Below are 55,925 nucleotides of genomic sequence, written 5' to 3' on the forward strand. Positions count from 1 at the left end.
TTTACGGCTTATGCCGTGATCTCCCCGGAGACGAGTTCTTGGTTGACTCCGTCGCTGACGTTCAGCTCCCGCCTACCCGACAGCTTGACACCTGCAACGGGTGCCAGGACCACACGGTTTTGCCGTACGCTTATCCACGCCGTCGTCTCAGCGTAAACCAGCGTCCACCGCAACCCGCCCAACGTCCGTGACGACGGCCGACGCCCTCTGAGTGGGACGGGATGGCGATAGATGCGCACTGATTTGGGTCGGCCGACAACAGAAATATTTTTGATTTACAGAAACTTTCTGCTTGACGCAATTTCCGTAAATCAGAACTGATTTGCCCGTCGGGTCAGTTTGCCGCACATTACCTGCCGTCAGCGCGATATGGCACATTGATCGTGCGATGAAGACCTATGGAATGATGGTCAATCTCACTTCGGAGCAGGACGGCTGGCCAGGGACGACGTCGCCAAATTTCTCGAAGGCAAGCGCTTCGATGAACGCACGCTGGCCGTCGAGGGCCTCAAATATCTGAAGGGCCGTCCCTCAGGGCGGCGCGAGCCGATCTAGTTCAGGACGGCGTCGAGCAACTCGTCTGGCAGAAAGGGTTTCATCAGGAAGCGCGTATCCTGCGGAATGTAAGGTGGGCCGCGTCCGGACACCATCACCACGTTCAAAAGGGGGAACTTGCGTTTGGCGTACTGCGCCAGCGCGACGCCGGACATATCGCCCGCAAGATTTACGTCCGTTACCAGGGCCCGCAGTTCAGTGCCGGTCGCAACCAGCACGAGTTCGGCCGCCTCCGCGCTCGCGCACTCGACCACTTCGAGGCCTTGCTCTTTGAGCAGGTCAGCCAAGAACGCCCGCTGCAACGGGTCGTCTTCCACAACAAGCGCAATAAAATTCATCATGGCGGCCTCTTGAGTATTCAATCCCGGAAAGCGGTTATTGTTCAACCGGCCCTCGCCTGGCCACCCGATCGGCCGCGATCGTGCTGGCTTAAGGGTTCCCCGATGTATCGCGGTTTTGTTCGACCGCCCTTATCGCCACGTTGGTAAGCCGCATGCGACTGCGCACACCTGCACGCCAGGCGTCCGCGATGGCGTTTGCGGCCACGGTCTGTGTCTCCCGGAATTCGACGGCCTGCTCGGTGCGAATGAGATAGTCCATCGCGATGTTGAGCGCGTCGTCCATCACATTATCGAATTCGCCAAACCGCCAAGGGTACATGGGACGAACCTGAACCGGAGATATTCTCATCCTTGAAGGCCACCACGCGTCGTGCCTGACGCCGGGCTGTCGATCTTCTCCAGCCTCTCGGCGTCGGCGTCGTACTGTTTGGACAATTCTTTCAGTTTCACCGAGGCCTCGAGGTCGCTCATCGTCAGCGCGAGGCGGCCTGCTCGTCGGGCTTGCTCTCGGAGATCTTCGCTTTGCTTGCTCATCTGAGCTAACCCTGAGAGTCCGCTAACCGACACAAGGGTCATTCGTTCCGGGGCGACCGCATCTTCTGTTTTTGGGGAGCAGCCAAGGAAACGGCCCCAGTGGGAGGGGGTTAATGGCTGGGGCCGCCATTCCGCATCGGACGCAAATCAGCGGTAATCGCCCGATGGACTAAACCAAGTTCCGTGGGAAATGTTGGTTCCACATCACGGCGGCTTGTTCTGCTTCTGGGAACGCAGCCCGGCCCGCTCCGGTTTTATTCGTGGGGCAGCAAGACACTGGTGGGCTGCCATGTGGACCTCGCTATTGGCGCTTTCCGCCGCCGCCATCGTCCTACCGGCAATCGTGGTCGTTGGCCTGTTCCGGCTTGCGGCCTTGAAGCGGCCCGGCGACCTGAAGGCCCCGTCCCAGGCGGACGAATGGGCCTCCTCGCACGAACTGCAGACACCTAAATAGGTCAGCCGCCCTGCTGGATTCCATTGACCTTCGGGTTCCATCTGGCGCGCGGTTTCCCGCGCGCTGTTGCGCCGATGCGACAATTGATTAATCGATCTCGTGCTACCTCTCGGACGGCTCGGGCCGCACGCGACGTGCGATTCTTGGTTTGTGACTCATGGGGAGCACCATGGAATGAACCGTTGCTTGCGCTCACTGTCCTGTCTTCTCGCCGCAACCGCGCTCGCCCTGTTCGCGCCCGAGGCGACGGCGCGGACCAATCCCAAACAGCAACCCGCCAAAAAAACGCACGATGCGAAGAAAACGCTCGATGCGAAAAAGGATGCTGGTCCGCCACGCACCGCTGCGGCCGAAAAGCGCCGCCATGCGAAACTTGCGAAGAACGCGAAACATGCCGACGCGAAGAAGAAGTCAAAGCGTGCAAAGGACGCCCCCGCTCCCAAGGAGACTGCCAAGGAGACAGCCAAAGAGACCGTTCCGGCACTGACCGGCGATCTCGCGCTGGTGAAGGAAGCGATCAATCTCGCGCGCAAGGCGAAGACCGACGAGGCGACCGCGACGCGCAACAGGATCGCTGATCCGGCCGCCCAGAAGCTGGTCGAATGGTTCATCCTGCGCCACTCCGAGACCACGGCGAATTTCAGCCGCTATGCCGCCTTCATCGCCGCCCATCCGGAATGGCCGAGCGCGGCGCAGCTGCGCCGGCGGGCCGAAGCGCGGCTGTGGCAGGAGCGCGCCGATGGCGCCAAGGTGCGGGGCTTCACCGGTGAGGCGCCGATCAGCGCCAGGGGCAAACTGGCGCTCGCGCGCGTCAAGCTCAGTGAAGGCGATCGCGACGGCGCGGGCCGGCTGGTGCGCGACGCGTGGCGTTCGGACGAATTGTCGGAGCGCGTCGAACCCGACGTGCTGGAGCAGTTCCGCGACCTTCTCACCCGCGACGATCACCGCGCGCGGATGGACAAGCGCATCGGCGCCAAGGATCTCGCAGGCGCGAAGCGCGCCGCCAAACTCCTCGGCGACGACGACCTGGCGATCGTAAAGGCCTGTGCCGCGGTCAGGGGCAAATCGAACAAGGCCAAGGAAGCGCTTGACGACGTTCCGGCGGCGGCGCGCGCCGATCTCGGCTACACGCTGTGCCGGATACAGTGGATGCTCGCCGAGAAGCGCATTGACGACGCGGCGCGCCTGATGCTGGCCGCCTCGCCGGAAACGATGGCGCTGCAGGACACCGATCAATGGTGGCGCGAGCGGCGCTCGCTCGCCCGCAAGCTGCTCGATGAAGGTAAGTTCCTGACCGCCTACCAGGTCATCCAGCCCGCGGCGCTGGCGGCGAATGAATACTACCGGTCCGACTACCACTTCATGTGCGGCTGGATCGCCCTGCGCTATCTCGATGAGCCCGTCAGCGCGCGGGCGCATTTCGCCCGCATCGACGAGGGCCAGGCCAATCCCACCGTGCTGTCGCGGGCACATTACTGGCGCGGGCGGGTCGCCGAAGCCCTTGGCGACAAGGACATGATGCGCACGAGCTATGAAGCTGCCGCGCGCTACCCGACCGCCTATTACGGCCAGCTCGCGCACGCCAAACTTGGCCGCGACAAGATCGAATTGCGCCCGCCCTCTCCGGCGCTCGCGTCGGCCGGCGCATCGAGCGTCGACGAACGCGTTCGCGCCGCCGACATGCTCTACGAGATCGGCGAGCGCGACGTCGTGCTCTATTTCGTCACCGATCTCGGCGAGCAAAGCTCCAATGTGGCGCTGCTCGAAGCGCTCGGCGAACTCACCGGCCGCCGCAACGATGCCCGCGCGATGCTGCAGATCGGAAAACCCTCGCTCGGCCGCGGGCTGGCGCTCGACCATTACGCGTTCCCGACCATCGGAATTCCGCCGCACAAGCAGATCGCGCCCGAGATCGAGCACAGCATGATCTACTCGGTGGCGCGCACCGAGAGCGCGTTCGACCAGCGCGACAAGTCTCACGCCAATGCGGTCGGACTGATGCAGATCACCCCGGAGGCCGGACGCGATACCGCCAAGCGCTTTGGCGTCAAATATGATTGGGACCGGATGGTTTCCGATCCCGTCTACAACACCCAAATGGGCGCCGGCGAACTCAGCGCGCTGCTCCGCGAATACAAGGGCTCCCACATCATGACCTTCGCCGGCTACAACGCCGGTCGCGGCCGGGTCCGGGACTGGATCAAGGCGTATGGCGACCCGCGCGATCCCAAGGTCGATCCGGTCGACTGGGTCGAGCGCATTCCGTTCTCCGAGACGCGAAACTATGTCCAGCGCGTGATCGAGAATCTGGCGGTCTACCGCGTCCGCTTCGACAGCGGCACGGCGATGGCGGCGAAGAGCGGCGAGCGCGTCGCGACGCAGGAGACGAATGCGGCACCGGCGGCTCCGGCAAGCGCGGCGCAATAGACTCTCTCACCGTCGTCCCGGCCTTGAGCCGGGACGACGAGGATATTCAATCCACCTTCACATTGGCGGCCTTGATCATCGGCCACCATTTTGCGATTTCCGCCTTCTGCCACTCACCGAGCGCTTCGGGCGTCAGCTTGTCCTTCGGCGTCATTTGCAGGCCGAGGTTTTCGAGCTGCTTGCGCACCGCCGGATCGTTCAACGCCTCGACGGCCGCCGCGTTCAACCTGGTGACGATTTCCTTCGGCGTACCCTTCGGCACCCACAAGCCCGACCACAGCGTCATGTGAAATCCGCGCAAGCCCGCTTCTTCGGCAGTCGGAATGTCGGCGGCGGATTCCGAGCGCTTGGTATCGGTGACGGCATAGCCGCGGATGGTTCCGGCGCGCACCTGGTTGATCGAATTGGAGAGCTGATCGACGATCATATCGATCTGTCCGGCGACGAGGTCGTTCATGGCCGGCCCGGTGCCGCGATACGGCACATACTGCAGCTTGATGCCAGTGACGTTCTCGAAATAGAGCCCGGCGATGTGACTGCCCGATCCGGCACCGGCGGTACCGGTCGCCGCCGGCTCGGGCCTCGCCTTGAGCCACGCCAGCAATTCGCCCAGCGATTTCGCCGGCACCGCGTTCTTGCTGACGACGATCATCGTGTTGCTCGGCAGAAGCACCACCGGCTCGAGATCGGTGACGAGGTCGTAGCCGAGCTTGTTGTAGATCGCGCCGTTGGCCACGTGGGTGCCGAGATGGCCGAAGCTGATGGTGTAGCCGTCCGGCGGTGACCGCACCGCGCGGCCGACGCCGATCGAACCGGCGGCACCGGTGACGTTCTCGATCTGGACGACCTCGCCGAGCGTCGCCTTCATGCGCTCGGCCAGGATTCGCGCCATCACGTCCGACGGGCCACCGGCGGAGAACGGCACGATGATGGTGATGGGACGCGAGGGGAAATTCTGCGCTGACGCGGCGCCGCCGAACGCCAACACCGAAAGCGCAGCCAGTAATAATTTTCGCATCAACCCCTCCCCTCAAAAACGTTTCACCGTCATTGCGAGCGGAGCGAAGCAATCCATTGGGCCGGAAAGTAGGTGTGGATTGCTTCGTCGCTACGCTCCTCGCAATGACGTCCCATAGTTTCGCACGGCTTAAAATTGCGCGTAGTCGATCGGCTGATGACGATCGAGCGTGCGCGTGACCGGCGGCAACGGATACTTGAGTCCTGTCGCGCAATTGAACAGCATCACGCGATCATTCTTCGTGACGCGGCCGTCGGCAAGACTCTGCTTGTAGGCAGCATAGGTCGCCGCGCCCTCCGGACACAACAGAAAGCCTTCCTCGCGCGCCACTTCATTGAGCGCAGCAGAAATCTTCTCGTCATCGACCGCGATGGCGAAACCCTTGCTCTCGCGGACCGCGCGCAGGATAAGAAAATCTCCGACCGCCTGCGGCACGCGGATGCCCGATGCAATAGTGTGGGCGTCTTCCCAGCGCGGCGCGTGCTCGGTGCCGTTCTCGAAGGCACGGACCATCGGCGCGCAGCCCGAGGCCTGCACGGCGACCATCCGCGGTCGCTTGGAACCGATGAAGCCGATGGCCTCGAGTTCAGCGAACGCCTTCCACATCCCGATCAGGCCGGTGCCGCCGCCGGTCGGATAGAAGATCACGTCGGGCACGTCCCAGCCGAGCTGTTCGGCGAGCTCGAGCCCCATCGTCTTCTTGCCTTCGATCCGGTACGGCTCCTTCAGGGTCGAGGTGTCGAACCAGCCGGCCTTTGCCTTGCCTTCGCCGACGATCTTGCCGCAATCGTCGATCAGCCCGTTGACGCGATAGACCGTGGCGCCCTGCAGCTCGATCTCGCTGACGTTCACTTCCGGTGTATCGGCCGGGCAGAAGATCGTGGTCTTGATGCCGCAGGAGGTGGCGTAGGCGGCGAGCGCCGCGCCGGCATTGCCGTTGGTCGGCATCGCCATGTGCTTGATGCCGAGCGCCTTGCCCATCGACACCGCCATCACGAGGCCGCGGGCCTTGAACGATCCGGTCGGCAGCCGGCCTTCATCTTTGACGATGATCTCGCCGCCGCCGAGCTTCTTGCCGAGCTTTGGCAGCCGGATCAGCGGCGTCGTCACCTCGCCGAGGCTGACAATGTCAGTCACCTTGCGCACCGGGAGCATCTCGCGGTAGCGCCACATGTCGGCCGGCCGCTGCGCCAGCGCGTCCTTGGTCAGCGCTTTCTTGACGCCGGCAAGATCGTAGCGCACCAGCAGCGGCTTGTTCGCCTTGGAGAGATTGTGGATCTGGTCGGCGGGATAATGATCGCCTTCCATCGCGCATTCGAGATGGGTGACGAACGTCGGACGCTCGATGGTCAGGTTGTCGTTGTCTTTCACGGGCTTTGTTCTTTCTTCTTGCGTCAACGGCATTCACTGCTGTCATTGCCGGGCTTGACCCGGCAATCCATCGCCTTCGAAAGAGTCTTGCGAAGCGCGATGGATGCGCGGGTCAAGCCCGCGCATGACAAGCTACATGTTCAGCACGCGGCCATAGGCATCGAGCACCGCTTCCTTCATCATTTCAGACAGCGTCGGATGCGGGAAGATGGTGTGCATCAGCTCTTCTTCCGTCGTCTCCAGATTCATCGCCACGACATAGCCCTGGATCAGTTCGGTGACTTCGGCGCCGATCATGTGGGCGCCGAGCAACTGGCCGGTCTTCTTGTCGAAGATCACCTTGACGAGGCCCTGGTCCTCGCCGAGCGCGATCGCCTTGCCGTTGCCGACGAACGGAAAACGTCCGACGCGGATTTCGCGGCCGCCCTCTTTCGCTTTGGCCTCGGTGAGGCCGACCGAGGCGACCTGTGGGTGGCAATAGGTGCAGCCGGGAATGAGGTTCTTGTCCATGGCGTGCGGATGCAGGCCCTTGATCGCCTCTATGCAGACCACGCCCTCATGCTCGGCTTTGTGCGCCAGCATCGGAGGGCCTGCGACGTCGCCGATGGCGTAGATGCCCGGCACATTGGTCTTGCCATAGCCGTCGATCACGACACAGCCACGATCGGTTTTGACGCCGAGCTTTTCCAGACCGAGGTTTTCGATATTGCCGACGACGCCGACCGCAGAAATCACCCGGTCGACTTCGATGCTCTGCGTTTTGCCCTTGCCGTCGTCGATGGTGGCGACCACGCTGTCGCTCTTCTTCTCGAGTTTTGTGACTTTGGTATTGGTGAGGAGCTTGATGCCCTGCTTCTCGAACGCCTTGTGGGCGAACTTCGATATTTCGGCGTCTTCCACCGGCAGGATCTGCGGCAGCACTTCGACAACAGTCACTTCGGAGCCCATGGTGCGGAAGAAGGAAGCGAATTCCATGCCGATCGCGCCGGAGCCGACCACCAGCAGCGACTTCGGCATCTTGTCCGGCACCATCGCCTCGAAATAGGTCCAGACCAGCTTCTTGTCGGGCTCCAGCCCCGGCAGGACGCGCGGTCGCGCGCCGGTGGCAAGGATGATGTGCTTGGCCTGATAGGCGCCCTCACCCAAGGTGCCCTTCGGCGCCTCGACCGCGGATTTCTTCACCGTGACCTTGCCCGGCGCGTCGATCGAGGCGTCGCCCCAGATGATCGAAACCTTGTTCTTCTTCATCAGGAAGCCGACGCCGTCATTGAGGCGTTTTGAAACCCCGCGCGAGCGCTGCACCACCGCCTTCGGGTCGTAGGACACTTTCTCGGCCGACAGGCCGTAATCCTTGGCGTGCTGCATGTAGTGGTAGATTTCCGCCGAGCGTAACAGCGCCTTGGTCGGGATGCAGCCCCAGTTCAGGCAGATGCCGCCGAGATAGGATTTTTCCACGATCGCGGTCTTGAACCCGAGCTGCGCGGCGCGGATCGCCGTGACGTAACCGCCGGGGCCGGAGCCGATGATGATGACGTCAAAGGAAGTGTCGGCCATGCGCTCATTCTCATCATTCAACCGGACTATTAGCCTCCGTCATTGCGAGGAGCACTTGCGACGAAGCAATCCATGTTTCCGGTGGTGAAATGGATTGCTTCGCTGCGCTCGCAATGACGGCTGTCACACCATCATCATGACGGGGTTTTCGATCAGCCGCCTGAAGGCGCCGATCAGCTCGGCGCCGAGCGCGCCGTCAATGGCGCGGTGGTCGCAGGACAGTGTCGCGCTCATCACATGCGCGGCCTCGATCTTGCCATTGCGTACCACCGCCCGCTCTTCGCTGGCGCCGACCGCGAGTATCGTCGACTGCGGCGGATTGATCACGGCCGTGAAATGGCTGATGCCGAACATGCCGAGGTTGGAAACGGACGACGTACCGCCCTGATATTCCTGGGGCTTGAGTTTTCGCGTCCGCGCGCGGGCTGCGAGGTCCTTCATCTCGTTCGAAATGGTCGACAGCGACTTGCTCTCCGCATTGCGGATGATCGGCGTAATAAGGCCGCCGGGCATTGCCACGGCGACACCGACGTCGGAATGCTTGTGCTTGACCATGCCGGCTTCGGTCCAGCTGACATTGCAGTCCGGCACCTGCTGGAGCGCGACGGCGAGCGCCTTGATGACGAAGTCGTTGACCGACAGCTTGTAGAGCGGCTTCTTCTCCTTGTCCTTGGGAGCCGCCGCATTGATCTGCTCGCGCGCCTCGAGCAGCCGTCCGATGTCGCAGTCGATGGTGAGGTAGAAGGTCGGAATGCTCTGCGTGGCCGCAGTCAGGCGCTGAGCGATGGTACGGCGCATGCCGTCATGCGGCACGATCTCGTAGGAGCCTTCCTCGAACAGCGCGAGGATCTGCTTATCCGACATCGCGGGCGCGATGCTCGGCGCGGCGCCAGGCGCAGCGGCCGGCGCCTTGAGGCCCTTGCCGGATTTGGCTCCTTCAACATCGCGGGCGACGATGCGGCCGTGCGGACCCGAACCGTTGATGCGCCCGAGTTCGATGCCGGCTTCTTTTGCCAAACGCCGCGCGAGCGGTGATGAGAACACGCGGGCGTGGCCATTGGCTTGAGGAGTTGCGGCTTGCGGGGCGGAAGCCGCCGCCTGCGGCGCGGCAGCCTGTGTCGGCCCGGTTGCTGCGGGCTTCGGCGCGGGCGCGGCGGCAGGCGCCGGTGCGGCTGCAGCAGGTGCGGCAGCGGGCGCAGGTGCGGCTTTTGCAGCCGGCGCAGGCGCGGCTCCGGCGGCCTTCACATCCTCGCCATCGCCGGCCAGGACCGCGATGATGTCGTTGACGGGAACGTCCTGCGTGCCTTCAGGCACCAGGATTTTGGCGATCGTGCCCTCGTCGACGGCCTCGACTTCCATCGTCGCCTTGTCGGTCTCGATCTCAGCGATCACGTCGCCGGACTTGACCTTGTCGCCCTCTTTCTTGAGCCACTTGGCAAGGTTGCCCTTTTCCATCGTCGGCGACAGCGCGGGCATCAAAATGTTGATCGGCATTGTCAGTGACCCTGTTGCGACCGCAGCGTGGTATTACCCACGTCGGTCGGCCGATTTATTTCGGCTTCGAACATTTCGACGATACGCGCCAGCGCCTCGTCCTCGGTGTGGCCGCTTTCGCGCGCATAGGCCCTTGCGGCATGGCGCGCGATATCGACCAGCAGCAGGCCCCACATATCCGGCTCCTCGAACGCGCGCTGGAACGCGATCGAGAGCCCGCCATCGACCACGAAGGCGCGCAGCACTTCGATTGCGTCGTCACGGCCGATGACGTCGGGCGGTAAGGGTTGCTCCTTGGGACCGGCCATCGGAGCCTACCGGTATGAAACGGCTTTGGCGGCGGCGACCACCTCGGCGACATTGGGCAATGCGAGCTTTTCCAAATTCGCCGCATAGGGCATCGGCACGTCCTTGCCCGACACCCGCGCCACCGGCGCATCCAGATAGTCGAAGGCCTGCTCCATGATGCGGGCGGCGATCTCGGCGCCGACGCCGCTCTGCTGCCAGCCCTCCTCCACCGTGACCGCGCGGCCGGTCTTCTTGACCGAGGCGATGATGGTGTCGGTGTCCATCGGCCGGAGCGTGCGCAGGTCGATCACCTCGGCCTCGATGCCTTCTTTTGCCAACTCATCGGCGGCCTTGAGCGCGTAGCTCATGCCGTTCGACCAGGAGATCAGCGTGACGTGGCCGCCGGAGCGGACGATGCGCGCCTTGCCGATCGGGATCACGTAGTCGTCGAGCTTCGGGACCTCGCCGGTGTGGCCGTACAGCATCTCGTTTTCGAGGAAGATCACCGGGTTGGGATCGCGGATTGCGGCTTTCAGCAAGCCCTTGTAGTCGGCGGCCGAGAACGGCGCGACGACCTTCAATCCCGGAATCTGCGAGTACCAGGCCGAATAATCCTGGCTGTGCTGGGCGGCGACGCGGGAAGCTGCGCCGTTGGGGCCACGGAACACGATCGAGCAGCCCATCTGGCCGCCGGACATGTACAGCGTCTTGGCCGCCGAATTGATGATCTGGTCGATCGCCTGCATCGCGAAATTGAACGTCATGAATTCGACGATCGGCTTCAGGCCGGACATCGCCGCGCCGACGCCGACGCCGGCAAAACCATGCTCGGTGATCGGCGTATCGATCACGCGCCTGGCGCCGAATTCCTGCAGCAGGCCCTGCGTCACCTTGTAGGCGCCCTGATATTCGGCGACCTCTTCGCCCATGATGAATACGTCGGGGTCGCGCCGCATCTCTTCGGCCATCGCGTCGCGCAGCGCTTCACGGATGGTCTGGGAGATCATCTCGGTGCCCTCAGGCACTTCCGGATCGGGCTCGGCCACCGCTGCGGGTGCCGCGGTCGCCTGCGGCGCCGAGATCATCGACTTGCCTTCGCCGACCGGCGAACGGGATTCTTCGACCTCCTTCGCGACACTGGGCGCGGGAGCTGGTGCTGCGGCCTTGCCGAGATCGGCAGCGCTTTCGCCATCGGCCAAAATGGTCGCGATCGGCGTATTGACCGCGACGTCGTTAGTGCCTTCCGGGATCAATATCTTGCCGAGCGTGCCCTCATCGGTCGCCTCGACTTCCATCGTCGCCTTGTCGGTTTCGATCTCGGCGATGACATCGCCCGACCTGATCGTCTCGCCTTCCTTCTTCAGCCATTTGGCAAGGTTGCCCTTCTCCATGGTTGGCGAAAGCGCAGGCATCAATACTTGAATGGGCATATCGGCTCCCGAAATCACTCTTTAGTTTTGTTCTGCGCGTGGCTTGATTATCAGCGGTACACGTCGGTCCAGAGCTCGGACGCATCGGGCTCGGGATCGTGCTGGGCGAAATCCGCCGACTCATTGACGATCTCGCGCACTTCGGCGTCGATGGCCTTCAATTCCTGCTCGGTGACCTTGGCCGCCAGCAGGCGATTGCGCACCTGCTCGATCGGATCCTGGTCGTGGCGGACCTTTTCGACCTCCTCGCGGGTCCGGTACTTCGCCGGATCCGACATCGAATGGCCGCGGTAGCGATAGGTCTGCATTTCCAGAATGAACGGCCCCTTGCCGGCGCGGCAATGGGCCACCGCCTTGTCGCCGGCGGCCTTCACCGCACGCACGTCCATGCCATCGACCTGTTCGCCGGGGATGTTGAAGGAAATGCCGCGCTTGGAGAAATCGGTCTGGGCGGACGAGCGCGTCACCGACGTGCCCATGGCGTAGCGGTTGTTCTCGATGATGTAGATCACCGGCAACTTCCACAGCTCCGCCATGTTGAAGCTCTCATAGACCTGCCCCTGGTTGGAGGCGCCGTCGCCGAAATAGGCCAGGCTGACGAAATCATTGCCGCGGTAGCGGTTGGCGAAGGCGAGCCCCGTCCCGAGCGAAACCTGGGCGCCGACGATGCCGTGGCCGCCGTAGAAATTCTGCTCCTTGCTGAACATGTGCATGGAGCCGCCCTTGCCCTTGGAATAGCCGCCCCGGCGTCCGGTCAATTCGGCCATCACGCCTTTGGCTTCCATCCCGCAAGCCAGCATATGCCCGTGGTCGCGGTATCCCGTTATGACCTGATCGCCCTTCTTCAGAGCCATCTGCATGCCGACCACGATGGCTTCCTGGCCGATATAGAGATGGCAGAAGCCGCCGATCGCGCCCATGCCGTAGAGCTGGCCGGCCTTTTCCTCGAAACGGCGGATCAGCAGCATGTCCCGCAGGGCTGCCAGTTCCTGCGCCTTGGTGAATTCCGGTGGAGAGCTGAAGCTTTTCTCTTGACCCTTCTCTTTCCCATTTTCCTGCCCTGCTTCCTTGGTGACGGTTTTTTTGGGTGCGGCCATGGCAATTCCGGATGAGAGAGAAGGATCAGCCTCTCTAACCCAACTCAAACCGCCGTGAAAGGATTGCGTGCGCTCGGGAAAATATTGCTATGCCGCAGTGCAACGCGGCGCGACATTTTTGTAATCGATATCGCGAGATTTTGAAATTTGCGGAATCCGGCCGGCCGTCATCCCGGCGTAACAGTCGGGGCGCGCGAGCCGCAAGCAGCCTGAAAGTCAGTTCGGCTTGAGGACCTTGATCAGGTCGCGGGGGTTGGCGTAGTCGAGCTGGAAGCGTGCGCGCTCGTCCAGCATGTCGGGGTCGACCCGGTCGGAGCGGAGCAGCGAAACGCGCTGCTCGCCCTGGGCCCGTTCCCGCTTCAGCCGCGCCAATTCGGACGTCAGCGCGATGATCTCCTGATCGAGCTCCTGCCGCGCGTTGAGCCCGTATTTGCCGGTATAGGCGTTGACGCCGAAATAGCCGACCATCAGCGCCGCCATCGTGTAGAGGGCGAGCCCGGTCAGTATCGATTTCAGTCGGGTGCGGGAGACCATGGCGCCAAGATGCGACGGCCAGGTTAATGGAATCCTAAGATGGCCGACGCGGGGCACAATTGGCGCCCCGTCATTGCGAGCCACCGGGTCGCGCGAACGAACGCCCGATGACAGCCTCCGCGAAGCAATCCATGGCGCGGCATAACGGACAGATGGATTTGCTTCGCTTCGCTCGCAATGACGCTGAGAGTGCAGCCTAGCCGTTCTGCTTTTCGATAAAGGCCGCGAATGCATCGATATACTGCTGCAGCGTCTTCTGCAGCGTTTCCTTGGTGAGGGCGCCCTTGTCGTCGAAGGCGTCGCCGACGCCGTTCAGGTAGATCTCGGGCTGACCGAGAATCGGCCCCGAGATGCCCGGCAGGATGTTCTGCAGATGCTTGGCCGCGCTGACGCCGCCGAGCGCTCCCGGCGAGTTGCTGACGATGCCGACCGGCTTGCCGAGGAACGAGCTCTTGCCATAGGGGCGCGAGCCGACGTCGATGGCGTTCTTCAGGACGCCCGGGATCGAGCGGTTATATTCGGGCGTCACGAACAGCACGCCGTTCGACTTCTGCAGTTTTTCGCGGAACGCGAGCCAATCGGCCGGCGGCGCGGCTTCCAGATCCTGGTTGAAGAAGGAAATGCCTTCCAGCGTGGTGACGTCGAGCTTCAGCGAGGCCGGCGCGAGCTTGGCCAGGGCATTGGCGATCTTGAGAGAAAAGCTCTCCTTGCGGAGCGAGCCGACGATGGTGACGATGCTGTGAGCCATTGGAATTCCCTTTTGAAGCTGAAGCGCCGGCGCTCACTTACGCCACATCGACACAAGGATGCAAGTGCATGAAATGAGCAATTCTGGAAACGCAGCGTTCGCATAATTCTTGTGGATCAAGAAAAAGTGCTTGAGCCAACGCTGAAAGAGCATCCGCCCGGGGCACACATCTTGCGGATCGGCGCGGAGGAACCAACTTGGCCGACGAGCCTTATGAATGCAATCTCAGCGCCGATGGCCCCGTCGGCTTCGGAGTGAATTCATGCCCTCGCGTTTTTTCCAGGCGGCTATCGTCGTCCTGATCGTGCTGCTCGCCGCTCTGGTCGGACAGCCTTATCTCGACCGGCTGCTGTTCGCAGCCACCACCCCGCGGCCCGTGACGGCGAGAAGTGATCTTGCGGAAGCCGAGCGCGCGACCGTCAGCCTGTTCGAGCGGGTATCACCCTCGGTGGTTCAGGTCGTCGGCGCCGGCCCCGGTGCCGGTTCGACGGATCTCGAGGGCGAAGCCGGACGCGAGCAGAGCGGCACCGGCTTCGTCTGGGACGGCGCCGGACATATCGTGACGAACAATCACGTAGTTGCCGGAACCAGGGATGTTGCGATCCGCTTCGCCAGCGGCGAAGTCGTTGGCGCCTCGATCGTGGGAACGGCGCCGAACTACGATCTTGCGGTCGTCAGGGTGCGAAGCACCCGTAACCTGCCCAGTCCGATCGTGGTCGGCAGCTCCGCCGACCTGAAGGTCGGCCAGGCGGCCTTCGCCATCGGCAACCCGTTCGGCCTCGACCAGTCGCTCACCACAGGCGTGATCAGCGCCTTGAAGCGGCGGCTGCCGACCAGCGCCGGCCGGGAAATCGGCAACATGATTCAGACCGATGCTGCGGTTAATCCCGGCAATTCCGGTGGCCCGCTGCTCGATTCCGCAGGACGCCTGATCGGCGTCACCACGGCAATCATTTCTCCGTCCGGCTCCAACGCCGGCATCGGATTCGCCATTCCGGTAGATACCGTGAACCGGGTCGTGCCTGAACTTATCCAGAAGGGACGCGTTCCGACTCCGGGCATCGGGATCGTCGCCGCCAACGAGGCCGTCGCAACCCGGCTCGGCATTGAAGGCGTCGTGGTGGTGCGGGCAATGCCGGGTTCGCCCGCCGCAACAGCCGGATTGCGCGGCATCGACCAGGTCGCGGGTGAACTCGGCGACATCATCACCAGCGCCAACGGAAAGCCGACCCGGCGGCTGTCCGATTTGATCGAGCAGCTCGAGGCCGTGGGCGTCGGGCGGGAGATCGAACTTTCGGTCAAGCGCGGCGATCGATCGACGACCGTTCGGGTCAAACTCGAGGACGTCGGCCGGTCCGGCTAGGCCGCCAGCAGGCGGCCTGCCCTGCGCGCTGTGAAAACGTTGAAACTTCCTAGCCCTCCACCATTACCCCTTGCTCGGATTGATCAGGAATTTCTCGCCGGTGGCGCGCTTGTTGTAGACGTCGATATTGGCGAGATCGAGCGTCTCCTGCAGCGACACCACCTTGGTGTAGTGACTGGCAAACGTGGTCTTGAGTTCGGAGGCGACGCGCTGGCGCAATTTGCCGATGTCGGCCGGGCCGATCTTTTGCAGGAACGGCGTGAGCAGCCAGCCGCCGACCGCCCAGGTCAAGCCGAACGCGCGGCTCAACTCAGTCGGACCGGTGTTCAGGCTGCCGTAGATATAGACCTGCTTAAACACATTCGAGCCGTAGCGGCTGTATTCCTTGGCGGTCTTGTTGGCCGCCGTCTCCATGCAAGTGAGGATTTGGCTCGCAAGCTTGCCGCCGCCGATGGCATCGAACGCGATCGTGGCGCCGGTCTCCACCAGCGCATTGGTGAGATCGTCCATGAAGCCGTCGGCGGTGGAATCGACGACATATTTGGCGCCGATCTTGTGCAGGATATCCGCCTGCTCCTTGCTGCGCACGATGTTGACGAGGCCGATGCCGTCCTTGATGCAGATCTTGTTAAGCATCTGGCCGAGGTTCGAGGCGGCAGCGGTATGCACCAGCGCCTTGTGATTTTCGCGCCGCATGGTCTCGGTCATGCCGAGCGCGGTCAGTGGATTGACGAACCAGGACGCGCCGTCGGCAGCGGTGGTACCGGCGGGCAGCTCCATCACGTCCCTCACCTTCAACGTGCGATACTGCGCGTACATCGCGCCGCCGATCATCGAGACCGTCTTGCCCATTAGCGCCTTGGCGGCATCCGACGATCCGGTTCGGATCACGGTGCCGGCGCCCTCGTTACCGACCGGCAGCGACTGATCAAGCCGCGCCCCCATCATCCGCATCACGGCTTCCGGCATCTTCGCCGTGACCACAGGCTGGTCCTTGGTGCCCGAGACCTTGGCCGTCGACATGTCGGCGGGGCCGATCAGGAGCCCGAGGTCGGACGGATTGATCGGCGAGGCCTCGACGCGAACGACGACCTCATCGTCGGCCGGTTCTGGAGTCGGGACGCTGGCCAGAGATAGCTCGAGTTCGCCGCTCTTCTTCAGCAGCGAACGCAGCTGCAGCCCGGTGTTGCCGTCACTCATACTTAATTCCTCCCTGCCGGCGGTTCGGCGTCGCCGATCCGCGCTTTGTGTCAGCGATATGGTCGCGGCCAGCGGTGATGTCCACCGGTATCAGCAATTTCAATCAAATTGCGCGCCCGAACCAGGGTCCGCCGACGCGTTGCACTCCGGCAACAGTTCCCGGAAACCGTCCCGTAACAGCCGTTTCCGCCCTTGCACGCCCACATTGTGAGCCGAAACATTGGGGCGTCGCGTGCTTAGCTGTGCAACTGACTCGAGCCTCGGAGGCTGGAATCATGAACCCGCGTCGGCTTGCTACCGAGATGTGGCCCACGCTCGTTTTCACGGGCGGACTTGTGGTGTGGTTTGCCGTCGTCGGTTTGACCGGCACGGAGAAGGTCAACGCGGTGCGCGTCGTGGACCGCCTCGCACCATCTCTTGCCGCCAACGCCGCCTTGGTGGCCGCACCGCCGGCATCCGCGATGAGCCATTCAGCCGCTACGACAGGCAATCCGATCATCAAGCGTGCTGACGTGGCAAAGGCCGCCGAACTTCTGGCGGAGGTGGCGGTCGACGCCGCAGCAGCGCCGGACAAGCAGCAAACCATCGTCGTGGCCGCGCTCAACGATCCGGCAGAAATGCTACCGCCGGTAGTCCCAACCGTCCAGGCGCCAACCGCCAGCACGTCCAACCCGGAGGTGGCCGTCGCCGTCACAGCCGCCCCGGACAAGCAGCACACCATCGTCGTAGCCGCGCTGAGCGATCCTGCGGAAATTCTGCCGCCGGAAATCCCGACCTTCCCGGCGCCAACCGCAAGCACAGCCGCCGCAACGACGCCCGGCCGCGTCGAGCTTGTCGGCGAATGCCAGGTGGCAGAGGCCTGCATCGACCAGTTTCTGTGGGCGCTTTACCAGCGGACGCCCAAGGAGGACACAACCAAGGAGCGTGAGCTCAGGAAAGTGACGATCAAGAGGAAGGGCAAACTGGTGACGGTCACCAGAAGCTTTACCAAGCTCGTCGATAACGATTTCACGTGGAAGGATCCCAAGGCGGCGGAACGAGTCGGCATGCCGATGATGGACTACGTGATCGGCGGCATGGATCGCAGCTTCAAGATCAAGCTGTTTCATACGCTCTACGCCGCCGAGGCCGCCGGACTGCGACCTGGCATCACCAGCGCCTTCCGCGACGACTACCGTCAATCGATCGCAAGCGGCCTGAAGGCGGCGGCCAACCGGTCGTTTCACGGCGGCAGTCTGCGCGGCGGCTATGGCCGCGGGCTTGCCGCCGATATTGTGAGCGTCAACGGCGGCAATCGCGCGCAGCGATGGGCTTCCACCGAAGTGCTCTGGAAATGGGTCGACGCGAACGGAAAACAGTTCGGGATCGGCAGGCCGTATCTCGCCTACGATCCACCGCATGTCGGCCCGATCGACGGCCCGGAATATGCGTCCCGCCGCGGCGGAACGAAGACGGCGGCCGCCGATGCGAAGAAGCGGCAGAAACAGGTCGTTCAGGCCAAGGCCAGCACGGCCAAGTCCAGCATGGCGAAGCGCCAGATCACCGCGAAACCGCCGAGCAGCAAGCCGGCTAGCCGGCTTGCTGCGGCGCGCTAGCTTTAAACCAGCGCCTTCAGCGCCGCCCGCCCAGCGTATTTCGCCTGCGCGCCGAGTTGCTGTTCGATGCGCAGCAATTGATTGTACTTGGCGGTGCGGTCGGAGCGCGCCAAGGATCCGGTTTTGATCTGGCCGCAATTGGTGGCGACCGCGAGATCGGCGATGGTGGAATCCTCGGTCTCGCCGGAACGGTGCGACATGACAGAGGTGTAGCCGTATTTGTGCGCCAGTTCGACGGCGGAAAGCGTTTCGGTCAGCGTGCCGATCTGGTTGACCTTGATCAGGATTGAGTTGGCGCGGCCGTTCTTGATGCCGTCGGCGAGCCTTGTGACATTGGTGACGAACAGATCGTCGCCGACCAGCTGGCACTTCTTGCCGACGAGGTCGGTCAATTCCTTCCAGCCGTCCATGTCGTCTTCCGACATGCCGTCCTCGATCGTGACGATCGGATAGCGCGCGACGAGATCGGCGAGATATTTCGCCTGCTCGGAGCGCGAGCGGGTCTTGTTCTCGCCGCCATAGACGTAATTGCCGTCCTTGAAGAACTCGGTCGCGGCGCAATCGAGGCCGAGCATGACGTCGCTGCCCGCACTGTAGCCGGCCTTGCCGATTGCGCTGACGACGAATTCGAGCGCGGCATCCGCCGACGGCAGGTTCGGCGCGAAACCGCCCTCGTCGCCGACATTGGTGTTGTGACCGGCCTTCTTCAGTTCGCCCTTCAGCGTATGGAAGATTTCAGCGCCGCAGCGCAGCGCCTCGGCGAAGGTCGCCGCCCCTACCGGCAGGATCATGAATTCCTGGAAGTCGATCGGGTTGTCGGCGTGCACGCCGCCATTGATGATATTCATCATCGGCACCGGTAGAGTGCGCGCCGAGGTGCCGCCGACATAGCGATAGAGCGGCATGTCGAAGGATTCCGCGGCCGCCTTGGCGCAGGCCAGGGAAACGCCAAGGATGGCGTTGGCACCTAACCGGCTCTTGTTCGGCGTGCCGTCGAGATCGATCATGATCTGGTCGATCTGGACTTGTTCTTCAACGGGGCGGTCGGCGAGCGCCTCGAAGATTTCGCCGTTGATGGCCTCGACCGCCTTCTGCACGCCCTTGCCGAGGTAACGCTTCTTGTCGCCGTCCCGCAGTTCGACCGCCTCATGGGCGCCGGTGGAGGCGCCAGAAGGCACCGCAGCGCGGCCGATCGAGCCGTCTTCCAGCACCACATCGACTTCAACGGTGGGATTGCCACGGCTGTCGAGGATTTCGCGGCCGATGATGTCGATGATGGCGGTCATGTCTTGCACTTTCCTGGATGGTTCCGGGGCTGGATTTGGGCGCGTCTTACACGGCGCGCAAGCAAATGTGAACGGCTAGTCTGGTGGCTTCGACTGACGGGCCAATGTGGTAAGACTATGCTGATCCAGGGTTGATCTTCGCGTCCAAACCTTCTCGTTCAAGAACCGGGGTAACGCAATGAATCGCCGCCAGTTTCTCAAAATTTCCGCTGCCGGAATTTTAGCCACGCCTGCGCTTGCACGGCTTGCGGATGCCCAGGAGAGCCCGTTCCGCGTCAAATATTATCCGGTCGCCGCAGGCATGGGCTCGCGCGACGTCACGCCGGCGCCCGATGGCACGATGTGGTTCTGCGGCCAGCGCAACGGCACGCTGGGGCGGCTCGATCCGCGCGATGGGTCATACAAGCTGGTCGACCTCGGCAAGGGCGCCGCTCCCCATGGCGTCATCATCGGTCCCGATGGCGCGCCGTGGGTCACCGAAGGTGGGCAGAACGCGATCGCCCGCGTCGATCCCAGCGATCACAAGGTGACGCTGTTTCGCCTGCCCGAGAACGAAGCCTATGCCAACCTCAACACCGCCGTGTTCGACAAAAACGGCATCTACTGGTTCACCGGCCAGTCCGGCATCTATGGCCGGCTCGACCCGAAATCGGGCGACATGACGGTCTTCAAGTCGCCGCGCGGCCGCGGCACCTATGGCATGACCATCACGCCGAAGGGTGACATCTGGTACGCCTCGCTCGCTGGCAATCACATCGCGAAAATCGATCCGGCAACCGGCAACGCCACCGTGGTCGACCCGCCGACGCCCAATCAGGGCGCGCGCCGGGTGTGGTCGGACTCGAAGGGCCGGATCTGGGTCAGCGAATGGAACAGCGGCAACGTGTCGATGCACGATCCTTCTGATGGCTCCTGGAAGGCCTGGAAGCTGCCCGGCGACAACCCGCGCACCTATGCGGTCTATGTCGACGACAAGGACAAGGTCTGGGTCACCGATTTCGGCGCCAATGCGATCGTGCGCTTCGATCCCGTGACCGAGAAATTCAATGCGTTCCCGAGCGACAAGGCCGGCGCGAATGTGCGGCAGCTCGACGGCAAGCCCGGCGAGACCTGGGGCGGCGAGTCCGGCACCAACCGCCTAGTCGTGATCCAGACGATCGCGCCTGCGTGAAATGGTTCGCGTTCCTGTTGCTGCTGCCGATGCTGGCTGCCGCCCCCGCCTCGGCGGACGAAAACGGCGCGCGGCTGTTCGCGCCATGCCGGGCCTGCCACAGCCTTGATCCCACCGAGCGCGGCCTGCCCGGCCCCAATCTTGCCGGCGTGGCCGGGCGCGTGGTCGGCGGCGATCCGGCGTTCGACTATTCGCCGGTGCTGCGCAAGGCACGCGATGATGGTTTGCGCTGGGATGTGCCGCGTCTGGAAAGCTTCCTGGCCGATCCCGCCGAGATGTTTCCGGGGCTGTGGATGTCGATGCGCGGGATCGAGGATGCCGCCGAGCGCAAGGCGCTGGCGCAGTTTCTCGCCAACCCTGCTTCGCGCTGACGGTTGACGGCCAAGCCTGATGCGTCCATGTCAGCGGTCGCAACAGGACGATCATCATGGCGAAAAAATCATTGCAACTCGGCCGCGCCGTGGAATGGCCCGACACCCCCCAGAAGGCGACGCTGGACCGGGTGCCCAATCCGCAAAAGGACACCGATTATCTGGTGCGGTTCACGGCGCCCGAATTCACCTCGCTCTGCCCGGTGACGGGACAGCCGGATTTCGCCCATCTGATGATCGATTACGTGCCGGGCCAGTGGCTCCTGGAATCCAAATCGCTAAAACTCTATGTGGCGAGTTTCCGCAATCACGGCGCATTCCATGAGGATTGCACGGTCTCGATCGGCAAACGGATCGCGACCGAGATCAAGCCGAAATGGTTGCGCATCGGCGGCTACTGGTATCCGCGCGGCGGCATCCCGATCGACGTGTTCTGGCAGACCGGCAAACTGCCCAAGGGCGTATGGGTCCCCGACCAGGGCGTCGCGCCCTATCGCGGCCGGGGTTGAACCTAACGGCCGGTAGTCCCGACAACCGCCCATGCGAAAGCCACTCGCCGCCTTCATCCGACTTGCCGCCGCTTCGTGCGTCCTCGGGGCGCTTGCAAGCGCCAACGCCGCGCCTGCCTCGCCCGAGGACCGCTACATCGCAGCCCGCGACGCCGCGATCGCGAAAATCACGAAAATGTACGCGGACAAGAAGGACGACGAGGCCTTCAAGCTGACGGAATCGCTGCGCGCTGATCTCTTGGCGAAGCTCGCGCCGATCGTCGCCGAATCCGCTCGCAAGGGATTTGGACCGGCCAGGCTCAATCTCGATGCCTTATCCAAGGGCGACATGGGCTTTGGCCTGCTCGACGGCGTGCGCTTCGACTCCGAATTGGGCGACAACGGCGAGAAGTCCGGCCAGAATGGGCGCGACGGCCAATATGTCGAGCCGAAGTCTCATATCATCGTGACGACGCAGCCGCTGTTCGAACGCTGGCTGCGCGCGCACAAGGACTGGTGGGGCAAGAAACTCAAGAACGTGCCGCAACAGATCGGCGCCGCGCTCAAGGACGAAAGCTTCTACACCCAGGCGATCTCGACGGATGCGGCGGTCGTGAACTTCAACGAATTGCCGATCGCCAAACCCGCCTCCGCCACGTCAGCCTTTGCGATGCTGGGCGGGCGAACCCAGGACGCCGTGCCTGAGGCCGCGGACGAAGTGTTCGTTTCGGCGCTGGCCAACGGCAAGGTCTACGTCGCCTATGGATCGATCAAGCCCAAGGTGGCGGTCCCGGCCTGCGTTGCGATCAAGGCTGACTATGACAAGAAGGCCGACAAGGCTGCTGACGATCTGCAGTCCAAGCGGATCGACAGCAAGGCCTACGACAAGCTCGGCGATCTCAGGCAAAAGGGCGAAGACGCCTACAAGAAATGCTTTACCGAGCGCGCGCCGCAGCAGCCGTCATTTGCTGAAGCAACCAGGCAGGCGCAGGCCTTGCTGGCGCAGGCGATGGGAAATTAGCGCGAGGCGACACAGCCAGGGCGTGAACCAGTTGATCCTGAGCCGTCGCACGTGCACTCCGGCATGCATTGCACAGCCAAGTCAGACAACGAGCCATGCACCTTGTGCAACAGGAGACGTTGCCTTGGCACCTATCTCACTCACATCCACATGATGTAGCCTGCCCGCAGGAAGCGCCGCGCATCTCAGACGCTGGCTGTCGAGGAAACTACATCATGAAATATCTATTCCGCGCTCTTGCAGCGCTTGCCGTTCTGCTGACCTGCGCAAGTGGCGCTTGGGCACAAGGCTGGCCGAACCGGTCGATCCGCATGGTCGTCCCCTACACGCCGGGCGGCTACACCGACCTGATGGCCCGCCTCGTCGGGCAAAAAATCTCCGATGCGCTCGGCCAGCCCATCGTCTTCGAGAACAAGCCCGGCGCCAACGCCATCATCGGCACCGACGTCGTCGCCAAGTCCGCACCCGACGGCTACACGTTCGGCACCGTGATCGCGGCGCATGCGGCAAACGCCACGCTCAATCCAAAGCTGCCCTACGACACGCTGAAGGACTTCAGCTACGTCTCGCTGATGAGCGTCGCACCGCTGATCATGATCGCGCATCCCTCGGTGCCGGCGAACAATTTGAAAGAGCTGATCGCGCTCGCGAAGGCCAAGCCGGGCGAGCTCAATTTTGCGTCGAGCGGCATCGGCGCTGCGGCACATCTCACCATGGAGATGTTCATGAGCCGCACAGCCATCAAAATGCAGCACATTCCCTACAAGGGCACGGCCGGCGCACTGCAGGATACCGTCGGCGGGCAGATCAACGTGATGTTCGACATCGTTGGTCCGCTGATGCCGCAGGTGCGCTCCGGGAACGCCAAGGCGATCGTCGTCACCGCGAAAGAGCGCATCCCGGCGGCGCCCGACGTGCCGACGATGGCCGAACAGGGCGTGCCGGATTTCGTGTCCGGCACCTGGGCCGGAATCATCGCACCGGCGGGCACGCCGAAGGAGATCGTCGACCGCGTCTCCGCCGAGGCCAGGAAGGCGCTCGCCGATCCGGCATTGCAGGCCAAACTGGTCGAACAGGGAATCGTCCCGATGGGCAGCAGCCCGGAGGAATTCCGCGGCTTCGTCACCGAAGAGATCGCGCGCTGGCGCAAGGTGATCACCGACGCCGGAATCAAGATGGAATAGCGAGAGTCCGATCCGAAGCTAGCCCGGCCGCGCATCCGCCGGCCGGGTCTGCTTCAGCAATCGCGCGCAGACGATTCCGAGCGCGACCATGATGGCCGCGGCGGTGAGCAAGGTCGGGACCTTGCCGGCGTGCTGGATACCGAAGCCGTAGGCGATGGGGCCGAGCGTCTGGCCCATGAAAAAGAAGAACGAATGCAGCGACAGCGCGGTCGCGCGCGCTTCGACCGACAGCTCGCTGGCAAATACCTGCAGGCAGCCGTGGATCATGTAAAAGCCCCAGCCCATGAACAGCAGGCTCAAGGCCTGGAGCTTCCATTGCGGTCCCATCGCGACCGCAACGAGTTGCACCGCGACCAGCGTCGCTCCTGCCAGCATCATGCCCTTGACGCCGATCCGGGGCAGGAAACGCGAAATCGTCATGGTGTAAAACAGGCCGCCGACCGCAAAGCCAGCGATCACGATGCCGGCGATCGAGAGCGAGGTCTCGCCGAGGTCGAACAGGAAGGCGGCGATAAAGGGAAACAGGCCGAGGACGCAGCAGCCTTCGATGAATACCGCCGAATAGCAGATGCGCGCGTTCGGGTTGGTGAAGATGGTGCGGTAGCCATGTGCGAGTGCCGAGAGGCTGGTCCGCGGCGGATGTTTCAGATCGGCGCCGCGAAATCCAGCCGCCACCGCAATCGCCGCCAGCACGACCAGCGCACCGAGGATCGCCAGCACGCCGCGCCAGCCCATGAAATCGCCGATCAATCCGGAGAACGAGGCTCCGAGCAGGTTCCCGGACATCGAGCCCATCAGCGTGCGCCCGATCGCAAGCTGGCGTTTCTCGGGGCCGACGAGATCGCTGGTCAGGCCGAGCGCAATCGGAAACACCCCGCCCGAGCCGATGCCGGCGAGAATGCGCGTTGCAAACAATTCCGGGAACGACGTCGCCATCGCGCCCAAAATGTTGGCAACGCCGAGCAGCACCAGGCAGACGATCATCAGCCGTGCCTTGCCGAACATGTCGGCGGTGGCGCCGAGCACGGGCTGGATGATCGCGAAGGTGAACGCGAACACGGCGGCAAAGCCGGCAGCGGCGGCGATGCTGACGCTGAAATCCTCGGCGACGTGCGGCAACACAGGATCGAGCGCGCGGGCCGACAGGCTGGCCGCAAAGGTCGCGAGTGCGATGATGTTGAGGGCCGGCGGCAGGCGGTTGGTTGCTGCGGTCACGGCATGGCCCGCGCCATCAGCGCGCCGTGCTGCTGGCAGTTAGGTTCTTGGCGAGCGCATCGAACCCCATCAGGGTCTTCACCAGCGCTTCGAACTCGCGCAGCGGCACCATGTTGGGTCCGTCCGACGGCGCGTTATCAGGGTCGGGGTGGGTCTCGATGAACACGCCGGCCACCCCGACCGCGACCGCCGCGCGTGCCAGCACCGGCACGAATTCGCGCTCGCCGCCCGATGAAGTGCCCTTCCCGCCCGGCTGCTGCACCGAATGGGTGGCATCAAAAATCACCGGCGCGCCGGTGGTACGCGCCATGATCGGCAGCGCACGCATGTCAGACACCAGTGTGTTGTAGCCAAAGGATGCGCCGCGTTCGGTGACCAGCACGTTCGGATTGCCGCCTGATGTGATCTTGCTGACGACGTTGGCCATGTCCCACGGCGCCAGGAACTGCCCCTTCTTGACGTTGACGATTTTGCCGGTCGCGGCCGCCGCCGTCAGCAGGTCGGTCTGCCGGCACAGGAAGGCCGGAATCTGCAGCACGTCCACCGCCTGCGCCACCTCGGCGCATTGCGAGGCCTCGTGCACGTCTGTCAGCACGGGCAGTCCGAGCGAGGAACGTATCTCGGCGAAGATCGGTAGCGCCTGCTTCAGCCCGATGCCGCGCGCGGCCGAGGCGCTGGTGCGGTTGGCCTTGTCGAACGAGGTCTTGTAGACGAGCCCGACGTTGAGACGGTCCGCAATCTCCTTCAGCGCCGATGCCACTTCGAGCGCATGGCTGCGGCTTTCGAGCTGGCATGGCCCGGCGATGATCGAAATCGGCAAGTGGTTGCCGAATTTGACCGGACCAGCCGTCACCACCGGTGCTGCAGAGATGTTCGCGCTCAAGGGATTTTCCTTTGCTCAGCGCGGACCATGCCGGTCCGCGCCATCAGGATCAACCCTGCTTAACCCCGGAATATCAGGGTTGCACGCAAGGTTACTTCACCGAGGAGAAAGCCGTCGGCACCAGCAATTGACTGACGATGTTGTCGATGATCTGGCCGTCTTCTTCGCTCTTGGCCCGGCCGGCGATCCAATCGGGATCGGACTGAAATGCCGTCCACTTCTTTTCGCGGTCGGCGAGCGAATCCCAGGCGACGAAATAGGTCAGTTCCTGGTTGGAGGTCCCGATCAGCGTGGTGTAGAAGCCGGCCTGCTTGATGCCGTGCTTGTCCCACAATTTCAGCGTCAGCGTATCGAAGCGCTTCATCAGCGCCGGCAGACGGCCCGGCAGACAGCGATAGACACGCATTTCCATAATCATCGGTTTTGCTCCCCTGATTGTTGTTCTTGCAGGTAACGGAAGCGGTTTGTCGCAACAATTGGCGCGTTCGTCAAAGGCTGGTGGCGCAGCTTCTCGTCACACCAGCCGCGACTGCACCACCGCCGCCTGAATGAACGAAGCGAACAAGGGATGCGGCTCGAACGGGCGCGATTTCAGTTCGGGATGGAATTGCACGCCGATGAACCAGGGATGGTCCTCATATTCGACGATCTCCGGCAGCACGCCGTCGGGCGACAGGCCCGAGAAGCGCAGGCCGTGCTGTTCGAGGCGGTCCTTGTAGGCGGTGTTGACCTCGTAGCGGTGGCGGTGGCGCTCCGAAATCTCGGTGGCGCCGCCATAGACCGCCGACACCCGGCTGCCGCGATTGAGCGTCGCCGGATAAGCGCCGAGCCGCATCGTGCCGCCGAGATCGCCGGACTTCGATCGCTTCTCGAGTTCGTTGCCGCGCAGCCATTCGGTCATCAGGCCGACCAGCGGCTCCCTGGTCGGACCGAACTCGGTGGAATTGGCGTCCTCGATGCCGACGAGATTGCGCGCGGCTTCGATCACAGCCATCTGCATGCCGAAGCAAATACCGAAATACGGCACGTGGCGCACACGCGCGAACTGCGCCGCGCGGATCTTGCCTTCGGCGCCGCGCTGGCCGAAGCCGCCGGGCACCAGGATGCCATTGACGTGTTCGAGGAACGGCGCCGGATCCTCGTGCTCGAACACCTCGCTCTCGATCCAGTCGAGATTGACCTTCACCTTGTTGGCGATGCCGCCATGCGACAGCGCCTCGATCAGCGATTTATACGCATCCTTCATGCCGGTGTATTTGCCGACGATGGCGATGGTCACCGCGCCTTCGGGGTTGCGCACCCGCTCGTTGATGTCGTTCCAGCTCTGCATCGCGGGCGGAATCTTCGGCGCGATGCCGAACGCGGCCAGCACTTCGTCGTCGAGGCCGGCCTCGTGGTAGGCTTGCGGCACCGCGTAGATGTTGTCGACGTCCCTCGCCTCGATCACGGCGCTTTCGCGCACGTTGCAGAACAGGCCGAGCTTGCGCCGCTCTTCCTTCGGTATCTCGCGGTCGGTGCGGCACAGCAGGATATCCGGCTGGATGCCGATCGAACGCAGCTCCTTCACCGAGTGCTGGGTCGGCTTGGTCTTCAACTCGCCGGCGCTCGGGATGAACGGCAGCAGCGTCAGATGAATGTAGACCGCGTGCTCGCGCGGCAATTCGTTCTTGAGCTGACGGATGGCTTCAAAGAACGGCAACCCCTCGATGTCGCCGACGGTGCCGCCGATCTCCACCAGCACGAAATCATATTCGTCATTGCCGGAGAGGACGAATTCCTTGATCGCGTTGGTGACGTGCGGAACCACCTGGATGGTCGCTCCGAGATAATCGCCGCGGCGTTCCTTGGTGATGATGTCCTGATAGATGCGCCCGGTGGTGATGTTGTCGGCCTTGGTGGCCGGACGCCCCGTGAAGCGCTCGTAATGGCCGAGATCGAGATCGGTCTCGGCGCCGTCGTCGGTCACGAACACTTCGCCGTGCTGATACGGCGACATCGTTCCGGGATCGAGGTTGAGATAGGGGTCGAGTTTGCGGAGACGGACCTTGTACCCGCGAGCCTGCAACAGCGCACCGAGTGCCGCTGAAGCCAGACCTTTGCCGAGCGAAGAAACCACGCCGCCGGTGATGAATATGTACCGCGCCATGGGACTCAACCTTTAAGGCCACTGCTCCGATTCGCCAAAACGAATCGCTTCGCTTGAGCGAACATTTTGCCGGGCTGTGGGTGACGTGAAAATTAAAGCGATTTCAGAGCATTGATGGGAAGTTCTGATGCAGGACGGTAGTCGCCGTCCTGCATAGCCACCCTGCTTTATTGCGAACGCGGTGCTTGCGGCCCCGACGGCGCCGGCGGGCTCTGCTGTTCGTCGACCTTCTTCAGCGTATCCAGAACGCCGCCGCTGGTCGGCGGCGCGATCGGGGTCCCTCCGGGCTGGGACGGCGTCGCCGGGCCCGTGAGAATCGAGCTGGGCTTGCGATCGAGCCCTGCGGACCAGGCCAAATACAGGCTGGTGACAAAGAAGCCTGCCGCCAGAATCGCGGTCATCCGCGTCAACAGGTTGGAGGTTCCGCGGCTCGACATGAAACCGGCGCCGCCGCCCATGCCAAGGCCGCCGCCTTCGGATTTCTGCAGCAATACAGCGCCGATCAGCACGGCGACGATCATGAGGTGAACGACAATAACGACGGCCTGCATTTCTAACCTTCCGTCACAAGCCATGAGCGCCGGGCTTCGGCTGCACTATTGAGCTTGCGGGTTTTCCTGAAGTTGCGCGGTGTTACACGATCGGACGGGGCATTGTCACCCCCAACAGCTGCTCCGGAGATAATTGCCGCAGGCTTTCCAACAAGCTGCGGAGCCGCACGAAGTCGCAACATTTCCAGCTTGCGAACGGCGGCTCACTTCTCTTATAGTAGACATATGGATACTATTGTGGACGACTTGAGCAACCGGCTGGCGCAGCGCCTGCGTCTCGAGCGCGACAGCCGCGGCTGGTCGCTGGCCGATCTCGCCGAACGATCGGGGGTCTCGAAGGCCACCATCAGCAAGATCGAGCGTGCCGAAGTCAGTCCGACCGCGGTGGTGCTGGTCCGGCTCGCAAGCGCCTTCGACCTCACGCTTGCCGGCCTGATGTTGCGCGCCGAGGGCCAGGGCGAGCGCCTTTCGCGCGCCAGCGAACAGCCGGTCTGGCGCGATCCCGAGACCGGCTATCTGCGCACACAGCTATTTAATCGCCCCGATCATCCGCTCGAAGTCATCAGGGTCGAACTGCCGGCACGACAGCGCGTGACGCTGCCGGCCTCATCCTACGCCCATATCCGACAGGTGGTCTGGGTACAGGCGGGCGCACTCGTGATCATCGAGGCCGGCGAGAGGTATCTCCTCGGTACCGGCGATTGCCTCGGATTCGGTCCGCCCGCGCAAACGACCTTTGCCAACGAGAGCGCCGCACCCTGCATTTATGTCGTGGCGCTGGCCCGGAGCTAGCAACGATGTCGGAGGTTGCCTTCAAGAGCACCGCGATCGAACAGGCGAGCCCCGCCAACAATATCGCGGCCGGCCACAATGGCGGCCCACCACTCGACGATGCGCACCGGCCGGAATGGGGTGATGGAGGAATCGGAAATTACTTCTACTGGAAGGCTGCGCACCGCAGGGCGTGGCACAATCCCTCGCCCGGCATCGTCGCCTTTCGCATTCAAAAGGCCGAACGGCTCGGACTCACTTATGAAGAGTACACGTTGGAAATTCTCGAACGCGGCCGACATCTCCAGATCGAGGATGTCGAGCGGATTGCAGAGATCAAGCAGGCCCGTGCGGCCAGGAAACGAGGGCTGAACGACATGCCTGATATCGAAATCAAACCCTTGAGCCCGTCGCCCGATATCCGCGCGAACCTCAGCGAGATACTGATCGAGGCGGTCGCCCATGGCGGCTCGGTCAGCTTCATGCATCCGCTGGCACCAGAGGTCGCCAATGCCTTCTGGGACAAATCGCTGGCTGCGGCGGCGCGCGGAGAACGGATCATTCTCGGCGCCTTCGACGGCGATCAACTGGTCGGAACAGTAACGCTGGTGCTGGACCTTGCACTCAACCAGCCGCACCGGGCGGAAATCGTCAAGATGATGACGCGGGTCAGCCACCGCGGCCGTGGCGTCGCAAAGACGCTGCTATACGCGGCCGAACGCGTGGCGATCGATCACGGACGCTGGCTGCTGGTGCTCGACACCGCCGACGACGAAGGCGCTGCCGGACTATACGAGCGTGTCGGCTTCAAGTTGGCCGGGATCATTCCGGACTACGCCTACAAACCCCTCGGCGGCATGACGGGCACGATGTTCTACTGGAAGCGGCTAAAGGACGCCGCGCCCGTCTGAGCTCAACACCCCGCCGCGATCGCCAAAAAGTCCGCCGCCTTCAGGCTGGCACCGCCGACCAGAGCGCCGTTGACATTGGCGACCGCCATCAGCTCGGCGGCGTTCGAGGGCTTGACCGAACCGCCATAGAGAATCCGGATCTTGCCGCCCTCGGCCTTAAATCGGTCGGTGAGAACACCCCGGATAAACGCATGAACTTGCTCGACATCCTTGGCCGTCGGGGTCAACCCGGTGCCGATCGCCCAGACCGGCTCGTAGGCCACCACCAGATTGGCTGACGTCGATCCGTCCGGCAGCGAGCCTTTGAGCTGGCCACCGCAGACGTCCAGCGTCTGCCCGGCGTCGCGCTGGCCCTGGGTTTCGCCGATGCAGACGATGGCAGTCAGCCCTGCTCGCCAGGCGGCTTCCGCCTTCTGCCGGACTAGGGCATCGGTCTCGCCATGGTCGGCGCGGCGCTCGGAATGACCGACAATGATGGCGCTGGCGCCGGCATCGGCCAGCATTTCGGCCGAAAGGTCGCCGGTATGGGCGCCCGAGGCCTTCGGGTGGCAATCCTGGGCGCCGACGGCGAGTTTTGAGCCCTTGGCCTTGTCGGCCAAGGTGGCGATCAGGGTCGCCGGCGGGCAGACCAGCAGGTCGGCCTTGGCGGCCACCGCTGCGGCACCTTCGCGCATCGCTTCAAATTCGGCCAGGGAGGACTTGAGGCCGTTCATTTTCCAGTTGCCGGCGATCAGGGGCCGAATGGGGTCGGTCATGTCGATTTTCTCTCGAATATGGGGCCCCCTCCGCTAGCAGAGGCGCGCGACCAGTTCCAGATACCGCTTCAAGTGATCTCTGAGCCGTTAACCGCTTCAATAGGCCCGTGCAGAGATCGTTAAGCTGATTCCGAAATTTTTAATAAATGCGGACCAGCCTCCGTTCCCGACAGGAGGTGTGCCATGCGTGATCATGACTTCGTGTCCGGCGGATTCCTCGCGCTAATCATAACCGCCCTTGTGATGTTGTGCTCAAGTTGGCTCGTTCTTGCGTTCAGCTAGTCCGGCGGAGTGCCTCGTCGGCAACTGATCAGAGAGCGTCCGGGGAATTTATGGCTGACCGTCGGCCGCCGCCATTGGAATGGGCGGCCCGAGTTGAATGGGTGCGAAATACCCGCGTGAAACGGCGGGCCGATCTGACCTGAGTCTGTACGCAAAGAACAAGTTTGTTGTGTGACTCCTGACACATTCAAATTTGAACAGACGGCTAGCCTACCGACATGACAAACGACCGCCACCGTGGAGAGGGACCGTGCCTGAAATTCGCGAACTGAATATGGACGAGCTCGGGACCGTTAGCGGCGGCGGCGATGACTTCACAATGGCCGCGGCCCTTCAACTTGACGCAGCTGTAAAGGAAAGCGCAGCGCCGTCGAAGCCCGTTAGGCAAACATCGGGGGCCGCCGTTGCTAAAATTGTTCACCAGACCAGTATAGCGGATGCGGTTCTGCGGTAAGAACGCCGCGTGGCTGCGCGACAAATGAAACCGTGAAGCGCGTATCGACCGGCCTGCCTCTGCCGACGCAATTGACGGGCCCTGGGTGGGCTCGCTCCTTCCTATGCAATTTGTGCCAGCGCCGGCTGTAGCGCTCGGTACTACTACTAATTTTTCCCAATCTTCTTTTCCACGACGGAGCTGACTGTTAGCTTTCTGCATGGCGCTCTCGCAGAGCGCCTGGGTTTGTTCGATCTTGCGCTAGGACTCAATGAAGAGACAGCAGCATGCCCGACGTCGATCGGTTGTGGGCAACCATTCCAATCAGTGAAGACAATGCAGAGGGCGCCACTGAGATTTGGATGCGCTATGAACTTGGGGCGCGCGCAACAACGCATCACAAGTTGAACCGGTTAACCGCCGAGGGACGTATCAAGCGAATATCCCGCCTCATGCCAAATGGCGGCGAAGTGCATTTGTATTATCGAGCCGAATGATACGGATGCGGCTGCAGCCGGAAACAAGGTCTCAACGCTGAGACTTGGTCACGACGTAGTCGCGGACCAGCGTCGCCTCGACAATCAGGATCGATTCATGGCCGTGATGTGACTCGGATTAAGGCCGGGTATGCCCACCCGAGTCGTGCGGCCTACCGGTGCGTCGAACCGTCATCTCGATCGACAGTGAAAAGACCGGCATGCGAGTCGAGTTGCCGCTGCCGCAGCCGGAGACTACGCTCGAGGCCGGCCCCACCGGCGACGTCGGCGTCATCGTCCGTGGCGCGCCGTGGACCAAGGGCGCGCCGGGGGACCGAATTCGTGGCGTCGGCCAGACAGATCTGGCGGGTGAGGCCCGGAAATCGGTTCACGGCATGCGCACGGCCGCGGTGACCCGGGCGGCCGGAAATGTGGCGACCGAGCGCGAACCGGAGGCCGTTTTTCGGCTGGTCCGGTCGGCGGATGGCGACGCTGTACGCCAAAAGCGCGAACCGCGGCAGGCTTGCCGCGGGGGCCATCGGCAAGTTAGACCGTGCCGAGACCGAAAAAAGAACATCTATTCTCGCACCTATGGCTGAGGTGCGGGCGGGAAACCGAAAAAGCTAATGAAATCAGCCCCTTAATTTTTAGATAGAAGACGGACCCATGCTTCGAGGAATACGCAAAGCCTCATCAAACTGGCTCGGCAAGGCCGTCATGAGCGTCGTGATGGGCGTGCTGATTCTCAGCTTTGCTGTCTGGGGCATCGCCGACATCTTCAAGGGCTTTGGGCAGTCGACGCTGGCCAAGATCGGCAAGACCGAAATCTCGACCGAGCAATTCCGCCAGATCTACACCGACAAGCTGCAGCAGCTCGGCCGTCAGTTCGGCCGTCCGCTGACCCAGGAGCAGGCCCGCTTGTTTGGGCTTGATCGCCAGGTGCTGCAGCAGACCATCGCGGAAGCCGCCCTCGACGAGGAGGCGCGGCGCATGGGCCTTGCACAGTCGGATGCCGAGGCCATGCGGGTTATCTACAACGATCCCGCGTTCAAGGGATTGGGCGGCAATTTCGATCCGGCGCGCTTCCAGGCCGCGATCCGCCAGGCCGGCTACACCGAGCAGCGCTACCTCGCCGAGCGGCGGCGCCTGGGCTTGCGGCGCCAGATCGCGGACACCGTCACGGCCGGGCTCGAGCCGCCGAAGCTCATGATCGATGCCTTGACCCGGTACCAGAACGAGCAGCGCTCGGTCGATTACATCAAACTCGACGCCGCGCAGGCCGGCACCATCGACACGCCCTCGCCCGAGACGCTCGCCGCCTATTTCGAAGACCACAAGACCCAGTTCCGCGCACCCGAGTTTCGCAAACTGTCGTTCATCGTGGTCAGCCCCGAGGAACTTGGCAAATGGTCCGAAGTCTCCGACGAGGATGCGAAGAAGGTATTCGAGCAGAGCCGTAACCGGATCGGTACGCCCGAGAAGCGCGAAGTGCAGCAGATGGTGTTTCAAAACGCCGAGGAAGCCCTCACCGCGCGCAGCCGCATCACATCCGGAATGTCATTCGACGACGTCGCCAAGGAGCATAACGCCAATCTTGTTGACCTCGGCATGACGGCAAAATCCGCCATCATCGATCCGGCCATCGCCGACGCGGCGTTCGCGCTGCCCTCCGGCGAGGTGAGCCAGCCGATAAAAGGCCAGTTCGTCGTGGCGCTGGTCAAGGTCGGCAAGATCGAACCGGCTACGACGCCTTCCTATGAAAGCGTCGCGGCGCAGATAAAAAAGGAAATCGCGACCGAGCGGGCGCGCGGCAAGGTCGCCGAACTCCACAACAAGATGGAAGACGAGCGTGGCGGCGGCGCCAGCGTGGTCGAAGCCGCCCAGAAGCTCGGACTGACGGCAGTCACCATCGAGGCCGTCGACCGCTCCGGCCGCGGCCCTGACGGCCGGCCGGTCGGCAATATTCCGCGCGGTCTCGAAGTGGTCAGCCAAGCCTTCGCAAGCAATGTCGGCGTCGACAACGATCCGATCCAGTTTGCCGGCGGCTATGTCTGGTACGACGTACTCGGCGTTACACCGTCGCGTGAACGCACTCTCGACGAGGTCCGCGCCCAGGTCGAAACCAAGTGGCGCGAAGACCAGATCTCGAGCAAGCTGCGCGCGAAGGCGACCGAGATGGTCGGCAAGCTCGAGCGTGGCGGCACCTTGGTCGAAGAAGCCGCGTCGATCGGCTCGAAGGTCGAAACCGCAACCGGCTTCCGGCGCGACGCCGCTCCATCCGGCGTGCCGTCGAGCCTCATCACCGCGGCGTTTCGCACCGCCAAGGATGGCGTCGGACAAACCGCCGGCGCCGGGGGCAGCGAGTGGATCGTGTACCGCGTCACCGATGTCAGCATGCCCTCGGTCAACGTCGCGGCCGACGAGGTCACGAAACTGAAGGAGACATTGCTGCGGGGCCTCACCGACGAACAGATCGCGCAGTACGTCACGAAGATCGAGTCAGAGATCGGCACGACAATCAACCAGGCGGCCTTCGCACAGGTGACGGGCGCGAACAGCAACTGAGCATTATCCGGGACGTGGGCACCGGTTTTCCCTCGACAAGCGCGTAGCGTTTGCTCGAAGGTCATGCTCAAGCGATAAAGACGTCCCAATCCTGAAAGCAACGCGATGGACGACCTCAAATCTATCATCGGAAAAGTCGCCACCGGTGCGACGCTGTCGCGTGAGGAGGCCGCCTCCGCTTTCGACAGCATGATGTCCGGCGAGGCGACGCCCTCGCAGATGGGCGGATTGCTGATGGCGCTGCGGGTGCGCGGCGAGACGGTCGACGAAATCACCGGCGCGGTGTCGGCGATGCGCGGCAAGATGCTGCGGGTCAAGGCGCCGGCGGAGGCCGTCGACGTGGTCGGCACCGGCGGCGACGGTTCCGGGTCGGTGAACGTGTCGACCTGCGCCTCCTTCATTGTCGCGGGCGCCGGTGTGCCCGTCGCCAAACACGGCAACCGCGCGCTGTCTTCGCGCTCGGGAGCGGCCGACGTATTGGCCTCGCTCGGTGTCAGGATCGATCTTTCGCCCGACCAGGTGGGCCGTTGCGTACAGGAAGCCGGCATCGGATTCATGTTCGCGCCCGCGCACCATCCGGCCATGAAGAACGTCGGCCCGACCCGGGTCGAACTCGCCACGCGTACGATCTTCAACCTGCTCGGACCGCTGTCCAACCCGGCCGGCGTCAAGCGGCAAATGGTCGGCGTATTCTCGAGGCACTGGGTGCAGCCGCTGGCGCAGGTGCTGAAGAACCTCGGCTCCGAGTCGGTCTGGGTGGTGCACGGCTCCGACGGTCTCGACGAGATCACCCTCACCGGCCCGAGTTTTGTCGCAAGCCTTGAGAACGGCAATGTCCGCACCTTCGAGGTGACGCCGGAAGAGGCCGGCCTCGCCCGCGTCGGCGGCGAAGCGTTGAAGGGCGGCGATGCCGACGCCAACGCGGTGGCGCTGCAAGGCGTGCTGAGCGGCAAGCCGAGCGCGTATCGCGACGTCGCTCTCCTGAACGCCGCGGCGGCGCTGATCGTCGCCGGCCGCGCCAGGGATTTGAAGGAAGGCGTCGCGCTGGGCACCAAATCGCTCGACGGCGGCGCCGCCGCTGCAAAACTCAAGCATTTGATCGCGGTGTCCAACGGCTGACCGCGGGAGCGCCTGACATGTCCGACATTCTGAGTCAGATCGAGACTTACAAGCGCGAGGAAATCGCCGCCGCCAAGCGTGAGCATCCGCTGGCAAGCCTTGAAGCGCTGGCCAAAACCGCGCCGCCGCCGCGCGGCTTTTTGCATGCGATCCGTGAAAAGCTTGATCGCGGTGACTACGCGCTGATCGCGGAGGTAAAAAAGGCTTCGCCCTCCAAGGGGCTGATCCGAGCCGACTTCGATCCGCCGGCATTGGCAAAAGCCTATGAAGCCGGCGGTGCGGCGTGTCTGTCGATCCTGACCGATACGCCCTCGTTCCAGGGCCACCTCGATTTCATGGTCGCAGCACGCGCGGCGACCAATTTGCCGGTGCTGCGCAAGGATTTCCTGTTCGACACCTATCAGGTGGTCGAGGCCCGCGCCCATGGCGCCGACTGCATCCTGATCATCATGGCCGCACTCGATGACGGCACGGCCAGAGATCTGGAAGATGCCGCCATCGCGCATGGCATGGACGTGCTGATCGAAATCCACGACCGCGCGGAGCTCGATCGCGCGCTAAAGCTTCGCTCGCCGATGATCGGCGTCAATAACCGCAATTTGCGCACCTTCGAGACCACGCTGGTGACCAGCGAGGCGCTCGCGCCGCTGATCCCCGGGGATCGCCTGATGGTCGGCGAAAGCGGCATCTTTACGCCGGCGGACCTTGCGCGCCTCGCGCGCGTCGGCATGGCGACCTTCCTGGTCGGCGAAAGCCTGATGCGCCAGGCCGACGTCACTGCGGCCACGCGGGCGTTGCTGACCCGAACCGACGTTCCGCGCGCCACCGGGACGCGCTAGGCGATGGCGCGGAAGGCTTCCAAAGGCGGCGCCCTCACCCACATCGATGCATCGGGCGAAGCGCGGATGGTCGACGTGTCGGCCAAACCCGCCACCGAACGCACAGCCGTTGCCGAAGGCCGCGTCGTCATGAGCAAGGCGACGCTCGAACTGATCGTCTCCGGCAACGCCAAAAAGGGCGACGTACTGGGCACCGCCCGCATTGCCGGCATCATGGCGGCCAAGCGCACCTCGGATTTGATCCCGCTGTGCCATCCGCTGGCGCTATCGAAGGTCACGCTCGACGTCACGCCCGACAAGAAATTGCCCGGCTGCGTCGTCCGCGCCACCGTGAAGGTCACCGGGCCGACCGGCGTCGAGATGGAAGCACTGACGGCGGTGTCGGTCGCGTGCCTGACGATCTACGACATGATCAAGGCAGTCGAGCGCGGCGTGCGCATCGAAGGAATTCATCTGGTCGAGAAAAAGGGCGGTAAGTCCGGACATTACCGCGCCGGGGACTGATCGCAATCGGCGAGAAAACACCGTTCCGTCCGACGATCGAGTGACGGGTCACAATGACTTATCCGGCGTTGCGTTGCCGCTCGCGATAGCTGCGTGTTTTCATCCGGTTCCCGCACAGCGATGACATGCACCAGCGCCGCGTCGATGGTTTCGAGCGGTCGAAAAACACCCGGCGGCATTCGTCAGACGCGCACATTTTCAGCCGATCAAGCGTTCCATTTCTGGAGCCGTCATAGAGTTCTGCGACAATCGGCGACAGTCCTGCGAGCGCATCTTCGCGCGCTGCCTGCAGCACCATGCCGTCATCCCCTGCGGCCACGACCAACGGAAAATATTTCAGCGCTTTGCTCAGCGCGCGAACCGCATCTCTGTTTCCGTGCCGCTCCAGCGGATCGCACTGCAGATAGTCGCGAACCAACGTCCGCAGCTCGGTCGCGGTTGCAAACATCGCCGGCGTGAGCTTCGCGCTGGTGGGCGCCAGCCCGCGCTGCGACATCCAGCTCGCGAGTTCCGGCGCGCTGGTCAGTTCATCGCCTTGCGGATGCGGCACGCCGTGATGCGTGAAGTGCCTGACGTCGAGCGTATTGGCGAAATCATAGAGATTGGCCAGCTCGTCCGGAACGCCGAACTTTTTTGATTCCCGCGACATCAACACCAGTAAAGCATATTTACCGGTTGACAGCAAGAGACACCAGTATAATTACTATACAGGTGTCGACGCATGATCCGATTCCGACCATGTCGATGACGGAGACAGAGAATGGATATCGCCACCGCGGATTTGCATTACCTCGAGCTCACGCAGATTGCGGCGCGCATCAGGACGCGCCGGATTTCGTCGCCGGAAGTCACGCGCGCGCACCTCGAGCGCATCGCCGCCTTGGACGGTGAACTCGCCAGCTATGTCCAGGTGATGGCCGATACCGCGATGGCCCAGGCCGAAACGGCGCACGCCGAAATTGCTGCCGGACGCTATCGCGGGCCGCTGCATGGCGTCCCGATTGCGCTCAAGGACCTGTTCTGGACCAAGGGTGTTCCGACGGCCGCCGGCACCGCCGTCCATCGCGATTTCCGTCCCGATCAAGACGCAAGCGTGGTGCGCCGTTTGAAGGAAGCCGGCGCGGTGGTGCTGGGCAAGCTGCAGCTTACAGAAGGCGCCTATTCCGACCACCACCCGTCAGTGACTCCGCCAAAGAATCCATGGAATGCCGATTATTGGCCGGGCATTTCGTCGAGCGGCTCGGCGGTCGCAACGGCGGCAGGGCTTTGTTACGGCTCGCTCGCCTCCGACACCGGAGGCTCGATCCGATGGCCGTGCGCCGCCAACGGCCTGACAGGATTGAAGCCAAGCTGGGGACGCGTCAGCCGCCACGGCGTGTTCGAACTCCCAGCGACCCTGGACCATGTCGGCACCATCGCCCGGAGCGCGGCGGATGCCGGCGCGATGCTCAGCGTCATCGCCGGACCCGACCGCGCCGATCCAACAGCCGTCCCCGATCCCGTGCCCGACTATCTCGCCGCGGCCGAGCAGGATGTGCGCGGGCTGCGGATTGGGTTCGACGCGAAATGGAGCATCGACGGCGTGGACCTAGCAACCCAGCGGGTGCTCTGGGAAGCGATCGAGGTCATGCGTGCGCAGGGTGCTGATCTCGTCGACCTGCAGTTTCCCGACGTGAAGCAAGCCGTCGCCGATTGGGTTCCGAACTGCGCGGTGGAAGCCGCGGTCGCGCACGAAGCAACCTATCCGGCGCGCAAGCACGAATATGGTCCCGTTCTCGCCTCCGTCATCGAGACAGGCCGCGCGCTATCTGGGCTGGACTACCAGAAAATACTGCTGCGGCGACTGGAATTGCGCGGCCGGATCACATCGCTGTTCGAGACCGTCGATGTGCTGCTGATTCCAGTACACCCATTTCCGCCCCTGACCCTCGCCATGATCAAGACGCTCGGCGAGCAGCCGGACCTGATTGCCAGGCTGCAGGAATACACCTGCCCCTTCAACATGACCGGCCATCCCACCATCACCCTGCCCGGCGGCTTCTCCGCAAACGGGTTGCCGATCGCATTTCAGCTTGTGGCGGCGCATCTGGACGAAGCCACGCTGATACGTGCCGGCGCAGCCTTCCAGAGGAGCACATCCTGGCACCGTCGCCATCCCGCTCCGAGCCCGTGGAGGCAATAGTGAGTATCCAATCCGCGCTGCCCAACTCCCGCATCTTCTATGGCTGGTTCGTCGTGGCGGCCGCGTTCGCCGTCACCTTCGTCGGCTTCGGCTGCGCCTATACGTTCAGCGCGTTCCTGGAATCGCTGCAGCGCGATTTCGGCGCCTCGCGCGGCTCGGTCTCGCTGGTGTTTTCGCTCGCGGGCTTTCTCTATTTTGCCCTCGGCATCGTCAGCGGCCCCCTTGCCGACCGCTACGGCTCCCGTCGCCTCGCGCTGGCGGGCATGCTGCTGATCGGATTAGGGCTCGCCGCGGCGGGTGCCGCACGCAATTTGCTCGAGGTCTATGCCGCTTACGGCCTCGGTGTCGGACTTGGCATCGGCTGCGCCTATGTGCCCGCGGTCGGCGCGGTGCAGCGGTGGTTCGTGCGGCGGCGCGGCTTTGCCTCGGGTCTTGCCGTGAGCGGGATCGGCGTCGGCACGCTGGTAATGCCGCCGCTGGCGACGCTGCTGATCGAGACGCTGGGATGGCGCGGCGCTTACCTGGCGCTCGGCGCCATCGCCGCCATTCTTGGCGGCGGGATGGCACTGCTGCTGGAGAACGATCCGCGCGCACGGGGTCTCAACCCCGACGGCGATCCGGTCCTGCCGGGCGCCATCACGGCGCAGACGGAGGGCGCCACGGTCAGCGGGGCGATCCGCTCACCACACTTCATTGCGCTCTATGCCGCTTGCCTGATCTGCTCGTTCGGCCTGTTCGTGCCGTTCGTGCACCTCGTTCCCTATGCCGGGGATCACGGCGTTGCGGCCTCCTCCGCGGTGCTGCTGCTCGGTGTCATCGGCATCGGTTCTACCGCCGGCCGCTTCTTCCTCGGCGGGCTCGCCGACCGGATCGGCCGCCCGACCGCCCTGCTGCTGCTCTTCATCGGCATGGCAGGCGCGCTGGCGATCTGGCTGGTCTCGACGAATTTCTGGCAGCTCGCCGGCTTCGCCTTCGTCTACGGCATGATCTACGGCGCCTGGGTCGCAGTGCTTCCGGCCGTGGTGATGGACTATTTCGGCGGCCGCAACGTCAGCGGCATTATCGGCATCCTCTACACCAGCGTCGCGTTCGGTACCCTGATCGGTCCCAGCACCGCCGGCTACGCATTCGATCTCACGGGCGATTATACGCTGCCGATCCTGGCCGGCGTCGCCGCCAACATCATCGCCGCCGCCATCGTTGCAATCATGTTCCGCCCGACCCACGCCCCCCGTCGGAACTAGGCCCTGCCGAGGTTGTCATGGGCAGCCTTCGCTACCTGGCTAACGTTTCGTTAACCAGGCTTGCTAACGTCAATTCCATCTCGGCGCGGTAGCACAGTCACGGACCGGAAGTACGCAACACTGCTTCCGGGATTAATTCCTGGCAGCGATCTCGTTCAATGGGTTCAGTCAACACCGCCTCTTTCACGATCAAGCCGATCTTTCGCGGCGGTCCGATCCGATGGCTGATCCTGGGCGGCGTGCTGCTGATCGCCGCGATCGCGATCGGCGCGACCATCATGGCCGGCAATTTCCGCGAACGCGCGCTGCGCAACAGCGAGCGCGAGCTGGAAAACACCGTGCTGCTGCTGGCCCGGCATTTCGATCAACAGCTCGAAGATTTCGAGGTCGTCCAAAAGGACCTCATCACCTTCATGCGCACCAGCGGGATCGCCACTCTGGAGAACTACAAGCGTCGGATGTCCAGCGCGGAAATCCATCTGATGCTGAAGTCCAAGATGGACGCGCTGTCCTATGTCGGCAGCGTCAACGTCCTGGACGCCGACGGCCAGCTGATCAATTCGTCGGCCGCCTGGCCCGTGCCGCCAGTCAATGTAGCGGACCGGGCTTACTTCAGGACTTTCAAGTCCAGCCCGGATTCGCCGGCGATGCTGATCGAGGCCGTCCACAGCCGCATCACCGGCGCCTGGACCACCGTGATCCTGCGCAAGGTCACCGGACCAAACGGCGAATTCCTGGGCGCGATCGGCCGAGGCATCGAACCGGCCAATTTCGAGAGGTTCTTTGCCACGGTGGCGCTCGGCCCTGACGCCGCGATCGCCATGCACCACCGCGACGGCACGCTGCTCGCCCGTTATCCGCACGCGCAGGATTTGATCGGCAAGAATTTCAAGACCGGCCCGGCCCGCCAGCAACTGGTCTTCGACCAGGACCATACAACGTCCCGCCTGACCAGTCCGCTCGACGGCAAGGACCGCGTGATCTCGTCCCGCGCGCTGAGCAAATTTCCAATCGTGATCGTCGCGTCGACGACGACATCGGCCGCGCTCGCCGACTGGCGTGAGCAGATCAGCCTCCTGATCGCGGTGGCCGGCCTGTCCGTGCTGGCGATTGCCGTGCTGTTGTTTCTGGTGGTGCGCAAGCTCTTGCAGCAGCACCGCGCATCGCGACAGCGGCTGACGCTGGAAAAGCAGCGACTCGACACCGCCGTCAACAATATGACGCAAGGCCTGCTGCTGTTCGATTCCTCGCAGCGCCTCGTCATCTGCAACCAGCGCTATCTCGATATGTACGGCCTGTCGGCCGAGATCGTGAAGCCGGGCTGCAGTTTCCGCGACGTGATCGCGCATCGGAAACAGACCGGATCGTTCACCGGCGACGTCGACCGCTACGTCGTGCGGGTGCTGCGCGACGTTGGACAGCGCAACGCGATGATCATCACGACGCCCGACGGACGTTCGGTCCAGGTCGTCAACGAACCGCTGGCGGACGGCGGCTGGGTGGCCACCCATGAAGACGTTACGGAACAACGCCAGGCCGAGGAGCGCATCACCCACCTCGCCCATTACGACGCGCTGACCGACCTGCCGAACCGCACGCTGTTCCACGAACAACTCAAGCAGGAATTGCCTCACGTCGCGGCCGACCGGCAGCTTGCCGTGCTCTATATCGACATCGACGAGTTCAAGAGCATCAACGACTCGCTTGGACACATGATCGGCGACGAGTTGCTCAAGGCCGTCGCGGTCAGCCTCCGTGCTTGCGTGCGCGAGACCGATTTCGTGGCGAGGCTCGGCGGCGACGAATTCGCCATCGTGCAGACTGGGGTGACGGGCGCCGACGAGGTTACCGAACTCGTCCACCGCATCTATGATGCGATCCGCGCTCCTTACGAATGCCTCGGCCATCACGTGACCACCGACGCCTCGATCGGCATCGCGCTGGCGCCGAAAGACGGTTCCGACCTCGACCAGATCCTGAAGAACGCGGATCTGGCGATGTACGCCGCCAAGGCCGCCGGCCGCCGCACCCATCGTTTCTTCCAGCCGGAAATGGACGCCCAGGTGCGCGCCCGCCGCGTGCTGGAAATGGACCTGCGACAGGCCATCGTCGATGGCGGCTTCGAGGTTTATTACCAGCCGTGTCTGGACCTGCGGGACGGCAGGATCACCGGCTGCGAAGCGCTGGTGCGCTGGCGCCATCCGCAGCGCGGCATCATTTCGCCGGCCGACTTCGTGCCGATCGCCGAAGAGACCGGCCTGATCAATCAGCTCGGCGAGTGGGTGCTGACCACGGCGTGCGCCGAGGCCGCGACCTGGCCGGACGATGTCCGTCTTGCGGTCAACGTTTCGCCGGTGCAGTTCAAGAGCGGAACTTTGGCGCTGAAGGTGATGGCAGCCCTTGGGGCCTCGGGCCTTGCCGCGGGCCGGCTGGAGCTCGAGATCACCGAAGCGGTGCTGATCCGCGACGACGAAGCGGCGCTTGCCATCCTGCACCAGCTACGCGCCATCGGGGTCAGGATAGCGCTCGACGATTTCGGGACCGGCTATTCCTCGCTGAGCTATCTGAAGCGCTTCCCGTTCGACAAGATCAAGATCGACCGCTGCTTCGTCACCGATATCGGCGAGCCGGAAGGGTCCGCCAGCATCGTCGAGGCGGTGGTGAACATCGCCGCCGCGCGCCACATGACGACGACAGCGGAAGGCGTCGAGACCGAGCAGCAGCGCGAATTGCTGCGCGCGCTCGGCTGTTCGGAGATGCAGGGCTATCTGTTCAGTCCGCCACGACCCGGCGCCGACATCAAGCCCCTGCTGCTCGCGCACCGGCCTGCCGCCGCCGCGAGCCCGGTGCGGTCCCGCAGGCGCAAGCCCGCCGCTTAGGCCTGACGACATTCGTCATACGTCGCTCTTCCTTTTCCGTAGGGTGTCTCCTCGCTGGTTCCATCCTCGCAGGAACTTTCTGAAGTCGCTTTTCCGTGCTCTCGACATCGACAGCAAATCGACCTCGGAACGGGAACGGCTGCGCCACACCATCGTTTTTAGTTGGAGCAACCCGGCGGCTCGTTCGCCAGTTCGCTCCCGTGCAACACGACCGATGGCGCAGGTAACGTGCCGCCGTGTCGGTTGCGTACCATCGCCTATGCTGTTTGCAAGGTGAGGCTATGCGGCTCAAGCAGGCGGCATGCAAAGATGCGTGGAACGCGATGTGCCGCGCGACGGAACCAGCAAAAAAATTTGAGGAGGTACAGAAGATGGAAACCAGGATCATGAAGAGAAAACTTCTACTCAGTACCGCAGCGCTGTTGGCGGGCGTGACTGTCGCGACCGCACAGGGAATGCGCGAGGGCGCAGGTACCGGCGGCATCAGCGGCGCCGGTGAACACGGGATGTCCTCGGGCGCATCTGGCGGCCGTTCCTCGGGAGCCCAGATGCAAAACGAGACGCGCGGACAGGGAGGCATGAGAGAAGGCGGGCGGGCCGAAGGCCCGAGCGGCCGGCAGATCGATCGGAGCGAGGCCCGCGGCAAGGAAATGCAGCGTTCGCAGACGACGACAGGACAGGCCGGGCGCGAAAGCGCCCGCGGCGAGGAGCAAACCGAGCGGCAGATCGATCGTAGCAACAAGGCCGAGCGTGGCCAGGCCCAGCGAGACCAGGGCCGCAAGGACCAGACCATCGGACAGGGTCGGAACAGCGAGCAAACTCGCAAGTCGGAAGGTAACAAGCCCGATGCTACGCGGCAGGACGGCGCTCAGACGCGTCAGCAAGATCAGTCCAAGGCCGCAACCCAGAACCAGAACAAGACCGGCGCTGATGCTCAGCAGCAGACGGGCAACCAGGCGCGACAACAGCAACCTGACACCGCTACGCAGAACCAGGGGACGACAGGCGCAGCAACCCAGACCCAGAGCGGTTCGGCAACCCAAGGCCCGACGCAAAATCAACCCGGCATCGCAACTCAGAACCAGGCGAGCCAGACCACCTCGGCTAGCGGCATGACGCTTAGCGCGCAGCAGCAAACAACGATTCACCAGTCGGTGATCTCTGCGAGCAACGCCCCGCGCGTCAACATCAATAGCGTCAACTTCGCAATCAACACCGGCGTGATCGTGCCTTCGCACGTGCATGCGGTGTCGATCTCGGCTTTCCCCGCCATGATCGATGTATTCCCGCAGTACCGCGATTACAGCTTCTTCGTCGTCGAAGACGAAGTCGTGTTCCTGGATCGCGAACGCCGCGTCGTCGACGTTGTGCCGGCCGGGCCGCGTGCGCGCTTTAGCAGCGGCGGTAGCGGCGGAGGCACCATGGCGCTCAATCTCAGCGAGATCGAGATCCGCGAGGTACAGCGGGTTCTGATTGATCGCGGCTTGCTCACCACTGAAGCGGATGGCGTGTTGGGTCCCCGGACACGCGAGGCGCTGATCACCTTCCAGCGGCAGCAGGGCATCCAAGCCAGCGGCAGCATCGATACGAGCACCGTTGGCGCACTGGGACTGTCAAACCGGATTCAGTCCGGCCAGAACGTAACCGGTAGCCAGTCGACCAGCAATCCATCGACCACGACCCAGGGCCAAGTCGGAGCGCAGCAACCCGTGACTCAGCAGAATGCCGCCGGACAGGGAAGCAACCAGACCAACCCGCCCCAGCAGCAGTCGACGACAGGCCAACAGCCGTCTGCCCAGAACCAGCCGGCGCAGCAGAACACGACCGGACAGGCCGCGCCGCAAAACCAATCCGCGGTTGGAGAGGGTAGCAATCAGCCGGCTGCAAACCAGAACACGCAGCCCGGGCAGACCACCGGCGCGGCGCCCTCAACTTCGGGCCAAGCCAACCCGCCGGCGCAAAACCCTGATCAGAATCCAAATAGCAAGTGACGAGACCACAAATCTCGAGCCCCGCTCCGGCGGGGCTCTTTTTTAAGTCTCTCGATCCGCGACGGCGCCGCTGCGGAATCTGCCTAGTTCGGCACCGCCCGCTTCGACGAGGCAACCGCCGGCGCATTGGCGTTGACGGTGACGCCGCGCAGCAGATTGTAGGCGGCACCGAGCGCCTTGTCGTCCTTGACGTCAGGCGGCACGTAGGATTGCGAACCGGTCTGCTCGGCGCCGTCGCCCGCCAGGTGGCCGCGCATCGACGCTTCGCCCTTCAGCTCGGCACGGCTCTTCAGTTCGTCTGGCACGTCCTGCAGCACCTCGATGTCAGGCGTGACGCCCTGGGCCTGGATCGATTTTCCGGACGGCGTGAAATAGCGCGCGGTCGTCAGTGCCAGCGCGCCGTTGGACTTGCCGAGCGGAATAATCGTCTGCACCGAGCCCTTGCCGAACGAACGCGTGCCGATGATGGTGGCGCGCTTGTGGTCACGCAAGGCGCCGGCCACGATTTCCGAGGCCGATGCCGATCCGCCGTTGATCAGCACGACGAGCGGTTTGCCTTTGGTCAGATCACCGCCGCGCGCGACGAAACGCTGGGTTTCCTCCGGCGTGCGGCCACGGGTCGAGACCACCTCGCCCCGCCCCATGAAAGCGCTCGACACCGAGACCGCCTGATCGAGCAGGCCGCCCGGATTGTTGCGCAGATCGATGACGTAGCCCACCAGCTTGTCGGACGGGATCGACTTTGAAATGTCCGCGATCGCCTTGCGCAGGCCGTCGGTAGTCTGCTCGTTGAAGCTGGTAATCCTGATATAACCGATATCGCCGCCCTCGGTGCGGAAGCGCACCGGCCGCACCCGGATGATTTCGCGCACGATCGCGACCTCGACCGGCGTATCCGCGCCCTTGCGGACGATCTTGAGGCGGATCTTGCTGTTGGCCGGCCCCTTCATCTTGCTGACGGCCTGATCGAGCGTCATGCCCTGAATGGAATCATCGTCGATCTGCGTGATCAGATCGCCCGACATGATGCCGGCCTTGGCGGCGGGCGTGTCGTCGATCGGCGCCACCACCTTGACGAGGCCGTCATCCATCGTGACCTCGATGCCGAGCCCGCCAAATTCACCATGCGTGGTCTCCTGCATGTCGCTCCAGCCCTTCGCATTCATGTAGCGCGAATGCGGATCGAGCGAGGAGATCATGCCGTTGATGGCGCCCTCCATCAGCTTGGAATCGTCGGGCTTCTCGACGTAGCTGGCGCGAATACGCTCGAACACGTCACCGAACAGATTGAGCTGCGAATAGGTGCCGTCGGTGCGGGCCGCAGCCTTGGCGGCCGCAACCAGATGCGCCCCCTGCGGTCCGGCGACCAGAAGGGTCAAACAGGCGCCGGTGACCGTGCCGAGGAGAAAGGTGAGATTCCTGCGCATTTGCGTTCCTTCTCGCTATCATCCGCCAAATTCAGGTGAATCGGCGTCCCGGGCTCCGGCGCGGCCAACCAACAACGGCTTTTTGGTCGGATCAAGGCGGTTTCGGCCCGGGCCATTACGGGTTTGCTAAGTATAGGGTTTTGGCGGGAAATGGGCCGGTTTTTTGGGGGGAGTATGGCCCCTGAGTTGTCGTCCCGGCGAAGGCCGGGCCCATACCGCGTGATCTCTCGGTGAAGGCTCGATAGCAGACACCTTCCGCAAAACTTCTCCCTGTGGTTATGGGTCCCCCGATGCGCAATTGCGCATCTGAGCTCAAGGCCGGTACGACGGCGGTGTTTGTTGTTGCACTGTGGTCTAAACGCAGGTTCGCATTCTCGCGACGCATTGCGCCCGAGCTTTGCCAGATTTCCTTGCCCCAAATAAGAGGGCGCAGGGAATGCCGGATGCGCGCTGCACCCGCGGTCTCATGTGCGATTGTGCTAAGAAAGCTGCACATGAGCATACAGGGCAGCGGAGAACATCCGACATTCCCTGCGCAATGGCTTTACGGCTTATGCCGTGATCTCCCCGGAGACGAGTTCTTGGTTGACTCCGTCACCACCGGCTCAGCTTGCGCTTAGCCGACGGCTTGACACCTGCAACGGGTGCCAGGACCACACGGTTTTGCCGTACGCTTTTGTCGCGTTACGTCTCCGCAACATCGGCGTCCACCGCAACCCGCCCAACGTCCGTGACGACGGCCGACGCCCTTCTGACCAGGACGGGATGGGCAAACAAATGCATCTGATTTTGCTTCTGGTAAACAGAAATATTTTTTATTTCGGGGCTTGACACGTTTTCCGTAAATCAGAACTGATTTGCCCGTCGGGTTGATTTGTCGCAGTCCAAGCGGGAAATTTTACTTGCCAGCGGGACGACGCACTTGGCTCAAGGGTGATGATACGCTCTTTCACAGCACGCGGATCGCAAGATTGCGCTTGCGCGCGAGGCGACGCAGTCGGTAGGCCGGATTGGAGCCGAAGGCGTAAATCCGCCGCCTTGGTTGACTCCGAAGGCGGCGGATTACGCTTCGCTCCAATCCGCCCTACGCTTTCCGTCTACTCCGGCCCGGGAACGTCAAGCCCGTCGGTGGTGTACTGGCGGATCTTGTTGCGCAGCGTGCGCACGGAAAGGCCGAGCACGCGCGCGGCGCGGGTGCGATTGCCGTCGCACCGAACCAGCGTCTGCACCACCAGCTCGCGCTCGACCGCTTCGACGGTGGAACCGATCAGCATCGGTACGATTTCATGGGGCGCAAGGTCGTGGGGCGGAATTTCTTGGGGCACAAGGCTTTGCGAATTCGGCGACGAAAACTCCGGCGCGCCGGCAAAAGAATCCTGGGTCATCAACACCTCCCGATCAACGCTAGCCCCCAAACACGGAGCAGAAGCATCAGGAATCAACGGCCCCCAAGCCGCTGAGGGGAAGGTGGGCGGAAATGGTTAACGAAATACTAACGGGGAAGGTCTGCGTGCGGTCGTGCGAAATCAGGTCCGTGCCTCGCGGCCGTGCCATATCCGGGTGATGAGGATGTCCTTGGTCTCGGGGAGAGCGGCATAGCGCACGATGTAGCCGGACGCACCAAACCGGACCACGATCTGCCGGATGTCGGCGTCCCCGGTCGCCATGCCGAGGTCAGGAAATTCCGGCAGTCGGTTGATCGCGGTCCAGATCGATGCCAGCGCGCGTTGCGCGGCGCCGGGATTATTCTGGTCGAGAAAGCTTCGCAATCGCTCGACGTCTTCAACGGCGTCGGGCGCAAGCAGGATCATCCGATCTTGCGCGGCGCGGGGCGAGGCAGCTCGTCCGCCGAACCCCAGCTTGCCACCCAATCCTTCACGTCGTCGAGCGGCACGGCAGCGCGGGTCCGGTTGAACGCATCGAGCCGCCGGCGGTCCTCCGCGATGTCGGGACCTGCGATATCGACCACGGAATCGAGCAGCGCCACCGCTTCCGCGAGCACGGCCGCGACTTCCTGCCCGCGCTCGCTCGCCATCTCGCGCAAGCGAGCGTCAGTGTCAGCGTCGATATCCAGGGTGCGGCGGATGATGTTCATGCAGGAAGGATAATAGCGGAGGGGCGGATTGTCGAGATGTCGGCTCGTAGGATGGGTAGCGCGACTGCGTCCGCTGAAGGTCAACCCGGCAAAGGTGGAAGCGAAACCCATCGAGGCAATCGCGACATCGGATGGGTTTCGCAAGGGCTCAACCCATCCTACGAGCGACCAGTCTGGTTGCAGGTTGCGCGCGGCGCGATCCCGAATACGATAGCCGCAACCGGCCAGCAGCAGGGAGGTTCGCGATGGCCCTCGACACCGACAAACTCGACGACACAGCGCTGGCGCTGCTCTATCTGACGCTCCACGACGACAACAGGGCCTGGAAGGGGATGGATTGGGGCGTGCTTGGCCGTCTGCACGACAAGGGCATGATCCACGATCCCGTGGGGAAGGTGAAGTCGGTGGTCTTCACGCAGGAAGGATTGGAGCGGGCCAAGGCGCTGTTTGAGGAGATGTTCAAGAGGTAGGGGCGGTGATTGCAGCTCGTAGGATGGGTAGAGCGACCGCGTCCGCCGAAGCTCAACCCGGCAAAGGTGGAAGCGAAACCCATCGAGGCGATCGCGACATCCGATGGGTTTCGCAAGGGCTCAACCCATCCTACAAGCCGCGTCCGCTAGCGCACCGGCTCCTTGGTCCGTTCTTCGGTTGCAACCGTTTCCGCCGTCCTGGTCGAGCGGACCATCAAAAATGTCCCCGAGAGCGTGGCGGCCGGCAAGCGCCAGCGGCCGCTGATTTCCGTGGCGTCGGCATTGACCGCGCCTTCATAGAAGACCTTGTCATAGCCGTAGCCCGGCGGTTCGTACGTCTTGACGAACGACACCATGGTGCCGGAGCGTTGACCAGCGATCGAGGCGTTGTGAGTGCTCACCGGGCAGCCTGATGTCATGCAAGGTTCGGTCACGCTTCCTCCGAGCGCGCCACCGGAATCGATGAGCGTCGTCAGAAACGTGACCATTCCAACTGACGGCTGAATATAAGTGCCGTCCCAGACGCCGGTCAGATCGTTCGTCATTGCGGTCCAGGTGAGTGCGCGTACCTCACAACACCCGATTGCTCTCCTTCACCTTCTCCGCGTCCAGATAAACCTGTCCGCCCATTTCCTTGAACTTCTGGCTCATCGTCGCCATGCCATCCTCGATCACGCCTGACATCGACATGCCGACGCTGCCGGCGACCGCGCGCTTGTCGGGGTCGTTCAGCGTGGCGGCGTAGTCGCGGACGTCCTGCGTGATTTTCATCGAGCAGAACTTTGGGCCGCACATCGAGCAGAAATGGGCGACCTTGTGGGCTTCCTTGGGCAGCGTTTCGTCGTGATAGGCGCGGGCGGTTTCGGGGTCGAGGCCGAGGTTGAACTGGTCCTCCCAGCGGAAGTCGAAGCGGGCGCGGGAGAGGGCGTCGTCGCGCAGCTGGGCTGCGGGATGACCCTTGCCGAGATCGCTGGCGTGGGCGGCGATCTTGTAGGTGATGACGCCGACCTTGACGTCGTCGCGGTTGGGCAAGCCGAGATGCTCCTTCGGCGTCACGTAGCAGAGCATCGCGCAGCCGAACCAGCCGATCATGGCGGCGCCGATGCCTGAGGTGATGTGGTCGTAGCCCGGTGCGATGTCCGTGGTCAGCGGCCCGAGCGTGTAGAACGGCGCCTCGCCGCACTCCTTGAGCTGCTTGTCCATGTTGATCTTGATCTTGTGCAGCGGCACGTGGCCGGGGCCTTCGATCATGACCTGGCAGCCCTTCTTCCAGGCGATCTGCGTCAGCTCGCCGAGCGTCTCCAGTTCGGCAAACTGCGCGCGGTCGTTGGCGTCGGCGATCGAGCCGGGACGCAGGCCATCGCCGAGCGAGAACGAGACGTCATACTTGCGCATGAGATCGCAGATCTCTTCGAAGTGGGTGTAGAGGAAGCTCTCCTTGTGATGCGCCAGGCACCACTTCGCCATGATCGAGCCGCCGCGCGACACGATGCCGGTGACGCGGTTAGCGGTGAGGTGGATGTAGGGCAGGCGCACGCCGGCGTGGATGGTGAAATAGTCGACGCCCTGTTCGCACTGCTCGATCAGCGTGTCCTTGTAGAGCTCCCAGGTGAGTTTCACCGGATCGCCATCGCACTTCTCCAGCGCTTGGTAGATCGGCACCGTGCCGATCGGGATCGGCGCATTGCGCAGAATCCATTCGCGCGTAGTGTGGATGTTGCGGCCCGTCGAGAGGTCCATCACGGTGTCGGCGCCCCAGCGGATCGCCCACACCATCTTGTCGACTTCCTCCTCGACCGAGGAGGTCACCGCGGAGTTGCCGATATTGGCGTTGATCTTGGTGAGGAAGTTTCGGCCGATGATCATCGGCTCGAGTTCGGCATGGTTGATGTTGCAGGGAATGATGGCGCGGCCGCGCGCGATCTCGCTGCGGACGAATTCCGGCGTCACGAACGCCGGCACCGCGGCGCCAAAACTTTCGCCGTCGGCGATCGCGGCTTCCGCGCGTTCGAGCTGCTGCTTGCGGCCGAGGTTTTCGCGGGTCGCGACGTAGATCATCTCCTTGGTGATGATGCCGGCGCGGGCGAATTCGAGCTGCGTGATCATGTGGCCGTCGAGCCCGCGCAGCGGCTTGTGGTGCGCGGTGAAGGCCTTTGCGGCGTGGGAAGCGCCGACATTGCCATTGTCTTCCGGCTTGATATCGCGGCCTTCGTACTCCTCGACGCCGCCGCGCTCCTTCACCCACTCGATGCGCGCGCGCTTCAGGCCGGCATTGACGTCGATGGTGACATCAGGATCGGTGTAGGGACCGGAGGTGTCGTAGACCGGCAGGTTAGGCTCGCCGGCGCCTTCGCTCAAAATGATCTCGCGCAGGGGAACGCGGACATCGGCGGCTTCATCGGGGGTGACCCAGATTTTTCGCGAGGCGGGAAGGGGACCGGTGGTGACGGCGGGCAGGGTGGTGTCGGGGTTGGAGCGGATGTTCATGTTATCCTCCGTTGAATTTCTGATTGTCGAAGTGTTCCTCGGTAGCCGTCATCCTCAGGTGCGAGCACTTGCGAGCCTCGAAGGATGGAGCCGGGCCGTCGCCCTTCGAGGGCCGCTGAAGAAGCGGCCACCTCAGGGTGACGGTTTGAAATCATTGGTGCCTCATCATCACGCGGCCTTCGCATCCTGGCCGAGCCATTGCCGCACCCGCGCGTCGGGGTCGGTGTTCTGGGTGACGTCTGAGACCACCGCGATCGAGTCGGCGCCGGCCGCAAAGATCTCGGCTGATTGCTCGAACTTGATGCCGCCGATTGCGACCAGCGGGATGTCGCCGATGCGCTTTTTCCATTCGGTGATTTTCGGAATGCCCTGCGGCGCGAAGCGCATCGATTTCAGCGTGGTCGGGAAGATCGGCCCGAGCGCGATGTAATCCGGCGCTGCGCGGAGCGCGGTCGCCAGTTCTTCGTCGTCGTGGGTGGAGATACCGAGCGTCAGCTTTGCCTTGCGGATTTCGTCGAGATCGGCGTCGGCAAGATCTTCCTGGCCGAGATGCAGATGCTCTGCGCCCGCGACGATCGCCGCGCGCCAGTAATCATTGACCACGAGTTTTGTGGACGTGCCCTTGGTCACCGCGAGCGCGTCGCTGACGATCTGCAGCGCCTCGGAGTCGTTCAGGTCCTTGGCGCGCAGCTGGATGGTGCCGACGCCAAGCGCGGTCAGCCGGGCCACCCATTTGACGCTGTCGACGACAGGATAAAATTTATCAGGATACGGCATGCCAGAACGGTGTCCCGATGACAGGGGTTGAAGGGGAGGCGAAATCGCGGGCTTCCATCAGCCCGGCCTCGTAAGCGGTACGTCCAGCCTCGACGCCGAGGCGAAACGCATTCGCCATCGCGACGGGATCGGCGGCTTTTGCGATTGCGGTGTTGAGCAGCACCGCGTCGTAGCCGAGCTCGAGGGCGTGGGCCGCGTGCGACGGCGCGCCGAGGCCGGCATCCACCACCAGCGTGATGTCAGGCAGCCGGTCGCGCAGCAGTTTTAGGGCGTCGCGGTTGGTGATGCCTTTTGCACTTCCAATCGGCGCGGCCCATGGCATCACGACCTTGCAGCCGGCGTCGACCAATCGCATCGCAACCCCGAGGTCTTCGGTGCAGTAGGGAAATACTTCAAAGCCGTCCTTGATCAGGATGCCGGCGGCCTCGACGAGGCCAACCACGTCGGGCTGCAGCGTGTCGTTGTCGGCGATCACTTCCAGCTTGATCCAGGGCGTGCCGAACAATTCGCGCGCCAGCTTGGCCGTGGTCACCGCTTCCTTGACGCTGCGGCAGCCGGCGGTGTTCGGCAGCACCGACACGTCGAGCTCGCGGATCAGCGACCAGAACGCATCCCCGGTCTTGCCGCCGGCGGATTCGCGCCGCAGCGACACGGTGACGATACTGGCGCCGGAGGCGCGGATCGCGCCTTGCATGATCGCCGGCGAGGGATACAGCGCGCTGCCAATCAGCAGGCGGGAAGAGAAGGTTTTGCCGTAGAAGTTCAGCATGGTCGGTATCCCAGCATAGAGGCTGTCATCCCCGCGAAGGCGGGGATCCAGTATTCCAGAGGCCGTGGTGTTGAATCGAGAAGCCGCGGCGTACTGGGTCGCCCGGTCAAGCCGGGCGATGACAGCGGAGTTTGACGAACCACCATCCTCACCCTCCCTGCCGTGGCGTGATGATCTCGATCTCGTCGCCGGCTTTCAGCATCGTCTCGGCCCAGCGGCTTTTCGGCAGCACGTCGTAATTCAGCGCGATCGCGAAATGCGTGCCTTCGTATTCGAGCTCGCTGAGCAGCGCGTCGATGCGCGAGGCGGTGATCTCGCGCGCCTCGCCGTTGATGGTCACACGCATTGCATCACCTCATTGTCGATCACGCCGCGCTGCAGATAAGCGAGCGTCAGCTCGGCCAGCGCGGGGGCCAGCAGAAAGCCGTGGCGATAGAGCCCGTTGACGGCGATCTTGTCGTTGTTGATTGCGATCCGCGGCAGATTGTCGGGATAGGCCGGGCGCAGCCCTGAGCCGAATTCGACGATGCGGGCTTCGGCGAAAGCCGGATGCACCGCATAGGCAGCGCCGAGCAATTCCAGTGCCGAGCGCACGCTGACGCCGGTGTCCTCGGCCTCGATCGAGGTCGCGCCCAGCATGAACCTGCCGTCGCCGCGCGGGATCACATAGAGCGGCCAGCGCGGATGGATCAGCCGGACCGGGCGCGCCAGTTCCACTTCCGACGTCTCGACGATGATCATCTCGCCCTTGACGCCGCGCAGCTCCGGCTGCGTGTCGCGCGCGGCCAGGCCGCGGCAATCGATCACGATGCCGTCGAGATCATCAGCGCTCGCGTCGCTCTCGAACTTGATCTGGCCGCCGGCCGCGGCGATGCGCGCGTGCAGTTCCGGCAGCACGCGCCGCGGCTCGACATGGCCCTCATCGGCGTAAAACAGCCCGTCGCGGAACCGGCCCTCCAGCGAGGGTTCGAGTTCGCGCAGGCCCTGAGCGTCGAGCCTGATATGGCCTGACGTGAGTTTGGCAAAACGTTCGAAATCGGCGCGGTCGCGCGGATGCGCCACCACCAGTGAACCGTTGAACGGGGTGTCTGGAAAATGCTCGCGCCAGAGGTCGAGCGAGCGGATGCCGAGCCGGCCGATCACGGGTTCCGACGCCTCGGCCTCGCACCAGGGCGCCAGCATGCCGCCGGCCCAATGGCTGGTGGCCAGCGTCATCCCGGCGTCACTGCGCTCGTACAGAGTGACGGCGTGGCCGGCCTCTGCGAACAGCAACGCCTGCCATGCGCCGGCAATGCCGGCGCCGATAATAGATACAGGGGAATCCCCCCGCGGCTTGAAACCCTGAAACATCCCTGTCCCTTCGCCGGCATGACCCGGATCAGGTTCAAAGGGTCACCGCGGTCCCAAACCGTGCCATTTGGCAGGTCCAAGCTTGCGGTATCTCAGCTCCTCGTCGGAGCCCCCCTCGGAACAGGTCTAATGTAAGCCGATGTCGGGGCGTGTCAACGCGGCTTGGCGGCGTTTGCACCTGATAAGGCGTCTGGCGGTTGCGGAACCTGCGGCTTCGCCTCGGCGAGTTTCTTCGGACGCTTCTTCGGGATCGGGACGAGCGTCGCTGCTGCTTTCGGCTTTTCGACCACCTCGGCCGGTTTCAAAGCTTCTTTCGGCTCAATAGCTGCTTCCTTCGCCTCCACCGGGGCGTCCCTGGCCGGCGTGATGTCCCTTGGCGGGGCGCTCGCCAGCACCGGTCCCGGCTGGTTCAGCCGTTCCAGCCGCTGGCGCTTTGCAACGTAATAATAGCCGCTGGCGTATAAACGCATGGCGCGGGCATGATCGCTGTTGGCGGCGCGCCAGGCGCCGGCGAGATATTTCACGCCATAGGTGAGATTGGTGTCGGGATCGCGCAGGCCCGCCGCGTCGCCGGCGTAGCCAAGGCCGCGCGCGGTCGGAAGCTTGATCTGCATCAGCCCGATCGTGCCGCCGCGTCCGACCAGATCCGGATGATATCTGCTTTCGCGAACGATCACGCGGTGCACCAGCGCTTCCGGCACATTGTTGGCGCGGGCATGGGCGGCGACCAGGCTTTCATATTGCGCGCGCTGTTGCGCTGCAGCTGGTGGCGCAACCAAAAAAGTTGCCACGACGGAGAACGCGGCCAAGTTCAGCAAAGCTTTCATAAAAAAATCTCGGGAGCGCAACTTGCGCGTTAACGATTTGCGTAACACGATTATTGCGGTGGATCGACGGGCAATAGAGGAAAAATTCGACGCCATTGCGGCGATTGGTTCGAACAGGATTGCGGCGATTCGTCCGAGCATGAATGTCGTGCAAATGATTCGAGGAAGGTTTAAAACCTCGCGACAGCTTGTTCAGTTTCGACAGCAGACCTGTCTATTTCAAATACAAAACAAAAATATCAGCGAGGGGAGATGCGCCATGGCTCGACTGGATTCCAGCTATTTGCCCCGTGAGAATCCCTGTGCCCAATGCGGAACGCCGATCTCGAGACCCGACTGGATCGAATGCAACGCGGGCCGTACGTCCTTCCTGTGGTATTGCCGCGTCTGCGACTATCAGTTCGAGGCGGTCGCGATCTACGAGGAATCGCATCCGGATTCACTGGCGGCCTG

Annotated in this window: 54 protein-coding genes, 1 pseudogene and 1 riboswitch (1 of these 56 running past the window's edge); of the genes and pseudogenes, 23 read left to right on the top strand and 32 right to left on the bottom strand. The window is 63.3% G+C overall.

Annotated features, from left to right (window positions below; genetic code table 11):
• Positions 1-551 precede the first annotated feature (551 nt).
• The 3 genes from JQ558_RS29220 to JQ558_RS29230 form a co-directional block, all read right to left on the bottom strand.
• Positions 552-941 (bottom strand): response regulator, encoded by a 390-nt coding sequence (locus JQ558_RS29220; RefSeq protein WP_312014806.1) that lies wholly within the window; start codon positions 939-941, stop codon positions 552-554.
• 43 nt (positions 942-984) lie between these two features.
• A complete protein-coding gene (locus JQ558_RS29225) occupies positions 985-1,179 on the bottom strand; it encodes a hypothetical protein (protein WP_212214325.1) in 195 nt (64 codons plus the stop codon).
• A gap of 62 nt (positions 1,180-1,241) precedes the next feature.
• Entirely contained in the window at positions 1,242-1,430 is a 189-nt protein-coding gene (locus tag JQ558_RS29230; protein WP_212214328.1) for a hypothetical protein, read from the bottom strand.
• Between the two features lie 289 nt (positions 1,431-1,719).
• Here JQ558_RS29230 and JQ558_RS29235 point away from each other — a divergent pair, with 289 nt between their 5' ends.
• Together JQ558_RS29235 and JQ558_RS29240 are read left to right on the top strand one after the other, a co-directional pair.
• Positions 1,720-1,884 carry a hypothetical protein gene (locus JQ558_RS29235; protein WP_212272352.1) on the top strand — a complete coding sequence of 55 codons (165 nt, stop codon included), beginning with the start codon at positions 1,720-1,722 and terminating at the stop codon, positions 1,882-1,884.
• A gap of 174 nt (positions 1,885-2,058) precedes the next feature.
• Positions 2,059-4,311 (top strand): lytic transglycosylase domain-containing protein, encoded by a 2,253-nt coding sequence (locus tag JQ558_RS29240; protein ID WP_212295947.1) that lies wholly within the window; start codon positions 2,059-2,061, stop codon positions 4,309-4,311.
• A 46-nt stretch (positions 4,312-4,357) separates the two neighbouring features.
• Here the strand turns inward: JQ558_RS29240 and JQ558_RS29245 are convergent, their stop codons facing one another.
• The 9 genes from JQ558_RS29245 to JQ558_RS29285 form a co-directional block, all read right to left on the bottom strand.
• Positions 4,358-5,329, bottom strand: a complete 972-nt coding sequence (locus JQ558_RS29245) for a tripartite tricarboxylate transporter substrate binding protein BugD (RefSeq protein WP_212295948.1) — start codon at positions 5,327-5,329, stop codon at positions 4,358-4,360.
• Between the two features lie 129 nt (positions 5,330-5,458).
• Positions 5,459-6,700, bottom strand: a complete 1,242-nt coding sequence (locus JQ558_RS29250) for a threonine synthase (RefSeq protein WP_212295949.1) — start codon at positions 6,698-6,700, stop codon at positions 5,459-5,461.
• A 132-nt stretch (positions 6,701-6,832) separates the two neighbouring features.
• Positions 6,833-8,254 carry a dihydrolipoyl dehydrogenase gene (gene lpdA / locus JQ558_RS29255; protein ID WP_212295950.1) on the bottom strand — a complete coding sequence of 474 codons (1,422 nt, stop codon included), beginning with the start codon at positions 8,252-8,254 and terminating at the stop codon, positions 6,833-6,835.
• 123 nt (positions 8,255-8,377) lie between these two features.
• A complete protein-coding gene (locus JQ558_RS29260; protein WP_212295951.1) occupies positions 8,378-9,748 on the bottom strand; it encodes a pyruvate dehydrogenase complex dihydrolipoamide acetyltransferase in 1,371 nt (456 codons plus the stop codon).
• Between the two features lie 2 nt (positions 9,749-9,750).
• On the bottom strand, positions 9,751-10,056 hold the full coding sequence (locus tag JQ558_RS29265; protein ID WP_192739539.1) for a DUF5076 domain-containing protein: 306 nt from the start codon (positions 10,054-10,056) through the stop codon (positions 9,751-9,753).
• A gap of 6 nt (positions 10,057-10,062) precedes the next feature.
• Positions 10,063-11,466 carry a pyruvate dehydrogenase complex E1 component subunit beta gene (locus JQ558_RS29270; RefSeq protein WP_212295952.1) on the bottom strand — a complete coding sequence of 468 codons (1,404 nt, stop codon included), beginning with the start codon at positions 11,464-11,466 and terminating at the stop codon, positions 10,063-10,065.
• A gap of 50 nt (positions 11,467-11,516) precedes the next feature.
• A complete protein-coding gene (gene pdhA / locus JQ558_RS29275) occupies positions 11,517-12,563 on the bottom strand; it encodes a pyruvate dehydrogenase (acetyl-transferring) E1 component subunit alpha (RefSeq protein WP_212295953.1) in 1,047 nt (348 codons plus the stop codon).
• 216 nt (positions 12,564-12,779) lie between these two features.
• Positions 12,780-13,097 (bottom strand): septum formation initiator family protein, encoded by a 318-nt coding sequence (locus JQ558_RS29280; RefSeq protein ID WP_192739542.1) that lies wholly within the window; start codon positions 13,095-13,097, stop codon positions 12,780-12,782.
• Between the two features lie 196 nt (positions 13,098-13,293).
• A complete protein-coding gene (locus tag JQ558_RS29285; protein ID WP_212214354.1) occupies positions 13,294-13,845 on the bottom strand; it encodes an NADPH-dependent FMN reductase in 552 nt (183 codons plus the stop codon).
• 262 nt (positions 13,846-14,107) lie between these two features.
• Here JQ558_RS29285 and JQ558_RS29290 point away from each other — a divergent pair, with 262 nt between their 5' ends.
• Positions 14,108-15,208, top strand: coding sequence for a S1C family serine protease (locus tag JQ558_RS29290; RefSeq protein WP_212214356.1), 1,101 nt, complete (start codon positions 14,108-14,110; stop codon positions 15,206-15,208).
• Between the two features lie 63 nt (positions 15,209-15,271).
• Here the strand turns inward: JQ558_RS29290 and JQ558_RS29295 are convergent, their stop codons facing one another.
• Positions 15,272-16,408 carry a zinc-binding dehydrogenase gene (locus JQ558_RS29295; protein ID WP_212295954.1) on the bottom strand — a complete coding sequence of 379 codons (1,137 nt, stop codon included), beginning with the start codon at positions 16,406-16,408 and terminating at the stop codon, positions 15,272-15,274.
• Positions 16,409-16,683: 275 nt separating this feature from the next.
• Between JQ558_RS29295 and JQ558_RS29300 the strand changes: the two genes are divergently transcribed.
• Positions 16,684-18,003 carry a hypothetical protein gene (locus tag JQ558_RS29300; protein ID WP_312015047.1) on the top strand — a complete coding sequence of 440 codons (1,320 nt, stop codon included), beginning with the start codon at positions 16,684-16,686 and terminating at the stop codon, positions 18,001-18,003.
• A gap of 2 nt (positions 18,004-18,005) precedes the next feature.
• Here JQ558_RS29300 and eno read toward each other — a convergent pair whose 3' ends face one another.
• Positions 18,006-19,289, bottom strand: coding sequence for a phosphopyruvate hydratase (eno, locus tag JQ558_RS29305; protein WP_212214360.1), 1,284 nt, complete (start codon positions 19,287-19,289; stop codon positions 18,006-18,008).
• A 178-nt stretch (positions 19,290-19,467) separates the two neighbouring features.
• Between eno and JQ558_RS29310 the strand changes: the two genes are divergently transcribed.
• From JQ558_RS29310 to JQ558_RS29330, 5 genes are all read left to right on the top strand, one after another.
• Positions 19,468-20,460: a lyase gene (locus JQ558_RS29310; protein ID WP_212214362.1), complete on the top strand. Its 993-nt coding sequence runs from the start codon at positions 19,468-19,470 to the stop codon at positions 20,458-20,460.
• Positions 20,457-20,831 carry a cytochrome c family protein gene (locus JQ558_RS29315; protein ID WP_212214364.1) on the top strand — a complete coding sequence of 125 codons (375 nt, stop codon included), beginning with the start codon at positions 20,457-20,459 and terminating at the stop codon, positions 20,829-20,831. Before JQ558_RS29310 ends, JQ558_RS29315 begins: the two co-directional genes overlap by 4 nt.
• 56 nt (positions 20,832-20,887) lie before the next feature.
• Positions 20,888-21,340: a preQ(1) synthase gene (queF, locus tag JQ558_RS29320; RefSeq protein ID WP_212214367.1), complete on the top strand. Its 453-nt coding sequence runs from the start codon at positions 20,888-20,890 to the stop codon at positions 21,338-21,340.
• 31 nt (positions 21,341-21,371) lie between these two features.
• The gene (locus JQ558_RS29325; RefSeq protein WP_212295955.1) at positions 21,372-22,340 is read left to right on the top strand and encodes a hypothetical protein; all 969 of its coding nucleotides are present in this window, start codon (positions 21,372-21,374) and stop codon (positions 22,338-22,340) included.
• 215 nt (positions 22,341-22,555) lie between these two features.
• Positions 22,556-23,524, top strand: a complete 969-nt coding sequence (locus tag JQ558_RS29330; RefSeq protein ID WP_212272371.1) for a tripartite tricarboxylate transporter substrate binding protein — start codon at positions 22,556-22,558, stop codon at positions 23,522-23,524.
• An 18-nt stretch (positions 23,525-23,542) separates the two neighbouring features.
• On the opposite strand, the gene JQ558_RS29335 is transcribed toward JQ558_RS29330, so the two are convergent.
• From JQ558_RS29335 to secG, 5 genes are all read right to left on the bottom strand, one after another.
• Complete coding sequence (locus JQ558_RS29335; RefSeq protein WP_212295956.1) at positions 23,543-24,739, bottom strand: MFS transporter; 1,197 nt, start codon at positions 24,737-24,739, stop codon at positions 23,543-23,545.
• 16 nt (positions 24,740-24,755) lie between these two features.
• A complete protein-coding gene (gene kdsA, locus JQ558_RS29340) occupies positions 24,756-25,622 on the bottom strand; it encodes a 3-deoxy-8-phosphooctulonate synthase (RefSeq protein ID WP_212295957.1) in 867 nt (288 codons plus the stop codon).
• Between the two features lie 91 nt (positions 25,623-25,713).
• Positions 25,714-26,040: an NIPSNAP family protein gene (locus tag JQ558_RS29345; RefSeq protein WP_192739554.1), complete on the bottom strand. Its 327-nt coding sequence runs from the start codon at positions 26,038-26,040 to the stop codon at positions 25,714-25,716.
• A 96-nt stretch (positions 26,041-26,136) separates the two neighbouring features.
• Positions 26,137-27,768, bottom strand: a complete 1,632-nt coding sequence (locus tag JQ558_RS29350) for a CTP synthase (protein ID WP_212214383.1) — start codon at positions 27,766-27,768, stop codon at positions 26,137-26,139.
• Positions 27,769-27,935: 167 nt separating this feature from the next.
• Positions 27,936-28,319, bottom strand: a complete 384-nt coding sequence (gene secG, locus JQ558_RS29355) for a preprotein translocase subunit SecG (protein ID WP_192739556.1) — start codon at positions 28,317-28,319, stop codon at positions 27,936-27,938.
• A gap of 225 nt (positions 28,320-28,544) precedes the next feature.
• On the opposite strand from secG, the gene JQ558_RS29360 reads away from it, so the two are divergent.
• Both JQ558_RS29360 and JQ558_RS29370 read left to right on the top strand, forming a co-directional pair.
• A complete protein-coding gene (locus tag JQ558_RS29360) occupies positions 28,545-29,111 on the top strand; it encodes an XRE family transcriptional regulator (protein WP_212214386.1) in 567 nt (188 codons plus the stop codon).
• 356 nt (positions 29,112-29,467) lie between these two features.
• The gene (locus JQ558_RS29370) at positions 29,468-30,001 is read left to right on the top strand and encodes a GNAT family N-acetyltransferase (protein ID WP_212296004.1); all 534 of its coding nucleotides are present in this window, start codon (positions 29,468-29,470) and stop codon (positions 29,999-30,001) included.
• A gap of 2 nt (positions 30,002-30,003) precedes the next feature.
• Here JQ558_RS29370 and tpiA read toward each other — a convergent pair whose 3' ends face one another.
• The gene (gene tpiA / locus JQ558_RS29375; protein ID WP_212295958.1) at positions 30,004-30,756 is read right to left on the bottom strand and encodes a triose-phosphate isomerase; all 753 of its coding nucleotides are present in this window, start codon (positions 30,754-30,756) and stop codon (positions 30,004-30,006) included.
• Positions 30,757-31,758: 1,002 nt separating this feature from the next.
• On the opposite strand from tpiA, the gene JQ558_RS29380 reads away from it, so the two are divergent.
• From JQ558_RS29380 to moaC, 6 genes are all read left to right on the top strand, one after another.
• The gene (locus JQ558_RS29380; protein WP_212214392.1) at positions 31,759-31,968 is read left to right on the top strand and encodes a hypothetical protein; all 210 of its coding nucleotides are present in this window, start codon (positions 31,759-31,761) and stop codon (positions 31,966-31,968) included.
• Between the two features lie 158 nt (positions 31,969-32,126).
• The gene (locus JQ558_RS29385) at positions 32,127-32,546 is read left to right on the top strand and encodes a hypothetical protein (protein ID WP_212272382.1); all 420 of its coding nucleotides are present in this window, start codon (positions 32,127-32,129) and stop codon (positions 32,544-32,546) included.
• A gap of 67 nt (positions 32,547-32,613) precedes the next feature.
• Positions 32,614-34,512, top strand: a complete 1,899-nt coding sequence (locus tag JQ558_RS29390) for a peptidylprolyl isomerase (protein WP_212295959.1) — start codon at positions 32,614-32,616, stop codon at positions 34,510-34,512.
• Positions 34,513-34,617: 105 nt separating this feature from the next.
• Positions 34,618-35,631 carry an anthranilate phosphoribosyltransferase gene (gene trpD / locus JQ558_RS29395; protein WP_212214398.1) on the top strand — a complete coding sequence of 338 codons (1,014 nt, stop codon included), beginning with the start codon at positions 34,618-34,620 and terminating at the stop codon, positions 35,629-35,631.
• 17 nt (positions 35,632-35,648) lie between these two features.
• On the top strand, positions 35,649-36,470 hold the full coding sequence (trpC, locus tag JQ558_RS29400) for an indole-3-glycerol phosphate synthase TrpC (RefSeq protein ID WP_212295960.1): 822 nt from the start codon (positions 35,649-35,651) through the stop codon (positions 36,468-36,470).
• 3 nt (positions 36,471-36,473) lie between these two features.
• The gene (moaC, locus tag JQ558_RS29405; protein ID WP_212214408.1) at positions 36,474-36,974 is read left to right on the top strand and encodes a cyclic pyranopterin monophosphate synthase MoaC; all 501 of its coding nucleotides are present in this window, start codon (positions 36,474-36,476) and stop codon (positions 36,972-36,974) included.
• A 58-nt stretch (positions 36,975-37,032) separates the two neighbouring features.
• On the opposite strand, the gene JQ558_RS29410 is transcribed toward moaC, so the two are convergent.
• Positions 37,033-37,623, bottom strand: a complete 591-nt coding sequence (locus JQ558_RS29410) for a CGNR zinc finger domain-containing protein (RefSeq protein ID WP_212295961.1) — start codon at positions 37,621-37,623, stop codon at positions 37,033-37,035.
• 111 nt (positions 37,624-37,734) lie between these two features.
• On the opposite strand from JQ558_RS29410, the gene JQ558_RS29415 reads away from it, so the two are divergent.
• The 4 genes from JQ558_RS29415 (at position 37,735) to JQ558_RS29430 (ending at position 45,270) form a co-directional block, all read left to right on the top strand.
• A complete protein-coding gene (locus JQ558_RS29415) occupies positions 37,735-39,156 on the top strand; it encodes an amidase (protein WP_249142690.1) in 1,422 nt (473 codons plus the stop codon).
• Positions 39,156-40,400 (top strand): MFS transporter, encoded by a 1,245-nt coding sequence (locus tag JQ558_RS29420; RefSeq protein WP_212295962.1) that lies wholly within the window; start codon positions 39,156-39,158, stop codon positions 40,398-40,400. The genes JQ558_RS29415 and JQ558_RS29420 overlap by 1 nt, the downstream gene beginning before the upstream one ends.
• Positions 40,401-40,558: 158 nt before the next feature.
• A complete protein-coding gene (locus JQ558_RS29425) occupies positions 40,559-43,279 on the top strand; it encodes an EAL domain-containing protein (RefSeq protein WP_212295963.1) in 2,721 nt (906 codons plus the stop codon).
• A 281-nt stretch (positions 43,280-43,560) separates the two neighbouring features.
• On the top strand, positions 43,561-45,270 hold the full coding sequence (locus tag JQ558_RS29430; protein WP_249142691.1) for a peptidoglycan-binding domain-containing protein: 1,710 nt from the start codon (positions 43,561-43,563) through the stop codon (positions 45,268-45,270).
• 83 nt (positions 45,271-45,353) lie between these two features.
• Here JQ558_RS29430 and JQ558_RS29435 read toward each other — a convergent pair whose 3' ends face one another.
• The 4 genes from JQ558_RS29435 to JQ558_RS29450 form a co-directional block, all read right to left on the bottom strand.
• Positions 45,354-46,697, bottom strand: coding sequence for a S41 family peptidase (locus JQ558_RS29435; protein WP_212272407.1), 1,344 nt, complete (start codon positions 46,695-46,697; stop codon positions 45,354-45,356).
• Between the two features lie 1,097 nt (positions 46,698-47,794).
• The gene (locus JQ558_RS29440) at positions 47,795-48,082 is read right to left on the bottom strand and encodes a helix-turn-helix domain-containing protein (protein WP_212275951.1); all 288 of its coding nucleotides are present in this window, start codon (positions 48,080-48,082) and stop codon (positions 47,795-47,797) included.
• A gap of 141 nt (positions 48,083-48,223) precedes the next feature.
• The gene (locus JQ558_RS29445; RefSeq protein ID WP_212295964.1) at positions 48,224-48,508 is read right to left on the bottom strand and encodes a type II toxin-antitoxin system RelE/ParE family toxin; all 285 of its coding nucleotides are present in this window, start codon (positions 48,506-48,508) and stop codon (positions 48,224-48,226) included.
• Positions 48,505-48,936 (bottom strand): hypothetical protein, encoded by a 432-nt coding sequence (locus JQ558_RS29450; RefSeq protein ID WP_249142692.1) that lies wholly within the window; start codon positions 48,934-48,936, stop codon positions 48,505-48,507. Before JQ558_RS29450 ends, JQ558_RS29445 begins: the two co-directional genes overlap by 4 nt.
• 101 nt (positions 48,937-49,037) lie before the next feature.
• Here JQ558_RS29450 and JQ558_RS29455 point away from each other — a divergent pair, with 101 nt between their 5' ends.
• On the top strand, positions 49,038-49,262 hold the full coding sequence (locus tag JQ558_RS29455) for a DUF6429 family protein (RefSeq protein WP_212211699.1): 225 nt from the start codon (positions 49,038-49,040) through the stop codon (positions 49,260-49,262).
• Positions 49,263-49,408: 146 nt separating this feature from the next.
• Here JQ558_RS29455 and JQ558_RS29460 read toward each other — a convergent pair whose 3' ends face one another.
• From JQ558_RS29460 to JQ558_RS37515, 7 genes and pseudogenes are all read right to left on the bottom strand, one after another.
• Positions 49,409-49,807, bottom strand: a complete 399-nt coding sequence (locus JQ558_RS29460; protein ID WP_212211697.1) for a hypothetical protein — start codon at positions 49,805-49,807, stop codon at positions 49,409-49,411.
• Positions 49,808-49,832: 25 nt separating this feature from the next.
• Complete coding sequence (thiC, locus tag JQ558_RS29465; protein WP_212295965.1) at positions 49,833-51,749, bottom strand: phosphomethylpyrimidine synthase ThiC; 1,917 nt, start codon at positions 51,747-51,749, stop codon at positions 49,833-49,835.
• 168 nt (positions 51,750-51,917) lie between these two features.
• Positions 51,918-52,526, bottom strand: coding sequence for a thiamine phosphate synthase (locus JQ558_RS29470; RefSeq protein WP_212211693.1), 609 nt, complete (start codon positions 52,524-52,526; stop codon positions 51,918-51,920).
• Positions 52,513-53,295 (bottom strand): thiazole synthase, encoded by a 783-nt coding sequence (locus JQ558_RS29475; protein ID WP_212295966.1) that lies wholly within the window; start codon positions 53,293-53,295, stop codon positions 52,513-52,515. The genes JQ558_RS29470 and JQ558_RS29475 overlap by 14 nt, the downstream gene beginning before the upstream one ends.
• A gap of 148 nt (positions 53,296-53,443) precedes the next feature.
• Entirely contained in the window at positions 53,444-53,641 is a 198-nt protein-coding gene (thiS, locus tag JQ558_RS29480) for a sulfur carrier protein ThiS (RefSeq protein WP_212211688.1), read from the bottom strand.
• Positions 53,632-54,645, bottom strand: coding sequence for an FAD-dependent oxidoreductase (locus JQ558_RS29485; protein ID WP_212295967.1), 1,014 nt, complete (start codon positions 54,643-54,645; stop codon positions 53,632-53,634). Before JQ558_RS29485 ends, thiS begins: the two co-directional genes overlap by 10 nt.
• Positions 54,633-54,771: riboswitch (TPP riboswitch) on the bottom strand. Its footprint overlaps the gene before it by 13 nt.
• A gap of 278 nt (positions 54,772-55,049) precedes the next feature.
• Positions 55,050-55,472 (bottom strand): annotated as a pseudogene (locus JQ558_RS37515) (transglycosylase SLT domain-containing protein); the annotation flags it as partial.
• 22 nt (positions 55,473-55,494) lie between these two features.
• Between JQ558_RS37515 and JQ558_RS38205 the strand changes: the two are divergent.
• Positions 55,495-55,925, top strand: the 5' portion of a protein-coding gene (locus tag JQ558_RS38205; RefSeq protein ID WP_312015048.1) for a hypothetical protein. The gene runs 1 nt beyond the window's last position; only the first 431 of its 432 coding nucleotides appear in the window; the start codon lies at positions 55,495-55,497; its stop codon straddles the right edge of the window (only 2 of its three bases are visible, at positions 55,924-55,925).

Source organism: Bradyrhizobium sp. AUGA SZCCT0160 (assembly GCF_018130105.1).
Lineage (GTDB): Bacteria > Pseudomonadota > Alphaproteobacteria > Rhizobiales > Xanthobacteraceae > Bradyrhizobium.

Excerpts from the sequence above, each read along its gene's own strand:
- JQ558_RS29225 (WP_212214325.1), bottom strand. The coding sequence starts at position 1,179 with ATGGACGACGCGCTCAACATCGCGATGGACTATCTCATTCGCACCGAG.
- JQ558_RS29230 (WP_212214328.1), bottom strand. The coding sequence starts at position 1,430 with ATGAGCAAGCAAAGCGAAGATCTCCGAGAGCAAGCCCGACGAGCAGGC.
- JQ558_RS29235 (WP_212272352.1), top strand. The coding sequence starts at position 1,720 with ATGTGGACCTCGCTATTGGCGCTTTCCGCCGCCGCCATCGTCCTACCG.
- JQ558_RS29240 (WP_212295947.1), top strand. The coding sequence starts at position 2,059 with ATGAACCGTTGCTTGCGCTCACTGTCCTGTCTTCTCGCCGCAACCGCG.
- JQ558_RS29245 (WP_212295948.1), bottom strand. The coding sequence starts at position 5,329 with ATGCGAAAATTATTACTGGCTGCGCTTTCGGTGTTGGCGTTCGGCGGC.
- lpdA (WP_212295950.1), bottom strand. The coding sequence starts at position 8,254 with ATGGCCGACACTTCCTTTGACGTCATCATCATCGGCTCCGGCCCCGGC.
- JQ558_RS29260 (WP_212295951.1), bottom strand. The coding sequence starts at position 9,748 with ATGCCGATCAACATTTTGATGCCCGCGCTGTCGCCGACGATGGAAAAG.
- JQ558_RS29265 (WP_192739539.1), bottom strand. The coding sequence starts at position 10,056 with ATGGCCGGTCCCAAGGAGCAACCCTTACCGCCCGACGTCATCGGCCGT.
- JQ558_RS29270 (WP_212295952.1), bottom strand. The coding sequence starts at position 11,466 with ATGCCCATTCAAGTATTGATGCCTGCGCTTTCGCCAACCATGGAGAAG.
- pdhA (WP_212295953.1), bottom strand. The coding sequence starts at position 12,563 with ATGGCCGCACCCAAAAAAACCGTCACCAAGGAAGCAGGGCAGGAAAAT.
- JQ558_RS29280 (WP_192739542.1), bottom strand. The coding sequence starts at position 13,097 with ATGGTCTCCCGCACCCGACTGAAATCGATACTGACCGGGCTCGCCCTC.
- JQ558_RS29285 (WP_212214354.1), bottom strand. The coding sequence starts at position 13,845 with ATGGCTCACAGCATCGTCACCATCGTCGGCTCGCTCCGCAAGGAGAGC.
- JQ558_RS29290 (WP_212214356.1), top strand. The coding sequence starts at position 14,108 with ATGCCCTCGCGTTTTTTCCAGGCGGCTATCGTCGTCCTGATCGTGCTG.
- JQ558_RS29295 (WP_212295954.1), bottom strand. The coding sequence starts at position 16,408 with ATGAGTGACGGCAACACCGGGCTGCAGCTGCGTTCGCTGCTGAAGAAG.
- JQ558_RS29300 (WP_312015047.1), top strand. The coding sequence starts at position 16,684 with ATGAACCCGCGTCGGCTTGCTACCGAGATGTGGCCCACGCTCGTTTTC.
- eno (WP_212214360.1), bottom strand. The coding sequence starts at position 19,289 with ATGACCGCCATCATCGACATCATCGGCCGCGAAATCCTCGACAGCCGT.
- JQ558_RS29310 (WP_212214362.1), top strand. The coding sequence starts at position 19,468 with ATGAATCGCCGCCAGTTTCTCAAAATTTCCGCTGCCGGAATTTTAGCC.
- queF (WP_212214367.1), top strand. The coding sequence starts at position 20,888 with ATGGCGAAAAAATCATTGCAACTCGGCCGCGCCGTGGAATGGCCCGAC.
- JQ558_RS29325 (WP_212295955.1), top strand. The coding sequence starts at position 21,372 with ATGCGAAAGCCACTCGCCGCCTTCATCCGACTTGCCGCCGCTTCGTGC.
- JQ558_RS29330 (WP_212272371.1), top strand. The coding sequence starts at position 22,556 with ATGAAATATCTATTCCGCGCTCTTGCAGCGCTTGCCGTTCTGCTGACC.
- JQ558_RS29345 (WP_192739554.1), bottom strand. The coding sequence starts at position 26,040 with ATGATTATGGAAATGCGTGTCTATCGCTGTCTGCCGGGCCGTCTGCCG.
- JQ558_RS29350 (WP_212214383.1), bottom strand. The coding sequence starts at position 27,768 with ATGGCGCGGTACATATTCATCACCGGCGGCGTGGTTTCTTCGCTCGGC.
- secG (WP_192739556.1), bottom strand. The coding sequence starts at position 28,319 with ATGCAGGCCGTCGTTATTGTCGTTCACCTCATGATCGTCGCCGTGCTG.
- JQ558_RS29360 (WP_212214386.1), top strand. The coding sequence starts at position 28,545 with ATGGATACTATTGTGGACGACTTGAGCAACCGGCTGGCGCAGCGCCTG.
- JQ558_RS29370 (WP_212296004.1), top strand. The coding sequence starts at position 29,468 with ATGCCTGATATCGAAATCAAACCCTTGAGCCCGTCGCCCGATATCCGC.
- tpiA (WP_212295958.1), bottom strand. The coding sequence starts at position 30,756 with ATGACCGACCCCATTCGGCCCCTGATCGCCGGCAACTGGAAAATGAAC.
- JQ558_RS29380 (WP_212214392.1), top strand. The coding sequence starts at position 31,759 with ATGCCCGACGTCGATCGGTTGTGGGCAACCATTCCAATCAGTGAAGAC.
- JQ558_RS29390 (WP_212295959.1), top strand. The coding sequence starts at position 32,614 with ATGCTTCGAGGAATACGCAAAGCCTCATCAAACTGGCTCGGCAAGGCC.
- trpD (WP_212214398.1), top strand. The coding sequence starts at position 34,618 with ATGGACGACCTCAAATCTATCATCGGAAAAGTCGCCACCGGTGCGACG.
- trpC (WP_212295960.1), top strand. The coding sequence starts at position 35,649 with ATGTCCGACATTCTGAGTCAGATCGAGACTTACAAGCGCGAGGAAATC.
- moaC (WP_212214408.1), top strand. The coding sequence starts at position 36,474 with ATGGCGCGGAAGGCTTCCAAAGGCGGCGCCCTCACCCACATCGATGCA.
- JQ558_RS29410 (WP_212295961.1), bottom strand. The coding sequence starts at position 37,623 with ATGTCGCGGGAATCAAAAAAGTTCGGCGTTCCGGACGAGCTGGCCAAT.
- JQ558_RS29415 (WP_249142690.1), top strand. The coding sequence starts at position 37,735 with ATGGATATCGCCACCGCGGATTTGCATTACCTCGAGCTCACGCAGATT.
- JQ558_RS29425 (WP_212295963.1), top strand. The coding sequence starts at position 40,559 with ATGGGTTCAGTCAACACCGCCTCTTTCACGATCAAGCCGATCTTTCGC.
- JQ558_RS29430 (WP_249142691.1), top strand. The coding sequence starts at position 43,561 with ATGCGGCTCAAGCAGGCGGCATGCAAAGATGCGTGGAACGCGATGTGC.
- JQ558_RS29435 (WP_212272407.1), bottom strand. The coding sequence starts at position 46,697 with ATGCGCAGGAATCTCACCTTTCTCCTCGGCACGGTCACCGGCGCCTGT.
- JQ558_RS29440 (WP_212275951.1), bottom strand. The coding sequence starts at position 48,082 with ATGACCCAGGATTCTTTTGCCGGCGCGCCGGAGTTTTCGTCGCCGAAT.
- JQ558_RS29445 (WP_212295964.1), bottom strand. The coding sequence starts at position 48,508 with ATGATCCTGCTTGCGCCCGACGCCGTTGAAGACGTCGAGCGATTGCGA.
- JQ558_RS29455 (WP_212211699.1), top strand. The coding sequence starts at position 49,038 with ATGGCCCTCGACACCGACAAACTCGACGACACAGCGCTGGCGCTGCTC.
- JQ558_RS29460 (WP_212211697.1), bottom strand. The coding sequence starts at position 49,807 with ATGACGAACGATCTGACCGGCGTCTGGGACGGCACTTATATTCAGCCG.
- thiC (WP_212295965.1), bottom strand. The coding sequence starts at position 51,749 with ATGAACATCCGCTCCAACCCCGACACCACCCTGCCCGCCGTCACCACC.
- JQ558_RS29470 (WP_212211693.1), bottom strand. The coding sequence starts at position 52,526 with ATGCCGTATCCTGATAAATTTTATCCTGTCGTCGACAGCGTCAAATGG.
- JQ558_RS29475 (WP_212295966.1), bottom strand. The coding sequence starts at position 53,295 with ATGCTGAACTTCTACGGCAAAACCTTCTCTTCCCGCCTGCTGATTGGC.
- thiS (WP_212211688.1), bottom strand. The coding sequence starts at position 53,641 with ATGCGTGTGACCATCAACGGCGAGGCGCGCGAGATCACCGCCTCGCGC.
- JQ558_RS29485 (WP_212295967.1), bottom strand. The coding sequence starts at position 54,645 with ATGTTTCAGGGTTTCAAGCCGCGGGGGGATTCCCCTGTATCTATTATC.